This is a genomic window from Ancylobacter sp. (assembly GCF_965249975.1).
Lineage (GTDB): Bacteria > Pseudomonadota > Alphaproteobacteria > Rhizobiales > Xanthobacteraceae > Ancylobacter.
Map to the genome: position 1 here is coordinate 226,071 of NZ_CBDFNE010000015.1, position 56,430 is coordinate 282,500.

Here is a 56,430-nt window from a genome sequence, read left to right on the forward strand (position 1 = left end):
CTCCTTCCCCCTGGTGAATGGCGCGCCGGTGCAGGCCGTGGCGGACGAGGTCCCGCTGCCGCTCGCCGTCATCGCCACCGGAGAGGCTTTCGACAGCCCCGCTTTCGACACCGCCCTGGCCGCGCAGGCCCAGGCGATGGTGGACGAACCTTTCGACCTCTCGGCCGGGCCGCTGGCACGCTTCGGCCTCGTGAGAGCAGCGGATGAGGGCGGCGTGTTGGTGGCCGTGCTCCACCACATCATCAGCGACGGCGCCTCGCTCACGATTCTTCTGCACGATCTGGTGGCGGCCTATGACGCGGCGCTGGCTGGCCGGCCGCAGGCGGGAGCGCCGCTGCCGCTGCAGTTTCCCGATGTCGCGGATTGGGAGCAGGAGCGGTTCGGTGCTCCTGGCCCCGCGCTCGATGCCGCCATGGCGGCGTGGCGCGGCCGGCTCGCCGGCGCGCCGGCCCGTCTCGATCTGCCCTATGACCGCGCGCCGAGCGAGAGCGGCAGCCTGCGCGCGGCTCAGGCGGAGCTGCATGTGCCGGGCGATGTCGCCACCGCGCTCGCCGCATTGGCGCGGCGGGAGGGGGCGAGCGAATTCAGCCTCTACCTCGCCCTGCTGTTCGTCGTGCTGCGGCGCTGGAGCGGGCTGGACGATCTCGTCGTCACCATTCCCGCCGCGCGCCGCGACCGGCCGGACCTTGCCGACATGATCGGGCTGCTGGTCGACACGCTGCCGATCCGCGCCAGCGTAGCGGATGAGGCGCGCTTTCCCGCGCTGCTGGGCGAGGTGCAGGACAGCCTGCGCGCGGCGCTGGCGCAGCGCGACCTGCCCTTCGAGCGCATCGTCGAGGCGAGCGGCGTCGAGCGGCGGGGCGAGGCCGCGCCCTTCCTGCAGGTGCTGTTCGGTGCGGCAGAGCCCCCGGCGCCCACCCTCACCGCGCTCGACGGCACGCGCTTCGCCATCATGCCGGAGCAGCTCGACCAGGAAGCCAAGGCGGAACTGTCGGTGGTCTATGCCGCCGCCCCGGACGGGCTGCGCCTGTGGTGCCGCTACGACGCCATGCTGTTCGACGCTGTCACCATCGACGCCGTGCTTGGCTGGTTCGGCCGGCTGGCGCAGGCGGTGGCGGCACGGCCGGACCAGCCGGTGCTGGAGGTTCCCCTGCTCTCTCCCGCGGAAGGGGCCGCGCAGGTGGGGCGCTTCAACGCCACCGCCCTTGCCTATGAACGCGAGGACAGCGCCATCGCCCTGTTCTTGCATGACGCGGCGCGCCACCCGGACGCGATCGCGATCGAGGAGGACGGCCTGCGTCTCAGCTATGGAGCGCTCGCCGACCGGGCGCGCCGGCTGGCGGGCGTGCTGGCGACGCAGGGCGTGGCGGCGGGCGAGGTGGTGCTGCTGGTGCTGCCGGTCTCCGGCGCGCTGATCGAGGCGCAGCTCGCGGTGCTGGCGCTCGGCGCCGCCTATGCGCCGATCGACCCGACCTACCCGGCCGAACAGCGCGATGTGCGCGCGCGCCAGGTCGGCGCCCGCCACGCCGTATCGCTCGACCCGTCGCAGGCGACGGAAGGATGCGCCACGCTGGGCTGGGCCGCGCTGCGTGAGGCTGCCGAAGCGGCGGCGCCGCATCCCGAGGTCGCGCTAAGCGCGCAGAGCCCGGCCTATGTGATGTTCACTTCCGGCTCCACCGGCACGCCGAAGGCGGTGAGCGTGCCGCACCGCGCCATTGTCCGCCTCGCCCGCGCGCAGGGGCTGGCGGCACCCAGCCTGCGCGCTGCGGTGTATTCCAACCCCGCCTTCGACGCCTCGACGCTGGAAATCTGGGTGCCGCTGCTCAATGGCGGCACGCTGCTGCCAGTGGACCGCACGGTGGTGATGGACCCACGCGCCCTGCGGCTGTTCCTTCACGAAGGGCGGATTTCGCTGTTGTGGATCACCGCCGGTCTGTTCCAGCAGATCGCCGCGCTGGACCCGGCCGCCTTTGCCGGACCGCGCCTCGTCATCACCGGCGGCGACGTGGTCAATCCGGTGGCGGCGCGCGCCGTGCTGGCAGCGGGCCGCGGGAAGGGGCTAGCGCTGTTCAACGGCTATGGCCCGACCGAGAACACCACCTTCAGCACGCTGTTCGACATCGGCGATCTTGGCGCGGACGAACTGACCATCCCCATCGGCCGGCCGATCTCCAACAGCACCGCCTATGTGCTCGATCCCGCCGGCCGCCCGCTGCCACCCGGCCTCGTGGGCGAACTCTGGGTCGGCGGCGACGGCGTCGCGCTCGGCTATCACGGCGATGCGGACCTCACCGCCGCCCGCTTCCGCCCCGACCCGTTTGCCACCGCCCCGGCGGCGCGCATGTACCGCACCGGCGACCTCGCCCGCTGGCGGGCGGACGGCAGCATCGTATTTCTCGGCCGCGCCGACCGGCAGGTGAAGGTGCGCGGCTTCCGTATCGAGCTCGGCGAGATCGAGGCCGTGCTGGCGCTGCATCCCGGCGTCGGCGGCGCGGCCGTGCTGGCGCCGCGCCGGGCGAGCGGCGAGCGCGATCTCGTCGCCTATGTCGCGCCCAAGGCGGGCCTTGTACTGACAACGGGCGAGCTGCGCGCGCATCTGGAAGCCCGCCTGCCCCGGCAGATGCTGCCGCAGGCCTATCTCCTTCTCGACCGCCTTCCGCTCAACGCCAATGGCAAGGTCGATACCCGCGCCCTGCCGGTGGTCGAGATTGCGGAAACTCCCGCCGAAGCGCCGGTGGAGCCGCGCACGCCGGAAGAACGCATTCTCGCGCGCATCTGGGCCGATCTGCTGACCACGAGCGGCTTCGGGGTGCGCGACAATTTCTTCCATGTCGGCGGCGATTCCATCCTCACCATCCGCCTCGTCGCCCGCGCCTATGAGGCCGGCCTCGACCTTGAGCTGAAGGATGTGTTCGACCAGCCGACCATTGAGGGCCTCGCCGCCATCGCCCTCAGGCGTCAGCGGGCGGTGCAGGCGCGCAGCCATGGTGCCCGCTATGGCGCGGAGCTGATTGCCGCCGCCTGCGATTCCCGCAATCCCTGCCGTTTTGTCAGCGTCTCGGTGCCGGCCACTGTCTCGACGGTCGATCTCGGCTATGCGATCGAGCGCCTCGCCGAACGGCACGACGCGCTGCGCCTCGTGCGGGTGGAGGACGCCACCGGGCGCTCGCTCGCCATCTCCGATTTCCTCCCCGCCGTGCCCGTGCGTTTCGTCGATGTGCCCGCGACCACGCTCGATGATCTCGACCGCTGGATCACGGAGAACAGCACCCGGCTGGCGCGTGGCATCGACCTGGCGGCGGGGGTGACCATCGCCGCCACGCTGGTGACAGCGCAGGCGCCAGCGGCGGGAAGGGCCACCGTCGTGCTCGCCCTGCACGAGGGTGTGGCGGACGACCGGGCATTGTTGCTGCTGGCGACCGAGCTTGAAGCCGCGCTGGCCGCCGGGCCGGACAGCGCCCTGCCGCCGGCTCCGCCCTTCGGCTTCTCGCACTGGCTCGCCTGGCTCGCCGACCATGCCGCCAGCCCACAGGTGCGCGCGGCGGCGATGGCCTGCGAGGCCGCTGAGGCTGAAGCGCCGCCCGATGCGTTCGCCGCCAGCGCCCCCACCCTCGCCGCCGCGCAGCTGCTGTTGGACGCCAGTACCTCGCGCCTGCTGCTGGAGGAATTGCCCGGCCGGCTCGGCGTGTCGCTGGTGGATGCGTTGCTGGTTGCGCTCGGCGAGGCGCTGGACGGAGCGCCCGCCGTCGAGCTGGTGGATCGCCGCCGCGCGCTCCCGCCGGGCGCGCCGGAAGCGGCGGGCCTCGTCGGCAATCTCGACGTGCTGCTGCCCTTGCAGGCCTGCGCATCCGGGGCGCCGCTTGGCGCGCGGCTGCGCGCGGCCAAGACGGCACGCCAGCGCGCCGAGCCGCTGGGCCTCGCCTTCAGCGCGATCCGCACCGCCTTCCACTTTGCGCCGCCGGCGCTCAGCGTGGCTTTGCTGCCGGCCGCCGCGCCGGACCCGGCGATCCGCCTCCACCCGCAGGCACCGAACGTCCCGGATACGGTCCGCGCCGGGCTGACAGTGCGGGTGAGCGGCGGTCGCCTCGCGCTCGGCTGGTCGGAGGCCGCGCCGGTCGAGATGGCGGAGGCACGGCTGGCGGCCGTTGGTAACAGCCTGCGCGCCATTGCCGGCTGGGCGCAAGGCGAGACGGCGCCGCTACTCACCCCCGGGGACTTTCCGCTTGCCGGGATCGATGCGGCGACGCTGGACGCTCTGGCCGGCGCGTGCCCCGATCTGGAGGACATCTACCCGCTCTCGCCCATGCAGGAGGCGATGCTGCTGCATTCGCTCAGCCGGCAGGGGTCGGCGGTGAATTTCGAGCAGAGCTGCATGCGTTTCACCGGCGCGCTCGACAGTGCGGCGCTACGCAAGGCGTGGGCGCTGGTGTTCGAACGTCACGCGGTGCTGCGCAGCGTGTTTCGTTGGCGCGGACTGGAGCGGCCCTTGCAGCTCGTCCGCCGAAACGCGCCGCCGCCTGTGGAACTGGAGACCTGGCCGGGCATCAGCGCCGAGCGGCTCGAACAGCGTCTGGCGCAGGACCGCGCGGCAGGCTTCGACTTGGAGGCCGGCCCGCTCGCCCGGCTGTTTCTGATCCGGGTGAGCGCCGCCGAGGCCTATCTCATCGCCTCCTTCCATCACATGCTGGCCGATGGCTGGTGCCTCGCCCAGCTGGAGCGGGAGGCACGCGCCGCCTATGAGGCGCTGCGGCGCGGCATGCCCCCGGCATTGCCACCGCCGGCCCGCTTCCGCGACTTCATCGCCTGGACCGCCACGCTGGAGCGCGAGGGTCTTCGCGCGGCCTTCATACCGCTCCTCGCCGGCGCCCCCGCGCAGCCAGCGCTGCATACGGCCGGCAATGGCGCGGCAAGCTATGTCACCATCCGCCGCCCGCTACCGCTGGAGCCGAGCAAGGCGCTGAGCGATCTCTCGCGCCGGCGCGGCCTCACCGTCGCCGCCCTCGCGCATCTCGCCTGGGGCCTGTGGACCGCGGCCCGGCGCGGGGTGGCGGACACGGTTTTCTGCACCACCGTTTCCGGCCGACCGCCGCAGGTGCCGGGCGTCGAGCAGATGGTCGGCCTGTTCATCAACAACCTGCCGGTACGGCTGCGCTTTTCGCCTTCCAGCCCATTGCTGGCTCTGGCGCAGGAGATGCAGCGCCAGATCGCCGCTTTGCAATCGCAGGCGCAGCTGTCGCTGAGAGAGGTCGCCGAGGCCGCCGGGATTGCCGATCGCGCCTCTTCCCTGTTCGACACGTTGCTGGTGGTGGAGAACATGCCGGCGGGTTCGGACGCCTGGGCCGGCGCCGGCGGCCTGCGGGTGGAGAGCGTGCACAATGCGCTGAAATCCGCCTACAGCCTCACCGGCGTCGTGGTGCCGGGCGAGCGGATCGGGCTCTCCCTCGTTCTGCCGGACCTCGACGGCACCGCCGCCGCGCGCGGCGAGGGGATGATGGCGGAATTCGCCGCCGTCTTCGCCGCGCTGCCCGGCCTCATCGACGGGACGGTCGCCGCCGTGCCGCTGCCCGCTGCCGCTGCCCTGTCGCCTGCGGAAGAAAGGTCGCCTATCGACGACGTGCCGGCGCCGGACGCGGCGCCACCCGCACCACCCTCCGATGCCATCGAGGCAGCGGTGCTCGACGTGCTCGCCGCGCTGCTCGGCCCCCGTCTCGCCCGCTCCGAGGACGTGCTGGCGGCCGGACTCACCTCGCTCGGCCTCGCCACGGCGGCGGTCCGGCTGTCGGAACGGCTCGCCCGCCCCGTGCCGGTGACGGCGCTGATCGAACATCGCAGTGCCGCCGCGCTGGCGCGGGCGCTCTCCGGGAAGGAGGCCGGGGCGACGGCGTGGGATGCGGTGGTGCCGCTTACCGGCGGGGAGGGCCCGCCTTTCATCTGTGCGCACCCCATCGCTGGCGATGTCAGCGCCTTCCTCGATCTCGCCCGGGCCTTTCCTGCGGCTATTCCCTTCTGGGCCCTGCAGGCGCCGGGGCTGGAAAAAGGCCAGGAACCGCCCACCAGCGTCGCGACGCTGGCGGCCGCCAATCTCGACGCGCTGGCGCGCAGGGGTGTGGCCGCTCCCCGCCTCCTTGGTGGTTACTCCTTCGGCGGCATCGTTGCCTATGAGATGGCCTGCCAGCTTCACGCGCGCGGCACGCCGCCCGAACGGCTCATCATCATCGACACGCCGGCCCCGCTCGGCAGCCGCTCGGTGCTGCCGGAGGATCCCGAACGGGCGCAGTCAGAATGGCTGCTGCGAATGGCTCAGGTCCGCGCCCGCCACCATCAGGCCCCGCTCGCCCTCAGCCTGGAGGAATTGCTGGCGCAGACCGACGATGCCCGCTTCGCCCTCGCCTGCACGCGGATGCGGCAAGCTGGGCTGATCGCGCCGGAAGCCGACGCCGCCTGGCTGCGCCGTGCCTATCGCGCCAGCCGCGCGCTCTATGACGCCTTCCTGGCCTATGCTCCTCCCGAGAACGCGCCGCGCGACTTTAAGCTGGGCCTTGTCCGCGCCGGCCATCCTGCTGGCGACGATCTCAGCGAGGCCGATCGGGCCGTTCTCGCCACGCCTGATATGGGCTGGTCCCGGCTCAACGATCGCGTGCTCGGTGTGCACGAGGTCCCAGGCGACCATGTGTCCATGCTGTCCGGCGCGGCGGCTGTACAAACGGCTGGGGCCATCGCTTCTTTTCTCGACATGTCCTTCCCTGTGCGCAGGTAGGATAACGCCATGGGGGAAGGCCCGATTCGCGGCACAGAGAGACATCGACCGGCGCAAGACGCCGCGCACCGGGCGGCGCCCGGGACGCGCGGGCGGCTGAGCGCGCTTGTCGGCGTCCTGCTGCTCGGCGGCTGCATGGTGGGTCCGAACTTCCAGGCACCGCCGGCGCCGGCCGTCAGCGGCTACACGGTGGAACCGCGGCTCAAGCCGGCCATGGCGACCGATGTGACCGGCGGCGCGCCGCAGAGCTTCGTCAACGCGCTCGATGTCGGGGGGCAGTGGTGGCGGGAGTTCAACTCGCCGCAGATCAACGCTTTTGTCGAAGAGGCGGTGCGCAACCATCCCGATGTCCGGGCGGCGCAATATGCGCTGCGCGCCGCGCGGGAAACGGCGCTGCAGGTGCGCGGGCAGTTCCTGCCGCAGGTCACGGGCAATGTCACGGCGACGCGTGAACAGATCACCGCCGCCTCGGGTGGCACGACGGGCGCTCCGACGCTCTACAATCTCTATGAGACGACGGTCGACGTTTCCTACACGCTCGATCTGTTCGGCGGCATTCGCCGGCAGGTCGAATCCGCCGATGCGCAGGCGCAGTATCAGCGCTTCGAGATGGAAGCCACCTATCTCACCCTCATCGCCAATGTCATCACCTCCGCCATCACCGACGCCTCGCTGCGCGACCAGATCGCGGCGACGCAGGCCATCGTCGATGCGGAGACCGACCAGTTGCGCCGCGTCCAGCGCCAGTTCGAGGTAGGTGCCGTCTCGCAGGCCGATGTGCTCGCCCAGCAGACGACGCTGGCGCAGACACAAGCGACGCTGCCACCGCTGCAGAAGCAGCTGGCGCAGGGCCGCAACCAGCTCATGGCCTATCTCGGCCGGCTGCCCAGCGAGGATCGCGGCGAAAGCGTCAGTCTCCGCAGCCTGCGCCTGCCGCGCAAGCTGCCGGTGAGCCTGCCCTCCGACCTCGTGCGGCAGCGCCCGGACATCCGCCAGGCGGAAGCCACGCTGCATCAGGCCGCGGCGACGGTGGGGGTGAACACGGCCAATCTGCTGCCGCAGATCACCCTCACCCCCTCGGTGAGTTCGCAGGCGCTGGAGGTCGGCCAGCTGTTCACCCCGAACGGCCTCGCCTGGACCGCCGCCGCCAGCATCGCCCAGACGCTGATGGACGGCGCTCAGCTCTACCGCACCAAGGAGGCGAGCGTCGCCACCTTCGAGCAGGACTATGCGCTCTATCAAAGCACGGTGCTCACCGCCTTCCAGAACGTGGCGGACGCGTTGCGCGCCGTGCAATACGACGCCGGCACGCTGCGCGCCCAGGCGTTGGCGGAGCAGTCGGCGCTCGACAGCCTGAAGATGGCGCAGGAACAGTTCAAGGTCGGCGCCATCGGCTATGCCATCGTCATTGAGGCGCAGCAGGCCTATCAGAATGCCGTCATCGCCCGCATCCAGGCCCAGGCGCTGCGCTACAACGACACGGTGGCGCTGTTCCAGTCGCTGGGCGGCGGCTGGTGGAACCGCGTCGACGAGACCGCCGAGGCCGCGCCGCGCAATGGCGGCTATTTCGAAGGGCCGGACGGCCCCGCGCTCGCCGCCACCCGTCCGGGCCTGCCCGACCTGCCACCGACGCCGGAGCCCGGCACTGCCAAGGAGACATCCCGGTGAGCAAACCGCGTGTGATCATGTGGCTGGCCGTGGCCGCCCTTGCCGGCGCGGCCTTCTATGTCACGAAGGACCGCCTTGCCCCCGGCGCCCCACCGCCGCATGGCGGTGCCCCCGCCCAGACGGTGGCGGCGCAGACGGCGCAGAAGCAGAGCTGGCAGCCCACCATGGAACTGGTGGGCGAACTGGTGGCCTCCGAGGGCGCCGACCTCTCGCTGCAGGTCTCCGGCATCGTGGAATCGCTGTCCTTCGAGTCCGGGCAGACGGTGAAGGTCGGCACGCCGCTGCTGCAACTGGTTGCCGAGGACCAGATCGCCAAGCTCGCCTCGCTCAAGGCCACCGCCGAGCTCAACGCGATCATCCTGAAGCGCGACATCGAGCAATTGAAGATCAAGGCGGTGAGCCAGGCCACGGTGGACACGGACGAGGCCAATCTGAAGAACTCGCAGGCGCTGGTGAAGCAGCAGGAGGCGCTGGTCTCCTACTACACACTCAAGGCGCCCTTCGCGGGCCGGCTGGGCATTCGCAATGTCGATCTCGGCGAATATCTCAGCGCCGGCACCTCCGTCGTCACGCTGCAGGCGCTTGATCCGCTCTTCGCCGACTTCTTCGTGCCCCAGAAGTTCTTCGGGACGCTGAAAGTGGGCGAGCCGGTGAAAGTGATGGTAGACGCCTATCCCGGCCAGCCCTTCGCCGGCGCGGTGAGCGCGATCAATTCCAAGGTCGAGAGCGGCAGCCGCAACGTGAAAGTGCGGGCGACGCTGCCCAATCCGGACAGCAAGCTGGTGCCCGGCATGTTCGCCCGGATCAGTCTCGATGTCGGTGCGGCCGAAGACTTCGTCACCCTGCCGCAGACGGCCATCGTCGCCAATCCCTATGGCTCGACCGTGTTCGTGCTGGAGAAGACAGCCGACGGCAAGGGGCTGGTGGCGCGCGAGACCTTCGTCAAGCTGGGCGAAGCGCGGGGCGACTTCGTCGCGGTCGTCTCGGGCCTCACCGAGGGCGAAACGGTCGTGGTGGCCGGCCAGATCAAGCTGCGCAACGGCACGCCGGCGGTGATCGACAACAGCCATCTGCCCAAGGTCGAGCTCAATCCGACCGTGTCGGACTGACGGGAGCGGATCATGGCCTTCACCGATCTCTTCGTCCGCCGCCCGGTGCTCTCGCTGGTGGTGAGCGCGCTGATCCTGGTGATCGGCCTCCGGGCCATGGTCGGCCTGCCAATCCTGCAATATCCGGCGATGCAGAACGGCGTGGTGACCGTCACCACCACCTATGCCGGCGCCGACGCCGACATCATCGCCGGCTTCATCACCTCGCCGCTGGAGAACGTGATCGCGCAGGCGAACGGCATCGACTACATGACCTCGTCGAGCCAGACCGGCGTCAGCACGATCACCGTCAATCTCCGGCTGAACTACAACACCGGCGACGCCCTTACCGAAATCAGCACCAAGGTCAGTTCGGTGCTCAGCCAGCTGCCGAACGGCACCCAGCAGCCGGTGCTGGAGCTGAAGACGGGCTCCACCATCGACGCGATGTACATCGCCTTCTCCAGCACCGTGCTCGCGGAAAATCAGGTCACGGACTATGTCGCCCGTATCGTCCAGCCGAAGCTGCAGGCGGTAGCCGGCGTACAGGTGGCGGAAATCCTCGGCGGCAAGAACTTCGCGCTGCGGGCTTGGCTTGACCCGGACAAGCTCGCCGCGCTCGGCCTTACCGCCACCGATGTCGCCACCGCGCTGGAGACCAATGACTACATCGCCGGCATCGGCACCACCAAGGGCCGGCTGATCCAGGTGAAACTCTCCGCCGCGACCAATCTTCACTCGGCCGAGGAGTTCCGCCAGCTCATCATCAAGAATGTCGACGGCGCGGTGATCCGGCTCAAGGACGTGGCCGAGGTCGAGCTGGGGAGCGACGATTACGATTCACGCACCAGCTTCAACGGCAAGGGCGCGGTCTATATCGGCATCCAGGTGGCGCCCTCGGCCAATCTTTTGAGCGTCATCGGCGAGGTGCGCTCGATCCTGCCGGGCATCTTCGCGGACCTGCCGACCGGCCTCACCGGCACGGTGCTGTATGACGCAACGGATTTCGTCAACACCTCCATTCATGAAGTGGTCGTCTCGCTGTTCCAGGCGGCGCTGATCGTGACGCTGGTGGTGTTCGTTTTTCTCGGCTCCTGGCGCTCGGTGTTCATTCCCATCGTCGCCATCCCGCTCTCGCTGATCGGCAGCTTCGCATTGATGCTGGCCTTCGGCTTCTCCATCAACCTGCTGACCCTGCTGGCGCTTGTGCTCGCCATCGGCCTCGTGGTGGACGACGCCATCATCGTGGTGGAGGGCGTGAACCGCCACATGGAGCAGGGCCTCTCGCCGAAGGACGCGGCCATGGCCGCCGCCCGCGAGCTGGCGGGGCCGATCGTCGCCATGACCGCCGTGCTGATCGCCGTCTATGTGCCGGTCGGTTTCCAGGGCGGGCTCACCGGCTCGCTGTTCACCGAGTTCGCCTTCACCCTGGTGGCGGCGGTGATGGTGTCGGCGGTCATCGCGCTCACCCTTTCGCCGATGAGCTGCGCCTATCTGCTCGCCCCCTATGACCCCGCCGCCCGCACGGTGGAGGCACGGATGGTGCGCGCCATCGACGGCGCGATGAAAGCGGTCACTAGGGTCTACCGCGCCGCTCTCTCGGCTTCGCTGCATGTGCTGCCGCTCACCGTTCTGTTCGGCGCGCTGGTGCTGTCGAGCATCTATTGGCTCTACTCCAACTCCACCTCCCAGCTGGCGCCGGCGGAGGATGAAGGCGTCATCCTGACCATGATGACCGCGGCGCCGAACGCGACGCTGGAGCAGCGCGAATTCTACGTGCAGAAGATCTACGACATTCTCGACAAGCGGCCGGAAACCGACCTCGTTTTCCAGATCGACATGCCCGGACAGGTCATCGGCGGCTGGGTGCTCAAGCCGTGGGACGAGCGCAGCGTGTCGGCACTGCAGCTCGCGCCGCTGATCCAGCAGGAGTTCAACAAGATCGCCGGCGTGCGCGTCGCCGCCTTCCAGCTGCCGCCCCTGCCCGGCAGCAGCGGCCTGCCGATCCAGTTCGTGCTGAAGTCCAATGACAGCTATGAGCGGCTTTACGAGGCCTCGCAGAACTTCCTCACCGAGGCGATGAAGAGCGGCAAGTTCATCTTTCTCGACAGCGACATGAAGATCGACCAGCCGCACGCCGCCATCCATTTCGACCGCGACAAGGTCTCGTCGCTCGGCCTCAATATGAGCGATGTCGGCGCCGCCATGGCGACCATGCTGGGCGGCAATTACGCCAATTATTTCGACCTCGGCGGCCGGTCCTACAAGGTCATTCCGCAGGTGAAGCAGCAGCACCGGCTCAACACCGACCAGCTGCTGAACTACTATATCAAGGCGTCGGACGGCACCTCGGTCCCGCTCTCGACCATCGCCTGGATCGAGACGAAGACCGTGCCGCAGTCGCTGAATCATTTCCAGCAGCTGAACTCCGCGACCATTTCCGGCATCCCCATGCCGGGCGTCTCGGATGGCGAGGCGCTGGACGAGCTGAAGGCCATTTCCGCGCGGGCGCTGCCCGCCGGCTACAGCTATGGCTTTGCCGGCGCCTCGCGCCAGCTGGAGCAGGAATCGGGCGGCTTCGTCACCACCTTCGCGCTGGCGCTGGTCATCATCTTCCTGGCGTTGGCGTCGCTGTTCAACAGTTTCCGCGATCCGCTCGTCATCCTGGTGTCGGTGCCGATGTCGCTCGCCGGCGCGCTGGTGTTCATCTGGCTCGGCATTGGCGGGGCGACGATCAACATCTACACCCAGGTCGGCCTCGTCACGCTCATGGGGCTGGTGAGCAAGCACGGCATTCTTATGGTCGAAGTCGCCAATACGCTGCGCCAGCAGGGCCTGGCCAAGCGCGAGGCGGTGATTGAGGCCGCCAGCATCCGCCTGCGGCCGATCCTGATGACGACGGCCGCCATGGTGCTGGGCGTCACTCCGCTGATCATCGCCACAGGGGCCGGCGCCAATTCGCGCTACAATATGGGTCTCGTCATCGCCTCCGGCCTCTCCATCGGCACGCTGTTCACCCTGTTCGTGGTGCCGGCCTTCTACCTGCTGCTGAGCCACAGGGACGAGCCCGCGCCAGCCACCGCCAACGCGGGCGCGTGAGATGTCGGCGCCTCCTGCCCCCGGCAGCTTTCGCCGCGCGGCCGCCTTCACCCTTGAGGGCGACGGCCGTAACTTTGACGGCGCGATGGCGCTGGTGGCGGCGCCGCTCGCCGAACTCGAGGCGGCGGCGCCCGGCGAACTGGCGCCCGAGGAGGCCGCGCTGCTGACGGAACGCCTGGCCCCCGCGCGGCGTCAGTCATTGCTCGCCGGGCGCCGGGCGGCCAAGGACGCGCTCGGCCTTCTCGCCCCCGAGCTTGATCCTCGCGACATCCGCATTCTGCCCGGTCTGTTCGGGCAGCCGGTGGTGACGATGCCCGGCCGGGCCAATGTGCAGGTGTCGTTGGCTCATGCCGACCGGGCCGCCTTTGCAATCGCGCATCCGGAGGCCTGCCCCATGGGGGTGGATCTCGAACGTTTCGTCCCCGCGCATCTCGGCGCCTTGCGGGAGCAGACAACAGCGCGCGAGCGCGAGGCGATGCGCGCTGCCGCTCCCGGCGAGGAAGGGCAACAGCTCTTGCTGCTGTGGAGCCTGAAGGAAGCGCTTTCCAAGGCACTGCGCACCGGGCTTACCGTGCCCTTTCCCCTGTTCGAAGTGACCCACCTCTCCCCGGTGCCGGGCGGCGTCACGGCGCAGTTCGCGAACTTCGCCCAGTATGAGGGAATTGCCTTCGCGGCGGCCCCCTTCGTCGCGGCGGTGGTGCGTCCGCGCCTGGCGCTGTGGCCGGAGCCGGACGGCAGCGCCCTGCCCGTTCGGCTGCGCGACTGGCTCGGCGCGCTCGCCACGCTCGGCTGAACGGCGCCGCCTGGCCGGCGGAGACGGCGCGCGAACGCGCGCTGGTCTCGGTCAGCCCGGCGCGGTCCAGTCGCCGAGATGGGTGTAGAGCGCGTCGCGCAGATCGCGCATATCGCGGTTCATCGCGCCAAGATGCGCAGGGCTTTGGCCCGAAGCGAGCAGCAACGCATCGCCGAGGCAGCCTGCCTTGCTCTTGAGCGCGCGACCCTCATCGGTCAGAGCGACCACGACCTGCCGCTCATTGTCGGGGTTGCGGGTACGACGCAGCAGCCCGCCGACTTCGAGCCGCTTGAGAAGCGGTGTGAGCGTGCTCGACTCAAGCGCCAGCTTCTCTGCGATGCCCCCGACGGTGAGCTTGTCCTCCCGCCACAGCACATTGAGCACGAGATATTGCGGATAGGTCAGCCCAAGCTGGTCGAGCAGCGGCTTGTAGACGCGCTGGATGGCCATGCCGACCGAATAGATGGCGTAGCAGAGCTGGTCGTCGAGCGGTACGGGCGGGTTGGCGTTGGCGTTGGCGTTGGCGTTGGCGTTGGCGTTGGCGTTGGCGTTGGCGTTGGCGTTGGCGGTCATGACAGGACTCCTTCCCCGTCAATATAGCGATGGCAGCCGCAAAAAAGAATATCGCGATAAGATTTATGCTGGACAGACCGCGGGTGCTCGTCTATCTAACATTTATCGCGATAATAGTTATCGCCACTGCACAAGGAGCCGATCATGACGATCAAGACCCGCAGCCTGCTCGCCACTTTGGCCGCCGCCGCCAGCCTGTCCACTGCCGTCGCCGCGGCCGAAGGTATCCCAGCGTCCCAGCCGGTCCGCAATGTCGTGCTCGTCCACGGCGCCTTCGCCGACGGTTCCGGCTGGCGCGGCGTCTATGATCAGCTGACCCAGCGCGGCTACCGCGTCACCATCGTGCAGAACCCGCTCACCTCGCTGGAGGACGATGTCGCCGCGACCCGCCGCGCGCTGGCCCGCCAGGACGGCCCGGCCATTCTGGTCGGTCACAGCTGGGGCGGCACCGTCATCACCCAGGCCGGCGTCGACCCGAAAGTGGCCAGGGCTCGTCTATGTCTCCGCCCTCTCCCCCGATGCCGGCGAGACCACCGCGCAGCAATATGAAGGCTTCGTCACCCCGCCCGAATTCGTGCTCGACATCGGCGAGGATGGCTTCGGCGATGTGAAGTCGTCGCAGTTCAAGGCCGGCTTCGCCGCCGACACCACCGACGCCGACGCGGCCTTCATGCGCGACTCGCAGGTGCCGATCGCCATGTCCTCCTTCGGCACGAAGCTGACCCAGGCGGCCTGGCGCAGCAAGCCGAGCTGGGCGGTGATCGCCACAGACGACAAGGCGTTTGACCAGCGCATGCTGCAGCACATGGCCAAGCGCATCAGTGCCAAGGTCACCGAGGTTCCCGCGAGCCACGCCGTGTTCATGACCCAGCCTAAGGTCGTCGCCGACGTGATCGACGCGGCGGCTCGGAGCGCCAGCGCCGCCGCCCAATAGAGGCACGGCGCGCACGGTGCAGATCCCGGACCACCTCACCGGCCGGCGGCGCCTTTGGCTCCGCCGGCCGTGCCATTTTTGCGCCGGTTCAGCGACGAGGCCGCGCCTGCGCTCCCTTGCGTGTATACTCCCGCCAGTATATTGAATGGCCCCAACCGCAGAGCTGGCGGCGTGCGTGGTACCGGATGCCTCACTCTCCCGACGACAAGAAACGCGCGCTTACGCGGCTGCGCCGCATCAAGGGCCAGGCCGAGGCGCTGGAACGGGCGATCGAGGCGGAAGCCGAGTGCGGCGTGCTGCTGCAGCAGATCGCCGCCCTGCGCGGAGCAGCCGGCGGGCTGATGGCCGAGGTGCTCGACATCCATCTGCGTGAGAGTATCGGCCATGCCATCGGCGCGGCAGGCGCACCTCCCGCCAGCGACGAGCTCGACGCCATCATGAAGATCCTGCGCACCTATCTGAAATAGCCGACCAGATCCGAGAGGGAGAAGTCCATGAAATCGCGTGCCGCCGTCGCCTGGGAAGCCAAGAAGCCGCTGACCATCGAGACCATCGAGATCGGCGGGCCCAAGCCCGGCGAGGTGCTGGTCGAGATCATGGCCACCGGCGTCTGCCACACCGATGCCTACACGCTGGACGGGCTGGATTCCGAGGGCAAGTTCCCCGCCATTCTCGGCCATGAGGGTGCGGGCATCGTCCGCGAGGTCGGCGCCGGGGTCACCTCGCTGAAGGTCGGCGATCACGTCATTCCGCTCTACACGCCAGAATGCCGGCAGTGCAAAACCTGCCTGTCGCAGCGCTCGAACCTGTGCACCTCGATCCGCGCCACCCAGGGCCAGGGGCTGATGCCCGACCGCACCACGCGCTTCTCCTGCGAGCGGGTGGGCGCCCAGAGCGGCGAGATCTTCCACTATATGGGCTGCTCGACCTTCTCGAACTTCACCGTGCTGCCGGAGATCGCACTCGCCAAGGTGCGCGAGGACGCCCCCTTCGACAAGATCTGCTATATCGGCTGCGGCGTGACCACCGGCATCGGCGCGGTGGTCTACACCGGCAAGGTCTGGCCCGGCGCCAATGTCGTGGTCTTCGGCCTCGGCGGTATCGGCCTCAACGTGATCCAGGGCGCCCGCATGGTCGGTGCCGACAAGATCATCGGCGTCGACATCAACCCCGCCAAGGTCGAGATGGCGAAGAAGTTCGGCATGACCGACTTCATCAACCCGCTGGATGTCGGCAGCGACAAGGTCGTTCAGGCGATCCAGGACCTCACCGATGGCGGCGCCGACTTCACCTTCGACTGCACCGGCAATGTGAACGTCATGCGCCAGGCGCTCGAAGCCTGCCATCGCGGCTGGGGCACCTCCATCGTCATCGGCGTCGCGCCGGCCGGGGCGGAAATCGCCACCCGCCCGTTCCAGCTCGTCACCGGCCGCAACTGGCGCGGCTCCGCCTTCGGCGGCGCGCGCGGGCGCACCGACGTGCCGAAGATCGTGGACTGGTACATGGAGGGCAAGATCAACATTGATGATCTCATCACCCACACCATGCCGCTCGACGAGATCAACACCGCCTTCGACCTGATGCATGAGGGCAAGTCGATCCGCTCCGTGGTGATCTACTGATGGGCGCGACGATGGAAACCGTCTCCAAGGCGAAATCGCATGGCGGCGTGCAGGGCGTTTATCGGCATGACTCGCGCGTCACCGGCACCCCGATGACCTTCGCCGTTTTCGTGCCGCCGCAGGCGGCACAGGGACCCGTTCCGGTGCTTTGGTATCTTTCGGGCCTCACCTGCACCCATGCCAATGTGATGGAAAAGGGCGAGTACCGCGCCGCCGCGGCCGCCCATGGCGTCATCATCGTCGCGCCGGACACCAGCCCGCGTGGCGGCGAGGTGCCGGACGAGCCGGACAACTGGCAGTTCGGCTCCGGCGCCGGCTTCTATCTCGACGCCACCCAAGCGCCTTATGCCACGCATTACCGGATGTATTCCTACCTCGTCGACGAACTCACCGCCCTCGTCGCGGCGCAGTTTCCGGCGGATATGACCCGGCAGGGCATCTTCGGCCATTCCATGGGCGGGCACGGCGCCCTCACTCTGGCGCTGAAGCATCCCGACCGTTTCAAGAGTTGCTCCGCCTTCGCGCCGATCGTGCAGCCGAGCACGGCGGACTGGTCGCGGCCGGCGCTGGAGAAATATCTCGGCACGGATGAAAGCGCCTGGCGGGCCTTTGACGCGGTGGCGCTGATCGAGGACGGGAAGCGTTTCCCCGAGTTCCTGGTCGATCAGGGCGGCGCCGATCCGTTCCTGGACACCGGCCTGCGCCCGCAGCTTCTCGCCGATGCCTGCCGCAAGGCGGGCATTCCCCTCACGTTCCATCTGCGCGAGGGCTACGACCATTCCTATTTCTTCATCTCGACCTTCATGGCGGACCACATCGCCTGGCACGCCGCCCGCCTCCGCCGCTGAGACGCGGCGGCGGCCCGCGTGGCGGGATCAGTCGGCTGTGAACGGCAGCGCGAAAATCGAGCCGTCCACGGCCGGCTGCGCCTTCAGGCGCCCGACCCGGTAGAAGAAGTGGCCCACCACGCGGCCATCGCGCGTCACGTCGCGCCGCTTCACCTCGCCGAGCCCATCGAAAGATCGGGGCAGGAGGGGGTTCTCGATCTGCCGCTGCGAGAAGGAAAACAGCACGGCCGGCCGACCCCCGACGGTCTCGGGACGGTACCAATAGCTGTACATGAGGGCAGGTTGGCCGAGAACGCCGCGCCCGACAGACATCCCGTGCGCGGCATCCGGTCCAGCGGCATAGAAGGCAAGCTGGCTCGCGACATTGTAGAGGTCGAGGCCGATCAGTACCGGCTCCTGCCCGGTGGAGGCCCTCACCTCCTCGGCGAGGCTTGCCGCCTGGGCGCCGAAATCGCGCCAGGCGACCGGCACGGCGGGAAACGGTGAAAACCGCTGAAGTCCCGGCACGCCGGCGACGAGATAGCCCAGCCCGAGGCCGCACAGCACCAGCGTGATGGCAATGGTGGGCACGAAGGCGCGCTGAAGCCACCGCTGAGCCCCACCGATGTGGCTCGATGCCGCGAGGAGGCTGGCCGCCACCGCCGGCAGGACCGCCAGCCAGAGCGGCCCCGTCCAATTCAGCCGCGACATGTGAAAAAGGCTGAAGATGACGAAAACCGAAAGGGGGACCAGGGTGAACACACCGACGAAACGCCAGCGGCGCCGGTCGACCTCCTGAACTTCAACGGCGACCGCTCCGCGCCGCACGCCCCGCTCGCGCAGCCACAGCACGCCGACGGCGGCCATCAGCCCGATAGGCGTCAACAGGCCGGCAATGCCCAGCATGAGTTCGGGCAGCGAGAAGCGGAAACTGCCGCCGACCCGGCGCGTGCTCTGGAAGGCGAAGGAAGCGAGGTCGTTCTGAAGGTTCCAGATGATGACGGGCGAGAAGACCAGCAGAGCCAATAGACCCGCGAGATAGGGCTCCGGCCGCCGGAACCACGCCCGCGCCCGCACGTCGATCAGCATGAACAGAAACGCCGCCGGCACCAGGAGGCCGATGGTGTATTTCGACAGCAGGCCGAGGCCGAGGCAGAGGCCGGCGCCCCACCAGGCCTTCGCCTGACCACCGCGCAGCGCCCGCTCCAGGAAATACAGCGTCCCGGCCCAGAAGGTGGTGAGCGGCGCATCAGGCGTCATCACAAGGCCGGTGCCGAAATAGAACGGCAGCACGGCGACCAGCAGAACGGTGACGAAAGCGGCCGACCGCCCGAACAGGCGCGCGGCGAGGCCGAAACTGAAGAAGGCGGTCGCGCCCCAGCACAGCCAGGCGGCGATGCGGACACCGAACTCGTTATTGCCGAACAGCCCGGTGCCGATCCAGATCAGCCACGCCACCATCGGCGGATGGTCGAGATAGCCGATATCGAGATGCTGGGCGTAGTTCCAGTAGTAGGCCTCCTGCGGGATCAGTTCGGTGACGCCGAGATACATCAACCGCAGCGCGACGCTGTAGGCCACCACCCCGACAGCGGCGAGCCGCCAGCGCGCCGTCCGCGAGAGAGGCGCCAGCGCCCCCGGCCAGATGAAGAACCCCGCGCCGAGTGCGTTCACCATCGCGGTCGCGGCGATCGCGGGAAGGATGGCGATGGGCGCGGGCAGGCCGACAAGCGCGGCGGCACTCGCCACTATCCCGCACCGTAGCGCGAGTGCCAGCAGGACAACCACGGCGATGCGCCCGGAAAGCTCAGCCTTGGGCGGAAGGAGCGTTACGCCGAGGCGCGGCAGCACCCAGCGCAGGCTCAGCCCGAACAGGCAGAATGTCGAGAGGCTGAAACTGACAAGCTGCGCGCCCATCACCCCCAAGCCGAGGCCAAGCAACGCCAGGAAGGCGAGGAGATCGATTCCCATGCCGACCAGGCCGGCCGTCATGAAAGGCTGTACCCCATGCAGAGGAAGCAGGTGCGCCACCTCGTCCAGCAGGCGCCGGAAGGCCCCGGTCCGCAGGACGCCCGACGACGCGAGAGGGGCGTTCCCCGCACCCGTCCAGGATGCTCTGTCGTCCGTGATCGGACGCTCCGCGCTGCCGTCCATTCGTTCACCCGCTTGGCCGGGCGGACCGTGACGGCGCCCCTGGCGGACGCCATCACCATACCGCCCTCGCGGCAAATTTCGGGCAGAAGCGCTGACAGTGTGCTGACGGTTCCCGCTTCCACTGAAAAAAGACAGTGGGCACCAAAGAGGAGGCTAACCTTGGCACGTATTGGCTGGAAACTTCGCAGGTCCAACACACCTTGAGGCGACAGAAGTCACGCGGGCGACGCGGCATGACGCGGGTGGCGGGAACGGCCTTCAGACCGACCATGGCGGCCTGCGCACGCGCGTTTTGCGGGCCTAAGCGGGCAGCACCACCACCTTGGTCTTCACCGGCGTCTCGTTATAGAGCTGGATCATGTCCTGGCTCAGAAGCCCGACGCAGCCGCTGGTGACGCCCGAGCCAATCGATTCCGGATCGCTCGTCGCATAGATCGTGTACAGCGTGTAGACGCCGTTCTGGTAGAGATGCAGCGTGCGCGCGCCCAGCGGATTGTCGAGGCCACCCGGCATGCCACGAGCATATTTGGCCGCCTCCGGCTGGCGCTTGATCATTTCCTTGGGCGGTGTCCAGGTCGCCCATTCGCTCTTGCGCCCGACATAGGCGTCGCCGCTCCAGAGGAAGCCCTCGCGACCGACATTGGCGCCATAGCGGGTCGCCATGCCCTCTCCCTCGATGCGGTAGACATAGTAATTCTTCGGGTCGACGATGATGGTGCCCGGCGCCTCGTCGGTCTCGTAGCGGACGGTACGGCGGAAGTATTTCGGATTGACCTTGCTGACATCCACCGCCGGAATCGGGAATTTCTCCTCAGGCACCGGGCCATAGACCTTGGCCGCCTCGGCGAGGCTCATCCCGTCCGGGTTGGCGCAGCCCGCCAGACCCAGCGCACCGAGGCTGAGCGCCGAGCCGGCGAGGAAGCCGCGGCGGCTGATCCCACCCGCCCGGGTACGGGCAACCCCATCACCGGCTGTGCGACTGTCGCTCATCATCTCTGGTATCCCATAAGGCGCACAAAAGGAGGCCAGCCCACGGGGCTGTCATGCCTCAAGATGCGAGGAGATAACGCGCGCGACGCCGCGCTGGCAAGCGCAGCCCTGCACTGCGCCCGACGCGGCCGATGGCGCCATAAACACGCCATAAACCCTCGCAGGCCGGGACCACGTGCCGCCGATGCCGCGCTTCAGCGCGCCCTCCGCCGTGGCAGGGGCAAGGCCCGGACGGGCCGCTCATTTCCAGGGTCACTGAGACAGCCCAGCTTGGTGCGTTAGACGTTTCCTTCGGGCGAGACCGAATTGATACGTCATGTCGGTTCGACCGAGGCTATAGAGCCTTGTCTGGGCCGTGGCGATGGCATGCCTCGTGCCGGCGTGCGCGGCACCGCATCGCCGATATGGCGTGCGGCCGGAAGTCTCGGTCACCTAAGCGCTAGATGGCCGAGGTCCATGCCGGTCAGTGCCCGCTGCGATGGCTCACTCATACCCCTCCGCCCCCGGTTAGCCGCACCGGTGCCTTGCCAGCACTTCCGCCGGAATTCGGCCGGCGCGCCGACCCTTGTTCCATGCTCCTCGGAGGCTGTTTTCTCGATGTTGGCGATGGAAGCGATGAATCGCCCGTCGGAGGGCATGGGTACTTGTGCGCAGCACGTGGCTCGGCTATGGAGCCCACTCCTCGGCGCGACTGACCCCGCGCCCACGTGTGGAGAGGTGCCGGAGTGGTCGATCGGGACGGTCTCGAAAACCGTTGTGCGTGCAAGCGTACCGTGGGTTCGAATCCCACCCTCTCCGCCAGCGTTCCAACGGGCCTATACATCCATTATAATTCAATAGCTTAGGGCCACGGGCGAGGCTGTTGAGCGGCGCGCCCGCCAGGTACTCCTGCGCCACTTGGCGCTTGAACGCGATGCCTTGGGGACGGTGTCGGGCCATGGGCTTTCATCCTTCGAAAGCCCGGCTCTCGGGCCAATTGCTCGTCGTCACGCTGTCAGCCGCAAGGGGTGCATTCCAAGGCGCGTTCAGTTCGAGATGCCGCAGACACGAGGGCAAGTCTGCTCGCGTGGCTCGAACGCTGGGGGGCAATCTCCGAGCTATTCAGATTTTGCTTGGACACACCAAAATCGAAAATACCGTTCGATATCTCGGTGTCGATATCGATGATGCGCTTACGCTTGCCAAGAGAGCGGAAATCTGACCCCTAAGGCGTTGCTGAATATGGCGAGGCCGCGTTCAGGAACGCGGCGCCGGTGCGGAACGTAAGGCCTGTTCCCAAAGAGGACACCAGCGGGCACGACGGCGTAATGCGTGGTCTGAACCTTAATCTCGGGGCCTGTTCTCTCGTCTACGCATCGGTGTTGTTGAGCCAGACGCCACGCTCCGCGTGGCCAGATCTTGCCATCGGACGTCCGCCTCTGTAGCCCAAGCGACATTGGCTATAACGAGCGTAAACGATCGACACAGACTCGCAGCGTCTCATCGCTATCGGTGGACCACCACCGATTCGAGAATATCTCAATCTCGGCATATCCGGCGAAGCCGCTGGCCTCCACCTCGCTACGCATCGTTGCGAGGTCGATCACGCCGTCGCCGATCATGCCGCGATCCATCAGCAGATCGGTGGTCGGGACCAGCCAATCGCAGATGTGGAAGGCGACGAGCCGGCGCTCGCGGCCAGCGCGATGAATGCCGGCGGAAAGGTCCGGGTCCCACCACGCGTGATAGGCGTCGAGCGCGACGCCGATGCCGCCCGCATTGTCGGGATCGAGGCGGGCGCACAGATCGAGGGCCTGCGCCAGGGTGTTCACGCAGCATCGGTCGGCCGCGTACATCGGGTGAAGTGGCTCGATGGCGACGGGCACACCGAGACAGCGCGCCTCCACCAGCAGATGGCCGAGCCCTTCCTCGACCTGGGCACGGGCATCCGCGAGGTCGCGGCTGCCGCCTGCAAGCCCGCCGGCGACGATGAGGAAACACGCCGCTCCCAGCGTGGCGGCATCCGCCAGAGCCCGCCGGTTCTCTTCCAGCTGCGCCCGCCGCGCCGCAGCCGTCTCGGCAGGGATCGCCGTGCTGCGGCAATAGCCGGAGACGGCAAGGCCGGCATCGCGTATGCGCCGGCTGATCGCGGCAACGTCGCCGCCCTCGACTTCCCGGCGCCACGGGGCGATGGCGCCGAAGCCATGGCGGGCGATCTGGTCAATGACGCGGTCGATCGGGTCCTTATAGCCGAGTGTCGCCGTGTTGATTGCGCAGCGTTGTGGCGTCAACGTCATGGGGCGGCCAGCCCAAAGAAATCGCACATCGCGTCGACCTGGCCCTCAAGCATGGGGGCGCCGGCATGGGTAAGGCAGCCGCGGCGGCCGGCTTCGGCCAGCAGAGGTGTCACCGCTGGCTTGAGGATGATGTCGACGACGAGCGTGCCGGGGCCGAGAGGGTCGATTGCCACCGGGAACGGATCCTCCGGCCGCATGCCGACCGAGGTGCAATTGACCACCACGTCGAAGCCGGACGGGTCAGGCGCACCGACATCGACGTCGAGACCGGGAGCGGCAGCCTTCAGCTCCGCGACCACGGTTTGCGCGCGCGCGGGATCGACATCGAACAGGCGCAGCCGCGCCGGCCTTTCATCGGCAACGGCATGCGCCACGGCACGGCCGGCACCGCCGGTGCCGATGACAAGGACGCGGCGGCCGTCGAGCTCATGGCCCTTGGCCTGCAGCCCGCGCACAAAGCCGATGCCGTCGAAATTGCCGCCGACGAGCCGGCCGTCGCGCTTGTGGATGGCGTTCACCGCGCCGATCCGGCGCCCCATCGGGCCGATCTCGTCGATCAGTGCGGCAATGGCGACCTTGTGCGGAACGGTGACGATGAGGCCGTCAAAGTTCTTCGTCGTGCGAAACATGCGCATGAGGTCGGCGAGGCCGTCCGGCGCGACATGCAGCGGCACGAGGACCGCTTCGACGCCCCGGCGCCGGAAGGCGGCGTTGAACAGGCCGGGGGAGCCGACCTGCGCGATCGGATCGCCGACAATGGCATAGAGCCGCGTGGCGCCGGAGAGCGGCAGCGGCAGGCCGGGGAGATCGGGAAGCAGGGCCGGCATCATCCCTCGATCCCGCGCAGCACCATCACCGCCTTCATCCGGCGTGTCGCCCGTTCGGGATCGGCCAGCAGGCCATTCGCAGCGGCCATCCGGAAGATGTCGGCGAGGTGAACGGCCGAGCGCGCGCTCTCCAGCCCGCCGGCCATGGTGAAATGGTCCTGGTGGCCGTTGAGATAGGCCATGAACACCACGCCGGTCTTGTAGAACTGGGTCGGCGCGGCGAAGAGGTGCCGGGACAGCGCTTCGGTCGGCTTGAGGAGGGCGCGGTATCCCTCGGCATCGCCATCCGCCAGCCGGCCCAAAGCGGCGGAGGCTGCCGGGGCAATGGCATCGAAGGCGCCGAGCAGCGCGTGCGAGTGATGGCTGCCGTCGCCCTCGATCAGCGCGACATAGTTGAAGTCGTCGCCCGTATACATCCGCACGCCCTCGGGTAGGCGGCGGCGGAGCGCGACCTCGTGGGCGGCCTCCAGCAGGGAGATCTTGATGCCGTCCACCTTGCCGGCATGAGTGTCGATGATGCCGGCGACGACATCCATGGCGCCGGCAATGTTCGGCGTTCCCCAATACCCCGCCAGAGCTGGGTCGAACATGTCGCCGAGCCAGTGCAGCACGACGGGACGGCTGACCTGCCGCAGCAGCCGGTCATAGACGGCGATATAATCGTCGGGTCCTTTGGCGACGCGGGCGAGCGCGCGCGACGCCATGAGCACGAGACGGCTGCCGGTGGCCTCGATCGCCTCGATCTGTTCTTCATAGGCGCGAATGACATCGTCGAGCGTGCGGGCCTCGGCCGGCGCGAGCTGATCGGTGCCGCAACCGGAGACCACGAGCCGGTCGCGGCCGGCGGCGGCGCTGGTGCGGCGGATCAGCTCCAGCGAGGTCGGCCAGTCCACGCCCATGCCGCGCTGGGCGGTGTCCATCGCCTCGGCGATGCCGAGCCCAAGACCCCATAGATGCTCGCGGAAAGCCAGGGTGCGCTCCCAGTCGACCACGGTCTTCACCGCTGGGTCAAAGGGCGCGCGCGGGTCGACGACGACATGGCCGGCGGCATAGGCGATGCGGGTGAACGGACGCTGCGGCGCAGTCGCCGGCAGCGGCGTGCCGGTGAGGCGATAGGCCTCGAGCGTGCCGTCGGCGCGGGGAAGACAAACGGTGAGGCCTGAGGGGCGCGTCGCGGGGGTTGTCATGGCGTTTTCCCTGCTGAGGTTCACGAGGCGGAGCGCAGCCGATCGTGCACGCGCCATTCGCCCGGCATCTCGGTGGCGATGCCCATGGGCTCGGGGCGGAAGAGCCGCGCATCCATGCGCTTGAGCGTCGGAGCGATGCGCGGGGTGAAGGCCATCTGGCCGAGCACATCGCGCTCCAGATCGATTCCGGGGGCGATCTCGATCAGTTCGATCCCGTCCTCACCGGTGCGGAACACCGCGCGCTCGGTGACGAACAGCGTGGCCTGGCCGCGCGAGCGGCCATAGGGGCCGCTATAGGCGACCTGCTCGACCGCCTCGACGAATTTGCGGTGCTTGCCTTCCTCGACGATGACGAGCGCGCCGTTCTCGGCCCGCACCTTGAGCCCTCCGGCGGTGAAGGTGCCGCCGAACACCATGGTGCGCGCGTTCTGGCTGATGTTGACGAAGCCGCCAATGCCAACGACGCGGCCGGCGAAGCGACTGATGTTGACATTGCCGGATCGGTCTACCTCCACCGCCGAGAGGAAGGCGATGTCGAGCCCGCCGCCGTCGTAGAAGTCAAACTGGTAGGGCTGGTCGATCATCGCCCAGTAGTTGCGCGCGGCGCCCGCATCGAGGCCGGAGGCCGGCGCGCCGCCGATCAGCCCTTGCTCATTGGTCAGCACCACCTCGTCGAGAAGCCCCTCCTCGGCGCCGACGAGGCCGATGCCGGTGCAGATGCCCGATCCGATGTTGCAGATGGCGCCCCGCCGCAATTCCATCGCGCAGCGCCGGGCGACGATCTTGCGCTCGTCGAGCGGCAGGCGCGGGAAGCCCTCCAGCGGCATGCGCAGCTGACCGGCGAAGGCGGGATCGAAAAAAGTCTGGTAGGTCTGCTTCTGCTCGGCATCGACCACCACGGCATCCACCAACATGCCGGGAATCTTCACCGTCTTGGCGGGCAACGTACCGCGTCGGGCGAGGCGCTTGACCTGCACGATCACCAGCCCGCCCAGCCGTCGCGTCGCCTGCGCCATGGAGAGCATCTCGCCGAAGATTGCTTCGTCCTCCATCGAGATGTTGCCGTCCTCGTCGGCGGTCGTGCCGCGCAGGAAGGCCACATCGATGGGGAAGGGCTTGTAGAACAGCCATTCGCGGTCTTTCAGCGTTACCAGCTCGACGAGATCTTCCGAGCAGGCCGTGCTCTGCCTGCCGCCGGCGAGGCGCGGATCGACGAAGGTGTGCAGCCCGACATGGGTCAGCAATCCTGGCCGCCCGGCTGCGATCTCGCGGATCAGCTGGGACAAGGCGCCCTGGGGCAGGGTGTAGCACTCGATGGCGTTGCGGCTCGCCATGGCGGCAAGGGGCGGGGCGTCGACCACGGTGCCGCAGACCACACGGCGGATCAGGCCGTCATGGGCGAAGCGCGACGCGCCGGCCTCGCCGCGATTGCCGAGGCCGACGGGATGGATCGTGGTCAGGCGGCGCGGCTGCTGTTCGGCCAGGAAACGTTGTTCGACGGCGGCGATGAGAGCTTCCGGCACCGCATGGCCGGACCCCGAACCGCCGATGAGAATCGTGTCGCCATCGCGCACGAGCGCCGCTGCGGCCGACGCCGTGAGGATCTTCATCCCAGAACTCCAGAAGGATGGAAGGCACCAACTGCCTCTAAACTTACTTATCAGTAAGTCAGAAAACGGACATCCGCAACCCTGTGCTTGAGACGACCTCCCCTGCGCAGCGGCGGGGCTGCGCCCGGGACCGCCCTGCACGGCAAGGCGGCTCTTCGGCGCAAGGGCGAGAATGACGTGAGGAGGGCGCGGTGGTGCGGGCCAGGACGGCGCCGGAGGTTACTGGGCCGCGACGTCCGGTCGGCTCGCAGGCGCGTAGGCGGAGAGCATCACCCGCGAGAAAGCCTCGAAGAACTGTTCCAGCCGCTCGAAATTGCCGGCGTCCTGGGTGAAGACCGAAGAGCTGTTGACGATGTTCACCAGCAGAAAGGCGATGTCGTCCAACGGCGCATCGCTGACGAGTTCGCCGCGGTCATAGGCGATCTGCACCGCGACGCGGACGGCGGCCTGCACATTGTCGGTGAAGGAGGCGAGTGATTCGCGCGCGCCCGGGCTCAGCACTTCACCTTCGAGACGCAGCCGCCCGATAAGGCTCCAGGGCTGCCCGCTCTTGCGGCCGCGGTTGAACGCCTTGTAGCGGGTGCGGTTGAAGACGGCGACGTCCATCAGCTTCTGCGGCAGCGAACGGTCCGGCGCTTCCCAGATCGCCTTGTGTTTAGCGCAGGTGCTGGTGACGTAGTCGCGCACGACCTCCTCGACCAGCTTCTCCTTATTGCCGAAGTGGTAGTGGATATTGGTCGTGGTGATATCGAGCCGGTCGGCGATGTGGCGAAAGCTGGTGCCGTGATAGCCGTGGCGGATCAGCAGTTCGGTCGCCACCTTCTTGATGTTGTCGCGCATCGACAGGCGGCTCGGTGCCACCGTCTCTCCGCCGGCCTTGCGCGCCATCGGCTGATAACTCCCCCTCACGCGGCGTGTTCGCGTGCTGCAAACAGATGAGCAAGCGGCGGCAATCGGTCAAGCCGAAGCGGCGTCGCTCATTTTCCGTCCCCCCATCATCAGCAGGGTCTGCCCTTCCTGCACCACCTCGCCGTTCTGGTTCACGACGTTCACGTTAAAGGTGACGATGCCCCGGTCGGCGCGGCGGGTCGGGCGCTTGGCGTGCACATCGAAGCGTGCGGCGATGCGGTCGCCGATCAGGATCGGCGCCTTGAACGACCAGTTCCACGACAGCGTCGCAATGCCCTGCAGCCTGACCGGGCAACGGGTCTTCAGCCCGTCGATCAGGGCGAGGCCCAGAAGGCCATGGGCGATGCGGCCGGGAAAGCCCTGCTCGCGCGCGAAGGCATCGTCCATATGCACGTCGAACAGATCGCCGGAGATGCCGGCATAGCCGACAATATGGGCTTCGGTGACGGTGACGCCGGAGGTGAGGAAGAACGCGCCTTCGGAGAGGTCGTCATAGCCGTAAAGACCGGGCGGCAGCGCGCCGGCGGGCGAAAGAAGTGTCGTTGCGTCAACGGTCATGCGGCCTCCCCGGAAAACTTACTTATCGATAAGTAACTTTGCATTGACCGCCTCCAAGGTCAATGCTAGCTCTCTGGACGAGCGCCGGCCGGGCGAGGCCTAAGAGGCGCAGTGGAAACGCAGTGCCACGCCTGCCTCGGGTGGCGAATCCAAGATCGTGAGACCTTCCCCATGGCATCGGTGACCATCCGCGACGTCCACAAGAAGTTCGGGGAAACCCATATCCTGCGGGGCGTCTCGGTCGACATTGCGGACGGGGAGTTCGTCATCCTCGTCGGCCCGTCCGGCTGCGGAAAATCGACGCTCCTGCGCACCATCGCCGGGCTTGAGAAGGCGACGGCCGGCGACATCCGGATCGGCACGCGCGTGGTCAACGACGTGTCGCCGAAGGATCGCGACATCGCCATGGTGTTCCAGAGCTACGCGCTCTACCCGCATATGTCGATCTACGAGAACATGGCCTTCGCCCTGTCGCTGCGCAGCGCGCCGAAAGAGGAAATCCGCCAGCGGGTGGAGAAGGCGGCGCAGATTCTCGGGCTGATGCCGCTGCTCGACCGCTACCCCCGCCAGCTTTCCGGCGGCCAGCGCCAGCGCGTCGCCATGGGGCGCGCCATCGTCCGCGACCCGCAGGTGTTCCTGTTCGACGAGCCGCTCTCCAATCTCGACGCCAAGCTGCGCGTCGCCATGCGGGCGGAAATCAAGGAACTGCAGCAGCGCCTCAAGACCACGACGGTCTACGTCACCCACGACCAGATCGAGGCGATGACCATGGCGGACAAGATCGTGGTGATGCGCGACGGGATGATCGAGCAGATCGGCGCGCCGCTCGACCTGTATGATCGACCGGATAACCAGTTCGTCGCCGGCTTCATCGGCTCGCCCAGCATGAACTTCCTCGAAGGGCGGTTCGAGAACGGCGCGTTTCGCGCCGGCGACCGGCTGGTGCTTCCGGCGGGCCGGAAGTGGCAGGCGGCCCCGCAGGGCGAGGCGGTCTATGGCGTGCGCCCCGAGCATTTCCGCATCGACGACGCGGGCGTCGAGGCCGATGTGGTGGTTGTCGAGCCCACGGGCTCGGAGACCGAAGTGCTGGTCCGCGCCGGCGGCGCCGAGTTCAACTGTCTGTTCCGCAGCCGCGTCGCCGTCCGGCCGGGCGAGAAAATCCGCGTCCTGCCCGATGCGGACCAGGTGCATCTGTTCGACCGCACGACCGGGTGCCGCATCAGCTGACCCGCGCCCCGGGCGAGGCAGGCGTGACCAGAAATTGACTTATCGATAAGTAAGTTTAGAGTTCTCTGGCATGAGACGCGACAAGCGATGGGCCGCACCCTTGCCGCGCATTTGAAGCGTCCCGAGAAATGTGGATGCGAGATCGAAACCGGCCCAGCAACGGAGGAATGACAATGACGCTTTCCCTGCCGCGTCGCGCCCTGCTCATGGGGGCGGGTGCGCTCGCCCTCGCCTGCGGCCTGCTCCACCCCTTCGCCACCCCGGCGGCGGCCCAGGAAACGCTGGTGATCAACACCGATCGCAGCGGCGCCGGGCAGAAGGCGGCGATGAACAAGATCGTCGCCGATTTCGAGGCCGCCAATCCCGGCGTCAAGGTCACCGTCAATTACAGCGACGTCGAATCCTACAAGACCTCGATCCGCAACTTCCTGGTCGCCAGCCCGCCGGATGTCGCCTTCTGGTTCACCGGCGCTCGCATGCGCGCCTTCACCAAGCGCGACCTGTTCACCGACATCAGCGGCTTCTACACGCAGAACAAGCTTGAGAAGCCGATGGAGCCCTTCCTTGCCGCCGTCACGGACAACGGCAAGCAGTATATGATGCCCACCAATTTCAACACCTGGGGCTTCTTCTACAACAAGGAGGTGTTCGCCAAGCTCGGCGTCGAGCCGCCCAAGACGTGGGACGAGCTGATGGCGATCGCCGAGAAGGCGAAGGCGGCCGGCATCGTGCCGTTCACCATCGGCACGCGTGATCTCTGGGCCAATGCGCTGTGGTTCGACTACCTCACCAAGCGCATCAACGGCCTCGATTTCTACATGGGCCTGATGAACGGGCAGGAAAGCTACACCGATCCGCGCATGAAGAAGGTGTTCGACACCTGGCGCGTGCCGATCGAGAAGGGCTATTTCCTCGACAATGCCTCCTCCTATGGCTGGCAGGAAGCGATCCCGTTCCTGGCGCAGGGCAAGGCGGCGATGTATCTGCTCGGCCCCTATGTGCTGACCTCGCTGCCCGAGGAAGCCCGCAAGAATATCGGCTTCTTCCCGTTCCCGACGGTCGATCCTTCCGTGCCCAATATCGAGCAGGTCTCGATCAACGGCGTCGGCATCCCCAAGGGCGCGAAGAACAAGGAGCTGGCGCTGAAGTTCCTCGCCTTCCTCGCCCAGCCGCAAAACCTCTCGGCCTTTGCCAAGGGCGGCTCGGTGGTGCCCGCGCGCACCGATATCCAGATCGACCCGAACGATTTCGCCTCGGTGCAGATGGAACAGGTGCGCAATTCCGCGGGCTCGTCGCAGTTCTATGACCGCGACACCGACCCGGAAATGGCGCAGGCCGGCATGAAGGGCTTCCAGGAGTTCCTCGCCAAGCCCGACCGCGAGGATGCGATCCTCGAGCGGCTGGACGCGGCCCGCAAGCGCATCTTCAACTGAACGCGGCCGGGGCCCGCCATGCGGGCCCCTATCGGCGGTGCGACCCGTCCCTTCTCGCCCGAGGTTCCCATGCTGCGCATCTGGCGCCGAAACCAGTCCTGGCTGACGCCGATTCTCCTGCTGCTGCTGCCGCTGGCGCTGTTCCTGATGATGATCGTCTGGCCGATCCTCCAGAGCATCGCCATCAGCTTCTATGAGTGGGACGGCACCGGCCCGGCCACCTTCGTCGGGCTGGACAATTACCGGGAGCTGTTCGCCGACGCGCAATTCTTCACCTCGTTGAAGAACAACATCATCTGGATCGTGCTGTTTCTTCTGGCGCCAGTGTTCGGGCTCGCGCTCGCGCTGTTTCTTAACCAGCCGCTCGGCGAGATGCGCATCGTCAAATCCGTGTTCTTCATCCCGCTGGTGCTGGCCAATGTCATCATCGGCGTGGTGTTCACCTGGTTCTACGACCCGACCTTCGGCATCCTCGCCATCGTGATGCGGTTCTTCGGCTTCGAGCCCTTCGCCATTCTCTCCGACGAACATTTCGTCACCTTCGGCATCGTCTTCGCCGCGCTGTGGGCGCAGACCGCCTTCTGCCTGGTGCTGTTCCTCGCCGGACTTTCCCAGCTCGACGGCGAACTGATCGCCGCGGGCCGGATTGACGGCGCCTCCGGCTGGACGCTGCTGCGCCACATCGTGCTGCCGCAGCTGCGCGCCGTCTCCTTCGTGGCGACGATCATCACGGTGATCGGCTCGCTGCGGAATTTCGACCTCATCGCTGTCATGACGCAGGGCGGGCCCTATGGCAGTTCCACCGTCCTCGCCTATCAGATGTACGACGCCACCATCTTCAGCTACCGCGCCGGCTATGGCGCCGCCATCGCCACGGTGCTGTTCCTCATCATGAGCGTCTACATCGCCTTCTTCCTGCGGCACACGCTGCGTCGTGAACAGAGGGGCGCCTGATGTATCCCACCCCGGTCAATGAACGCTCCGCCAGCGTACGCCTGGGCTATCGCCTGGCGCTCTATGCGGCAATGCTCGTGTGGATGCTGCCGCTCCTCGCCATCATGATGACGGCGATCCGCTCGCAGTCGGACCTGTTGGAAGGCAATTACTGGGGCGCGCCGTCGCGCTTCGCGCTGGTCGACAATTACCGCGAAATGTTCGCGACCTCACCCATGTGGGGCTTCTTCATCAACAGCGTCACGGTTACCGGCACCACGGTGGTGCTGGTGCTGATCCTCGCTACCATGGCGGCGGTGGCGCTGGCGAAATACCGCATTCCCGGCAGCACATTGCTGTTCGCGATGTTCATCGGCGGCAATTTCATCCCCTACCAGATCCTGATGATCCCGGTGCGCAACATGGTGCTGGGGGTTGGGCTCTACGACACAGTCTGGGGGCTGGTGCTCTTCCACACCGCGTTCCAGACGGGGTTCGCCACTCTTTTCCTGCGCAACTTCATCATCTCGCTGCCCAACGAGCTGTTCGAGGCGGCGCGCATCGAGGGCGCCACCGAGATGCAGATCCTGCGCCGCATCGTGCTGCCGCTGCTGCGCCCGGCGCTCGCGGGACTGGCCGTGCTGATCTTCACCTTTGTCTGGAACGACTATTTCTGGGCGCTGGTGCTGGTGCAGAGCGATTCCGCCAAGCCCCTGACGCTCGGCATCGCCGGCCTCAAGGGCGAGTGGCTGACGGCCTGGAACCTCATTTCCTCCGCCGCGCTCTTCGCAGCCCTGCCGCCGGTGTGCCTGTTCTTCCTGATGCAGAAGCACTTCGTCGCGGGCCTCACGGCCGGAGCGGTGAAAGCATAGGTTATTCACCCGGGCATGCAGCGGTCTGGCGCGAGGGGCAGATGTTCACTCGGGAGAGTATGAATCCGCCTTGGGGTAGAACGTGGCTGCAAGAGGGCGGTTATCTGCGCGGAGGTGGGCTTGCCAGCCGAGCCGGTGATTCGTCATTGACCGGCTGATGATAACATCGAGGTTCGGACCAGCTGCGCAGTATTGTCCGAACCCAATCTGCGCCACCAAGGCACCCCAGTCCGGGTGGTCAGGGCAGGTACATTCCGCCGTTCACATGGATGGTCTGGCCGCTTGTAAAGCTACCGGCCGGCAGGGCGAGGATGCGCACGAACTCGGCGACGTTGCGCGGCTCGCCTTCGTGCCCGACCAGCAGATGACCACCGCCCGGAAACGCGCCGCCGGCGCCCGAGGTCGCCGAGCGGTTGCCGCCGATGCGGCCAGGGACGACGAGGTTGGCGGTGATGCCATGTCCGCCGAATTCAACCGCCAATGCCTTGGTGAAGCCGACCAGTGCCGCCTTGGCGGTAGCGACATGAACGCGGTGGAACACGCCGGAATGCGCACTGACTCCGCCAATGGTGATGATGCGGCCGAAGCCGTGGCGAACCATGTGCGGGATCGCCGCACGGGTGACGAGGAAGGCGCCCTCAACGATCACCGAATTGATCTCCCGCCACGCGGCCAGGCTGATCTCTGCGAACGGCGTCTCGCGCCGGATGGCCGCGTTGTTGACGAGGATATCCAGACGGCCACGGGCCGCGACGATTTCGTCGACGAGGCCCTGCGCCTGCGCCTCATCGGTTATGTCCGCCAGAGCCGTGCTGGCGCGGCCGCCCTGCGCGCGGATTTCCGCCGCCACGGCCTCGATCTCGTCGCGCGAAGACTTGGCGTGAACGATGACATGGGCGCCCTCTCGCGCCAGCAACAGCGCGCTTTCGCGGCCGATGCGGCGGGCGGAGCCGGTGACAAGGGCGACCTTGCCGGCGAGCGGCCGGTTGGCTTCGGTGCTCATGAGAGGTCCTTCGACAGATCAGAGATGGAACTGGATGGTGCCGTCGCGGCGCAGCTGCTCGACGAGATCGATCTCCCATCGCAGGTAGTCGCGCATCGCTTCCTCGCGTTTCTCGCGACGCTCGAAAGCCTTGAGGAACAAATCGTCGGTCTCGGAAGCGAGGTTCTCTTGCGACGTTTCGACGGGACGTGCCGCCGTCCGCCACGCCGCTGTGCCACCCGCGAGCAGCTTCACTGGCTTGCGGGTGGCGGCGGCAAGCTCGGCCGCGGCGAGGCGCGCAATGACCCCATCCGACGAGGTCAGCACGTAAAGGGGCGATTCCGGTAACTTAGCTGCATCTTCGTGAAGCCGGCCGCGAATGGCGAACCACGCACCGGGTATATGCCCGGCGCGGTATTCACGGCTGGTGGCCACATCGACCACGACCGCCTCGTCGCGGTCGAGCAGGCCCACGAGTTCGGATGGGCTGATGAATTCGGCCGTTGTTGTCGCGAGGCCGATGACCGTCTCCGGCGCGTCGCCGCTCTCCACCGCGACGGGAGCGTTCTCGTCCAGCACGAACACGTTCTCGAAGCCCATGCGCCGCAGCCACGCGGCGGTGGTATGGGCGCGTACGCCATCGCTGTCGCTGAGCACGATCCGCGCCTTGCGCACCGCTATGAAGGTGTCGGTCGCTTGAACAAGCTGGCCCCCGGGTGCCGAACGGAAGCCCGCGCGGTGACCGGCGCGATACTCGGCGGGATCGCGCACATCGAAGCGATAAAGCGTCGTGCTGTCCTGTTCGGCTTCGAAGCGGGCGAGGTCAGCGGCGTCGATGGTCGGCACCTCGAAACGATCCGCCAGCCGGCCAGCGGCTTCGCGAGCCCAGGCATGAGCCGGAGCGGCCGGCAGTGGCGCCACACGGGAGGCGCCACGCTGAACCTCGAGCCCGGCGAGATGCCACCCCTGCGTGCCGTTTTTCAGTGACACGACCTTGTTCGGCAGTCCGGCATCGATCAGAATTTGCGCACCGATGATCGAGCGGGTACGCCCGCCGCAATTCACCACCACGAGTGCATCCTCGTCCGGAACGCTTTCGCGGACGCGCAGAACCAGTTCCCCGCTTGGGCAGTCGATCGATCCGGGGATGGTGATCCAGTTATACTCGTCGAACGGCCGGCTATCGAGCAGCACAATCTTCTCGCCAGCCTGGCGGCGCGCTTCGAATTCGTGCGCGTCGATATGCGGCGTGTCGTAGGTGACTTCGACCACCTCGCCAAAGGCCTTGCTGGGCACATAGACGCCCGCGAACAGCTCAAAGCCCTCTGCGGCCCAGCTCGGCACGCCGCCGGCAAGGATCGAGATGTCCGAATAACCGCTGGCGGCGAGCACATGCGCGGCGCGTGCGGCCAAAGTCTCGTCCTCATCAACCAGCACGATGGGAGTCGCGCGGCGCGGCACCAGCGGCGGCACCAGCCTTTCGAGACGGCTCAGCGGTGTGTTGGAGGCGGCGAGCAGATGGCGCTGGGCGAAGATGCCTTCCTCGCGCACATCCAGAAGGGCGATCTCGGCGCGCGCGGTCAGGCGCGCATGAAGGGTAGCGGCATCAATGCGCGCAAAGGCGGTGGTCATGCGTCACGCTGGTGGCTGAAGGCGGGAAGGAGCCGGCCCCGCTCGCGACGGGGCCGGCAGGCTTGTCGCGGCAGTTCGCGTCACTGGCGGTTGAAGACCGCGTCGAACTGCTCGAGGAATTTCTGCGAGGCTTCGCCGCCAATATCCTGGTCGGCGACGATGATCTTCAGATCGGACAGCTTCGGCAGTCCCGCCGGGATCTTGGCGTCGGGATGGGTGGGGATGTAGGAGCCGGCAGCGGCCACCAATTCCTGCCCTTCGGCACTCGTCAGCACCTCGATAAGCAGCTTGGCGGCGTTCGGGTTCGGACCGCCCTTGAAGATGGCGAGGTAGTTCTCGTTGGTGACGACGCCGTCCTCAAGGATGTAGGCCTCGATGCTCTGGCCCTTCTCCTTGGCGGTGATGACGTTCTGCGACGAGATCAGCGGCGACAGATCACGTTCGCCGGCGACCAGGAGCCGCACCGACTCCGCATTGCCGCGCGTGAACAGGAAATCCTGCTTGGCGAAACCCTTGATGGTGTCCCAGGTGATGATGTTGTGGGCCAGCAGTGTCTGGAACCAGGTGAGCTGCGAGGCCGCCGACTTCGGATCGGAGAAGACGATCTTGCCCTTCCACTTTGGATCGAGGAAGTCGGCGATCTTCTTCGGCAGCACGGACGGGTCGGGGAACGCCTTGGGGTTGTAGGCAGCGGAGAGCAAGGTCGCGGCGGTCGCGAGATAGTTGCCGTCGGCATCCTTGTAGTTGCCGCCGATCTTGTCGAAGTCGCGGACCTTGTAGGGCGTCAGGTAGCCACGTTTCTTCCAGTCCTCGAGGATGAAGCGCTGGCTGATGAACACCACGTCGAGATTGGTGCGGCCCGCCGCCTTTTCGGCCTCGATGCTGGGAATGAGGTCCAGCGTCTGCTTCTGGACGATGTTCAGCTTCACGTCGGGAAACGTCTTGCGCCAGAACTCCAGCACCGCCGTGCTCGTTTCCTGCCGGTAGGAGGTGTAGAACACCACTTGGCCTTCCTTTTTCGCGGCCTCATACAGCGGCGCGAAGCGCTCCGGCAGAGTGTCCGCGCGAGCGGGCGTCAGCGGAGCGGCGATGGCCGCCGCGAGAGCAAGCCCTGCAGCACCCTTCAGCAGACTGCGCTTGTCGATCAGCATTTTGGTTTCTCCAAAGTCCAAAGGTTCACGCCGCCGCCGGAGAGGCATGGGGCGTCGCGCTGGGTTTGTGATGCTTGTGACGGCGCGCCGGGCGCGCGAGGCCGAGATGCTCGCGCAGCGTGCGGCCCTCATATTCGGTGCGGAACAGGCCGCGACGGCGCAGTTCCGGCACGACCAGTTCGATGAAATCGTCGAGCCCGCCGGGCAGATAGGGCGGCATCACGTTGAAGCCGTCCGCCCCCTCGTTGAGGAAGCGCTCCTCCATCGCATCGGCGACCTGTTCGGGCGTGCCGACCACCTGCCAGTGGCCGCGCGCGCCGGCTACTCTTAGGCCGAGCTGGAGGATGGAAAGGCCCTCGCGTTCGGCGAGTTCCACCAGAAGCGCCTGCCGGCTCTGCGCGGCATTGGTAAGAGGAATATTCTTCGGCAGCGGGCCGTCGAGCGGCAGGTGGCGCAGCGGCACGCCGAGCCGGTGCTCAAGGATGGACAGCGCCACATCCGGGTGGATGAGGTTCTGCAACTGCTCGAACTTCGCTTTCGCTTCGGCCTCCGTGCGGCCCACCACCGGAAAGATTCCGGGCATGATCTTCACATCGTCCGGCGAACGGCCATGGGTCCGGGTCCGCGCCTTCACGTCCCGGTAGAAGGCCTGTGCATCCTCCAGCGTCTGCTGCGCGGTGAAGACGACCTCGGCCGAGGCGGCGGCGAGTTCCTTGCCCGCCCCGGACGAGCCGGCCTGCACCAGAACCGGGTAGCCCTGCGGCGCGCGCGGAATGTTCAGCGGTCCGCGCACCTTGAAGAACTCGCCCTGGTGATCGAGCGTGTACACTTTCTCGGGGTCAAAGAAGACGCCGGTCTCCTTGTCGCGCAGGAAGGCGTCATCTTCCCAGCTGTCCCAAAGCCCTTGGGCGACAGCGAGGAACTCCGCCGCGCGGCGATAGCGCTCGTCATGGTCGAGCAGCCGGTCGCGACCGAAATTCAGGGCTTCCGCCTCATTGGCGGAGGTGACGAGATTCCATGCCGCGCGCCCGCCGCTGATATGGTCGATCGAGGCGAATTTGCGCGCGAGAATATACGGCTCGTTATAGGTGGTGGAGGCGGTGGCGACGAGGCCGATGCGTTCCGTGACGGCGGCGAGGCCGGCAAGCAGTGTGAGGGGCTCGAACTGGGCGACATAATGGGTCGAGAAGCGCGCCAACGCCCCCCAGTCCTCGCCGCGCGCACCGGCGCTATCGGCGAGGAACAGCATGTCGAACTTCGCCGACTCCGCTGCCTGCGCGATCTGGGCGTAGTGGCGGAAGTTCACGCCGGCATCAGCCTGTGCGTCCGGGTGGCGCCAGGCGGCCGCGTGATGGCCCGTGGGGTAGAGGAAGGCGCCGAGCGCCATCTGTTTGGTCATTGTCCTGTCCTTTGCGGCTGTCCGGCGGCCGTCTGTTGCGCGGAAACGGTCCACGGGCTCTGCTGCGCGGCGTCGCGACCGGCGATCTGGCCGGTGACGAAGCATTCGGCGAGGTTGCCGGCGCCGAGATAGAGAAAGCCCCAGATCGAGCCGAGCTCGCCGGCTTCGTAGAGGCGCGGGATCGGCGCGCCATGCGCGTTCAAGACGCGCTGACGGGCGTCATGGGCGGGGCCGCCCTGGGTGTTGCTGACCACGGGCCACAATTCGCCGACATAGAAGGGCGGATTCGTCACCGGAAAGAGCGAGCCGGAGGGGCGGGCATGGTCGCGATCCTCACCGGCCGCGACGGACGCATTCCATCGCGCGAGGCTGTCGGTAAGCGTGGCGACATCCGCCCCGATGAGGGCCGCCAGCTCCTCGACGCTGTCGGCCCGCTTCAGGATGCCGTTGCCGACTTCCTTGAGATTGTCGTCGCTCCATTCATAGGGCTCGACCGTACGATCGTTCAGCACGGTCTGGCCGAGCGGGTAGAGCTTACGGCCCTCCTCATCGATCACGAGGAAGGCGGGGATGCGCGGGAAGCGCTGAGTCTGCGCGTCATACTGGTCCAGCGGGCGGTGGCCGGTGTCCTGCAGATAGGGCTGGTACTCGTTCATGAAGCGCCGGCCCTGCCGGTCGAGCACGATCCAGGACATGCGCACGTCCGGTTCCTTCAAGCCAGGCGTCCAGTCCGGCACCTTCTTGACGCGCAGACCGTAAGGATAGGCAGGGTCGGGATGGCGGAAGCCGTAGGACCCGTGGAAGTGCCACATGTGCCAGAGGTCGGCCCCGGCGGCCTGCGCCATGCGGATGCCGTCGCCGGTATTGCCGCGCGTGGCGACGGGGAGTACCGGGCGGATCTGCCAATATTTGCGCTGAAGCTCCGGCGAGGCCTCGAAGCCGCCGGAGGCGAGGATAACGCCGCGCCGGGCGGCGATGCGTTTGCGCGTGCCCTCCTGGACGATTTCAGCGCCCAGCACCTCGCCATCCCGGCCAAGGATCAGCTTCTCCGCCGCCGTGTTCAGCCGAACCTCGATGCCGCGGGCGCGGACATTGTCATGCACCAGCTTGAACACGTTCGGTCCGCGCAGCCGGCCGCGCACCTGCGGGTATTCGACGCGCGGGTCGAAGCCGGGGATGGAGAGCACCTCGACGGTGCCGAAGGCGTCATAGCCGGGGAACGGGTAATTGGCCGGGCGCCGATGCACGGCGATCTCCGCGCTATTCACCTTGGCGAGGTCGCGGAAATAGTCTTCCAGACCCGCCATGCCCTGCGCCACCGCGTCGAGCACATCGTCCGGCACGTCCGGTCCGACTGTTTCTCGCAGATAGGCGCGCGCCCCTGCCGGCTCGACGATCGTGCGAATGCCGCCGCCGGCGCAGATGGAGATGCCGCCGGGATCGGGCTGCTTTTCGATCAGCAGCACGCGCGCGCCCGCATCATGAGCGGCAATGGCCGACGCGCCGCCGGCGAAGCCGAAGCCGACGACGAGAACGTCCCAGACCTCGTCAAAGCGGTCGGGAGAGGAAGTGTGCAGGCTCATGATGTGGCTCGGCTAGCTGATGGAGGCCGTCTTCCTGGCCGTGAAGAGACGGATGACGGCGAGCATCGACAGGCTGACCCCGACGATGATCACCGCCAGCGCGGCCGCGAGTTCGACCGCCCCGTCTTCGATGAATTGGAGCACCACGGTCGGCATCACCTGCGTGTCCGACTGGGCGAGGATCGCTGACATGGAGAGTTCGCGCAGGCTCAGCGAGAAGACGAGTACCCAGGCAATGCCGACCGAGCCGCGCACCAGCGGGAAGGTCACGTCCTTGATCGAGCGCAGCCAGCCGGCGCCAGAGATGCGCGCGGCCTCCTCAAGATCGGTGGAGAGTTGCTGAATGCCATTGCGCACCAGCACGAAGGCAATCGGCAGCAGCTTGCCGGCATAGGCGACGAGGATCAGCGTCAGCGTGCCATAGAACAGGTTGACATAGCCCATCAGAATTCCCACCGCATAGGCGATGGAGGGGAACCCATAGGCGATCATCACGAGGAAGCTGATCAACTCCCGGCCGAAGAAGCGGAAGCGCTCCACCACCCAGCCGAGCACGAGGCCAAGCGTCGCGCACACGGTCGCCGCGGCGAGAGCCAGCAGCATGGAGTGCAGGATCGAGGCGCGGGCGGCGAAGTTCTCGTCGAAAATCAGCGCGTAGTGCTTGCCGACAAGGTTCTCCAGGCTGATCGGCGCGCCGAAAGAGGAGAGCACAGACAGGAGCAGCAGCGCGCCCACCGGGAGGATTGCCGTGACGAGCGCCACGGCGAGACAGAACCCGCCGGCCACCCAGCGCCAATGGCCGAGCTTGACGATCTGTTCCGGCGTCGCCTTGCCTGTGAGAGTGCGGAAATTCTCCGCCCGCACCGCGTATTTTTGGATGAGCAGGCTGATGGCGGTGACGATCAGGATCGGCATCGCCACCGCCGCCGCGTAATTGAACTGCGGCGGGAATTTCAGCAGGTCGTAGATCTTGGTGGTGATGACCGAGAAGTTGGCCATGGTGCCGATGGCGGCCGGCGCACCGAAAGAGGAGAGGGCGTCCAGCATCACCAGGATGATGGCGGACAGTATAGCCGGACGCACCATGGGCAAGGTGATGGTGAGCGTGGTGCGCCAGCGGTTCGCCCCGAGGATGCGGGCGGCCTGCTCATGGCTGGCGTCGATGTTGTTCAGCGCGGCGTTCACCGCAAAGAACACCAGCGGGTAGACGCCGACGATCTCGATGAAGACGAGGCCGGTAAAGCTCATAATGTTGAGCGGGGCCTCGCTGAAGCCGAGATAGCCCGTGGCGATCTTGTTGAGGTAGCCGGAGTTCGGCGCGGCAAGGAAGATCCAGGAGATCACCGAGATGAAAGTCGGGATCACGAAGGAGATGCCGGCCGCAAGCGTTATCAGCGATTTGCCGGGCGCGTCTGTGCGGGCCACCAGCCAGGCAAGGGGAATGCCGAGCGCGCAGGCGCCCATGGTCACGAAGAACACCAGCCAGCCGGAGTTCACCGTGGCCTGCCACATGCCGCGGCGGGCGAAGGCTTTCTCGAAAGTGTCGAAGGTCACATGGCCCTGCGCATCGATAAGGCTGTAGCCGGTCAGCAGTGCCAGCGGGTAGGCGACGAGCGCCAACAGGATCGCGATGGACAGGCCGATGACCAGAAAGCGCGCGGGCTGGAGCGCGGAGAGCCGACGGAACAGGCGGCTGCCGGCGGAGGTGCCCTGCGCGAGAGGCCGGTCGGTCAGGGCGGACCCGGGGAAGCTGATCTCGCTCATGCCACCACCCACGCGCTGCCCGGGCGCGCCCAGATGTTGGCCCGCCCGTCGGGAAAGCTGCCACGCTGCCGCGACTGGACGCGCAGCAGCGTCTCGCCTGCCGCCAGCTTCAGCTCGTAATGCCCGCCGAGGAAGGTTTCGCTGAGGAATTCTGCGGCGATGGCCTGTTCGGCATCGGGATTTTCTGGGGCTTCCAGCTTGATGTCCTGCGGGCGCAGCAGCACGGTCGCCCGGCTGCCGGCAGCTTGGGTCGCCAGCCAGGATTTTGGCGCGCGGCTCCACAGGCGGCCACCGGCGTCGAGCGCCACAAGCACGCGCTCACCCGTCCGATCCACCGCAACAATCTCGCCATCAAGCAGATTGGCGATGCCGATAAAGCTGCCGACGAAGCGCGTCGCGGGGGTGCGGTAAACTTCTTCGGGCGTTCCCACCTGCTCGATGCGCCCCTTGTTCATCACCACGATACGGTCGGCGAGAACCAGCGCCTCGTCCTGGTCATGGGTGACGTAGAGCGTGGTGATGCCCAGCTTCGTCTGCAGCGCGCGCAGCTCGAACCGCATCTCCTCGCGCAGCGACGCGTCGAGATTCGACAGAGGCTCGTCGAGCAGCAGGAGCGAAGGCTTGGTGGCCAGCGCACGGGCCAGAGCGACGCGCTGCTGCTGGCCGCCGGAGAGTTCGGCCGGGAAGCGATTGGCGAGCGGGCCGAGCTGCACCAGATCGAGCACGGTCGCGACTTCGGCCTTGATCTCCGCCCGGCGCCGGCCGGCGACTTCCAGTCCGTAGGCGACGTTGTCGGCCACGGTCTTATGCGGCCAGATCGCATAGGTCTGGAACACCATACCGAGGTGGCGCTTCTCCGGCGGCAGGGCGAAGGAGCCGGTGGAGGCGAGCACGCCGTCGAGATGGATCTCACCGGCATCCGGCTGGATAAACCCAGCAACCATGCGCAGCGTCGTCGTCTTGCCGCAGCCGCTGGGCCCGAGCAGAACCACGCTCTCGCCAGAGGTGACCGTGAGGTCGATGCCGTTGACCGCAGCGGTGTCGCCGAGCTTCTTGCGCAGACCGCGCAGTTCGAGGCGCGGACGGCTTTCCGGCGCGGTTTCCGTCCAGTCGACGGCATGAGCGGGAGCGGGCACGGCAGTCTCCGAAAGTTCAGGCACGCAGGCGATGGCAGGAAAATGGTCAGGCCGAGCGGGCGTAGCGGCTCGTCGGACGGTCGAGGCCGTAATGGGCGCGCAGCGTGCGGCCGACATAGTCCGTGCGGAAAAGCCCGCGCTGGCGAAGGATCGGCACCACCTCATCGACAAAGGCTTCAAGCCCGTGTGGCGTGACCGCCGGCATGATGTTGAAGCCATCGGCGGCGCGGTTTTCGACCCAGCTTTCGATATGGTCGGCAAGCGCCGCTGGCGTCCCGGCCAGCACTTTGTGGCCGCGCCCACCCGCGAGCCGGCGCAGCAGCTGGCGAAGTGTCGGGCGCTCGCGCGCGACGAGGGTAAGGATCACTTGTGAGCGGCTCTGCGCGCCCTGCACGGTCTCCGGTCGTGGGAAGGCTTCCAGCGGGATCGGCTCGTCGAGCGGGAAACCGCTGAAGTCAAAGCCGTCGAAGCGCTGCGACAGGTGCTTCAGGCCGACTACCGGCAGGGTGAGCTCGTTCAACTCCTCCTCCAGTGCATCAGCCTCGGCCTGCGTCGAGCCAAGGATCGGGGACAGGCCCGGCAGTATCTTGATCGCGGCGGGATCGCGGCCGAAGGCCAGCGCGCGGCGCTTCACATCGGCGTAGAAGCCCTGCGCGTCGTCCAATTCCTGCTGAGCGGTGAAGATTGCCTCGGCGTAACGCGCGGCGAAGGAACGCCCGTCATCGGACGAACCCGCCTGCACCAGCACCGGATGGCCCTGTGGCGGGCGCGGCAGATCCAGCGGCCCCCGCACGCGGAACTCCTCGCCGACATGATCGATGGCATGAATGCGGTCGGTATCGGCATAAATGCCGCTCGCACGGTCATGAATCCGGGCGTCGTCCTCCCAGCTGTCCCAGAGCTTGCGCACCACGTCGACAAACTCGGTCGCGCGCTTGTAGCGGTCGCTATGCGAGTTGCGCTGGGCGAGGCCGAAATTGTCAGCCGCCTCGGCCGACCACGAAGTGACGATGTTCCACCCTGCCCGCCCGCCGCTGATGTGGTCCAGCGAGGCGAACTGCCGGGCGAGATTATAGGGCTCGGTATAGGTGGTCGACGCGGTGCCAATCAGGCCGATGCGCTCGGTCGAGCCGGCAATGGCGGAAAGCAGCGTCAGAGGTTCCAGCTTGCCTTGCGCGACGTGACGCACGCTGCGGCCGATGGCGAGCTGATCGGCGAGGAAGATCGAATCGAACGTGCCGCGCTCCGCGATGCGCGCAATTTCGCGGTAGTAACCGATATCGGTGACGCGCTCGGGCTGCGCCTTCGGGTAAAGCCAAGAGGCTTCATGATGCCCTGTTGTGGGAACAAAGACGTTGAGATGGAGGCGGGTATCGGCGGTCATGTCGCTATCCGTCGGCGGCTCAATCGAGCTTGATGTTGGCGGACTTGATGACCCGGCCGTAATCCGCAAAATCCTTGCGCACGGCAGCGTCACCCTCTTCCGCGCTGGAGGCGACGACGACGAACCCCTGTCCTTCCAGGAAGCTCTTCACCCCTGGAGCGGTGAGCGCCTGAACGAAGTCGCGGTTAATCTTGTCGACCAGGGGACGCGGGGTCTTGGCGGTGACGAAGAAGCCCTGCCAGGTCGCGATGTCGAAATCCTTGATGCCCTGTTCCTGGAAGGTCGGGACATCCGGCAGCGCGGTGGAGCGCTCCGCGGTGGACACGCCGATGGCGACCAGACGGCCGGCACGCACATGCTCGGTCACGGCGGCAAGCGTAATGATCACCGCATCGATATGACCGCCGAGCAGGTCGGTCACCGCCGGAGCGCCGCCCTTGTAGGGGATGAAGGTGTATTTCGTGCCCGTGCGCTGGCCGAGCAGTTCATGGCCGATATGGTGCGCGCCGCCATTGGACGGCGTGCCGACGGTCAGCGTCCCGTCCTTCTGCTTCGCCAAGGCCAGATATTCCTGAAGGTTCTTCACCCCCAGCGAGGGCCGCACCACGAGGATCTGAGGATTCGCGACGGCCTTGGTCACCGTCGACAGGTCCTTGATCAGGTCGGTCTTGAGTTCCGGCCCGTAAAAGATGGCGTTGAGCGGCACCTTGTCGCCGCCGACCGCGATGGTCAGCCCGTCGGGCTTGGAATTGGAGACCTGCTCCAGCCCGATATTGCCATTCGAGCCGGGCACATTCTCGACCACCGGGTCCCGGCCCCAGATCTTGCCAAGCTCGCGCCCGACGGTGCGCGCCAAGGCATCCGCGCTCGCGCCGGCGGAGGACGTCACGATGATCCGCACCGGTTGCTCGGGATATTTCGAAAGGTCGACCTCCTGCGCGGAAGCGGGAAGCGTGGCGAGCGAAATGGCGAGGGCAGCACCCACAAGGATGGTGCAAAGAGAGCGGTTCATAACGAGATTATCTCCGGTGTCGAACCATGTTAGTTTGACACGGCCAATTGTCTATAGCAAAAATAGATTATTAGCTGGAGATCATCGGACATGCTGTTCCGCGACCTTTCCGTAGCGGTGCTTGCTGCGGCTTTCGCCCTGATATTGCTAGTGTTTGGCAGCCATCTTCCCGTCGGCACCGCGCTGCGTATGGGGCCGGGATTCGTGCCTCGCGCTGTCGCGGTAGGGTTGCTTTTGGTCGCGGCAGCGATTGCTGTCCGGGCTTGTGTCACCGTGCGTCATAGGCGCGAAGCAGCCATGAACGAACCCCCGCTGCACTGGCGCGGCACGGCGTCCATCGGCCTTGGCGTTCTCGCCTTCGCTATGCTGATTCAGCCGATCGGGCTGATCGCCAGTGCCATCGTCACCGTGTTCGTAAGTTCGCTGGCGCAGGATGGCGACCGCATCGGCGAGCGGGCTCTGCTCGCAGGCGGGCTTTCTGCGGTGGCCGGCGGCGTGTTCTCTCTCGGCCTCGGCCTGCCGCTGCCCATGCTGCCTGCCTTCTTGTGATGGAACTGCTCGGTCACCTCGCGCTCGGTTTCGATGTCGCGCTCACCTGGCAGAACCTTCTGTTCTGCCTCATCGGCGTTCTGCTCGGCACGCTGGTTGGCGTGCTGCCCGGGATCGGTCCGGCGACCACCATCGCCATATTGCTGCCGATCACCTTCGAACTACCGGCCGTCGGCGCGCTCATCATGCTCGCCAGCATCTATTATGGGGCGCAATATGGCGGCTCCACCACCGCCATACTCGTCAACATGCCCGGCGAGTCATCGGGCATCATCACCGCCCTCGACGGGCACCAGATGGCCAAGCAAGGCCGCGCCGGCGTGGCGCTCGCGATTGCGGCCATCGGCTCGCTCTTCGCCGGCACCATCTCGACCTTCTTCATCGCAGGATCGGCCGGCACGCTGTCGGAACTCGGACTGATGTTCGGCCCGGCGGAAAATGTGTCGCTGATGGTGCTCGCCATCACCGCCGTGATGGTAATGGGCCGGGGCTCGGTGCTCAATGCGCTGGTGATGGTGCTGATCGGCCTCGCGCTCGGTCTCATTGGCACCGATGTCGAAACCAGCAAAGCGCGCTTCACGTTCGGCATCCAGGAACTGCGCGACGGCATCGATTTCATCCCGCTCGCCATGGGCCTGTTCGGCATCGCCGAGATCCTGCGTACGCTGGAATCACCGGGCGACGGCGAGGTGCTGCGCACCCGCATCACCGGGCTCTGGCCTAAATGGGCGGACCTCAAGGCGTCGGCCTTGCCGATTCTGCGCGGCACCGGGGTCGGCACCGTGCTCGGCATATTGCCCGGCAGCGGCACACTGCTCGCCTCCTTCACCTCCTACATGCTGGAGAAGCGCATCTCGCGCACGCCCGAACGCTTCGGTAAAGGCGCGATCGAGGGGTTGGCGGCGCCGGAAAGCGCGAACAACGCCGCCGCGCAGACCTCGTTCGTCCCGATGCTGACGCTCGGCATGCCGTCGGGTGCGGTCACGGCACTGATGATCGGGGCGATGACCATCCATGGCATCTCGCCCGGCCCGCAAGTGGTCACGCAGCGGCCCGACCTGTTCTGGGGCGTGGTGTGCTCGATGTGGATCGGCAACGCCATGCTGCTGATCATTAATCTGCCGTTGATCGCCATTTGGGTGTCAATCCTGCGTATTCCCTATCGCCATCTCGTACCGGCGATCATCCTGTTCTGCTGCATCGGCGCCTATGCCGTGAACAATTCGGCCTTTGACGTGCTGGTGCTCGTGGTGGCCGGGCTGTTCGGCTACGCGATCTCGCGGCTCGGATGCGAGCCCACGCCGCTGCTGCTCGCCTTCATCATCGGACCGATGCTGGAGGAGAATTTCCGTCGCGCCATGCTGGTCGCGCACGGCAATATCTCGACCTTCGTCGAAAAGCCGATCAGCCTTACCCTGCTGCTGGGTGCGGGCGCACTTCTGCTGCTCGCCGTTGTGCCAATAGTGCAACGCCGCTGCGCTGAGGTGTTTGTCGAGTAGCAGGCGGCCGATTGGTAACGGAGCTTTTCAACCGGCCGAGAGACCTCTAACGGAGATAGCCCTCCTAACCCCGCTCATCTTCGCTATCGATCGAACGCAGTGTTACCTCGCCTCACCGCCCAGTCGGCGCCAAAGGCACTTTGAATTGGTCGCACGAGGTCCCAGGAGGGTCACTTCAGGGTGCCGCGTCGGTGGATCACAATGTCCGCTTTGCCGGGCAGACGCTGCAAGCCGACAGCCCGCTCCCCCCCCGTTTGCGCCGTTGCGCCCTTCGGCTGGGGGATGAAGGGCCGGACATGTTGCATGAAAAACTGAAGCGACGCCTGGAGTTTAGCTCGCGGTCAACTGGCGGTCATCCAGCCAAGTCTTGAGCGCGGCGCGGGTCGGCATGCCGTCCTGCGCGCCGGCCGAAAGGCATGCCATGGAGGCCGCGGCACAGGCTTGTTGCAGTGCCGTTTCGAGTTCCGCCTGCGCAGCCAGTTCACCAGCGAGAACACCGACAAAGGTATCACCGGCCCCCGTCGTGTCGACCGGAGTCACGGGAACCGCCGGCACGTGACGCAGTTCCGCGCCTGGGGAGGTGACGAAAGCACCCGCACCACCCGCCGTCATCACGCAGGCCAGGCCGCCCTCAACCGCGAGAAGCTGCGCGGCAGCTTTGAAGTCCGTGGCGCCGTCCAAAACAGTGGCCGCCATCGCCGCCTCGATTTCGTTGACCACCAGCACGTCGGTCGTCGCCAGAAGATCCAGCAGTTCCGCCCGCTCCAGTCGCGCGGGCGTCGGCGCGAGGTTCCAGATCACTCGGCCGCCGGCGTTCTTCACGTGCCGCGCAGCCACAAGGCTGGCCGCGAGCGGCACCTCCATCTGCATCACCGCGACCGTCTCCGGCCCGAGAAGCTCGGTGGGCAGATCGTGGGCGTCCAGCATGCGATTGGCACCGCTGGCGACGGTGATGGCGTTTTCGCCCGCCTCATCCACCGTGATGAAGGCGCATCCGGTCGGCACGTCGGACATTACGACATGTTCGGTACGAACCCCGTTGGCGGTGAGGTTGGCGCGGCAGGCCTCGCCGAACGAATCCCGGCCGATACGACCGATCATCGTCACGTGCCCCCCCATCCGGGCGGCGGCGACGGCCTGATTCGCTCCCTTGCCGCCGAACAGCGTGCGATAGCCCGGAGAAAGAACGGTTTCGCCGGGCCGGGGAATCGCCCGAACGGAGGCGACGAGATCCATATTGATCGAGCCGAAGACAAGGATCACGTTCTGCTCCTCCGCGCGGCGCTCATGAACGTCAGCCTTCGGCGTCCATCTGGTGCAGCTTCTCGACGCGACGGCGGAAATCCTCATCCGTCGAGAACTCGGCCGCGAGATAGGAGGTCACCAGATCCTGCGCCAGCCACGGGCCGATGATCTGCGCGCCGATGCACATGACATTGACGTCGTCGTGCTCCACCGACTGGTGCGCGGAGTGGATGTCGTGGCAGACAGCGGCACGGATGCCCTTCATCTTGTTGGCCGCAATGGAGGCCCCGACGCCGGTGCCGCAGACCATGATGCCGCGTTCCGCTTCGCCGGACGTGACCTTCGCCGCGACCTGGCGGGCGATATCGGGAAAATCGACCGGCTTGTCGTCATAGGAGCCGACGTCGATCACCTCGTGTCCAAGGCTGCGAATATGGTCGATGACGGCGCCCTTCAGCATCCAGCCGGCGTGATCGGAACCAATGACAAGGCGCATGATGTCTTCCTTCTGATGAGGGGGAGCGACGCCCGCCGTGGGGCGCCGCCATGTGCGAACGGCTCAGCTGGCGCCGCGCATGTTCTCCGGCAGGTCGGTGCCGTGGTACTTCTTGTAGATCGCGTTCAGCTTGCCGTTGGCGATGTTGGCGGCGATCCATTCATTGAGCTTGGCGACGAGGCGCGGCTCGCCCTTCTTGACGCCCATGGCGAGGTTGAAGGTGGTGATGAGCACCTTGGGCTCGAATGCCCGGGCGGGATTCTTCACGCCGATCTGGTTCACGATGGTCGCCGAGGTGGCGACGAAATCGGCCTGGCCGGTCACCGCCGCCGTCACCATGGTAGCGTCGTCGTCATAGCGCGCGACCTCGAAACCGCCGCCGTCCTTGGCGCGGTTGGTCAGGGCGGTGTCCTGCGTGGTGCCGCGCGAGACCGCGATCTTCTTGCCCTTCAGACCGTCCCAGTCCTTGACCTCGATGGTTTTGAGACCGCCCACGACCGATTCCAGGGCGGCGTAAGGCTCGGTGAAGTCGATGACCTTCGCGCGCTCCGGCGTCACCGAGAGGGTGGAGATCACCACATCGGCCTTGTTGGTCTGCAGGTTGGGGATGCGGGTCGCACCCGTCGTCTGCACCCACTCGATCTCCAGGCCGAGATCCTTGGCGAGAAGCTCGGCGGTCTCCACGTCGGAGCCGGTGGGCTTCATGTTGGCGTCCATCATGCCCGAAGGCGGAATGGCCATATCCGTCGAGATCCGGATCTTCTTCGCGGCCATGATGTTGTCGAGCAGATCGGCGTGGGCGGCGCCGCCGCCGAACAGGCAGGTCGCCGCGAGGGCGGCGGCGAACATCGTTTGCTTGAGCATGCGTCTCTCCCTTGATTTTGGTTGTGTCGAACGCCTCAGAACCCCGTGCCGACGAACTGCGCGAGTTCGGGAGTGGAGGGTTTCGAGAGGATGTCGGCCGGGCCCGCCTCGTGGACCTTGCCCTTGTGCATGAACACCACCTGATCGGCGATGCCGCGCGCAAAACTCATTTCATGGGTGACCATCACCATGGTCATGCCGTCGGCGGCGAGCGCCTCGATGACCTTGAGGACCTCGCCGGTGAGTTCCGGGTCGAGCGCCGAGGTAACCTCGTCGAACAGCATCACCTTGGGGTGCATGGCAAGCGAGCGGGCGATGGCGGCGCGCTGCTGCTGGCCGCCGGAGAGCTGCTCGGGATAGGCGTGCAGCTTCTCCTCCAGCCCCACCTGCGCCAGAACCTTCGCGGCCAGCGCGCGCGCCTCGGCCTTGGGCACCTTTTTCACCGCATGGGGCGCGAGGGTGATGTTTTCTTCAATGGTGAGGTGGGGAAACAGATTGTAGCTCTGGAACACGATGCCGACGTCTTGGCGCAGGGCACGCAGGTCCAGCCCCGCATCGTCGACCCGACGGCCGCACACCTCGATCTGGCCGTCATCGATGCTCTCGAAGCGATCGATGCAGCGAAGAGCCGTGCTCTTGCCGGAACCGGAGCGGCCGATGAGCACGGTCACCTCGCCGCGCCCGACCTCGAAGCTCACGCCGTCCAGCACTTTGAGCGAACCGAAGCTCTTATGGACATTGCGCAGCGACACCACGGGGGCAGCGGATGCGGAGATGGGCGCGGTCTGATGGGCATTCATGGGCGTTTTCCCTGGCTTTCCCTCGGGCCGTCACGCGAGAGACGGCTTCTTCTGGAGGGCCGTGCGCTCAAGCCTCCGGCTGAGGCGCGAAAGCGGATAGCAGAGCGAGAAGTAAACGAGCGCGATGATCGAGTAGATGAGGAAGGGCTCGAACAGAGAATTGTTGATGATCTGACCGGAACGCGTCAGCTCGACGAATCCGACCACCGAGGCGAGAGAGGTATTCTTGATAATCTGCACCATGAACCCCACCGTCGGGGGCGTGGCGATACGGATCGCCTGCGGAAGAATGACCTTGACCATGCGCTGCGTGCGCGACAAAGCGAGCCCTTCGGCGGCCTCCCACTGCGGCTTGGGAACCGCTTCGATGCAGCCCCGCCAGATCTCGCCGAGATAGGCGGCGACGAAGATGGTCATCGAGGCCCCGGCGGCGAGAAGCGGCGATATGTTGAAGCCGATCGCCGCAAGCCCGAAGAAGGAGAGGAACATGATCACGAGCAGCGGCGTGCCCTGGATCAGCTGCACATAGGTCGCCGCCAGCAGCCGCAGCACCCGGCTGGAGGAGACGCGTCCCAGCGCCACCAAAAGGCCGAACGCGCCGCCGCCGATCAGCGCGATGGCGGACAGGCCGATGGTCCAAAGAGCCCCGTGGCCGAGGAAGAGAAGATGGTTGATGTTCAGTGCGCCACCCATGACCCTCTCCTCACAACGGAGTGCCGAGACGGCGGCGGCGGGGGAACAGGGCCAGCCCGAGAAGCCAGAAGCCGAAGCGCATGATGAAAGACAGCGCGACATAGATCAGCGCGACGACGATGTAGGTTTCGAACGAACGGTAGGTCTCGGACTGGATATAATTGGCGATGGCCGTCAGTTCCTCTGCCGAAATCTGCGAAGTGACGGACGAAGCAAGCATGAGCAGGACGAACTGGCTGGTGAGGGCGGGATACACGCGCTCGATGCCCGGCCAGATGATCACGTGCCAGTAGATCTGCGCTTTCGACAGGCCGAGCCCCTCCGCCGCCTCGATCTGGCCCCTGTGTATGGAGTCGAAGCCGGCCCGCATGATCTCGGTTGTGTAGGCGCCGACATTGATGGTCAGCGCCACGGCGGCGACGGTGAAGGCGGAGAATTGCAGGCCGAGGCTCGACAGGCCGAAATAGACGAGGAAGATCTGGACGAGCAGCGGTGTGTTGCGGATCGCCTCGACATAGGCCCCGCAGAGACGTTCGACGACGAGGTTGCCGCCCCGCCGCCCGATCGCCCCGAAAATGCCGATGACCGCACCGCAGACGACGGCGATGAAGGCTAGCTGGAGCGTCAGCGCGGCGCCGTCGAGAAGCGCGTGCGAGCGCTCCAGCACCACCGAGAAATCAAGTACGAGACCCATGGTGGGAGCTCCACCTACCTGTCGAGAACAATTGGCAAGGGAAATCAGGCGTTGCTGGACGAACGCGGCTGGTTGACCATGCGGTCATAGACGCGGAACAGCGCCTGATTGCCGTTGCTCCCCTCCCCATGCGCGCGGGCGTCGAGATACTGGCTGGTGACCAGCGCCGTTCCCGGAAGCGGCACGGACAGGGCGAGCGCCTGTTCCTGCACCAGCCGGAGGTCCTTCAGCATCAGGTCGATACGGAAGCCGGCGCTGTCGTCGCCCTCGATCATGGCCGGGCCCAGCTTGTCGAGCATCCATGAGGCGGCCGAGCCGCCAAGCAGCACCTGCCGGAGCTGGCCGAGCTCCACTCCCAGGGCGCGGCCCAGCGCCAGCGCTTCGCAGATCGCCTGAATGTTGATGCCGCAGATGAGCTGGTTGCACAGCTTCACCGCCTGCCCGGCCCCGGACGCGCCCACATGATGGATCGTGGTTCCCATCGCCTCGAAGAAGGGGCGCGCGCGTGAGAAAGCGTCGGCCTCGCCTCCCACCATGATCGAGAGTGTCGCGTTCTTCGCGCCGACCGGGCCGCCGGAAACCGGGGCGTCCAGCAGCTGGATGCCGGCCGCTCGCAGCGTGGCGGCCATCTTCTGCACCGCGACTGGCGAGATGGTGCTCATGTCTACGACCAGCCGTCCGCGCGGCGGATTGGCGAGAAGTCCTGCCGGACCGAGCACCACATCCTCGACCTGTGGCGTGTCGGGCAGCATGGTGATTACGATGTCCGCCTCGCGCGCCGCGTCCGCCGGGCTGCCGGCCGCCGCCGCGCCGAGTGCCACCAGCGCATCGATCGCCGCGGGCACGACGTCGAAGACGTGCACGGTGAAACCGCCCTCAAGAAGATTGCGAGCCATCTCGCGCCCCATCGTGCCGAGGCCGATGAAGCCGACGTTTCCTTGTTGTTTCCGTCCCATAGCGTCCTGCTTTTTGTTGTGGCGCTGATCAGTCGGGCGTGCCGGCCCGCCGCCCTCCCTCGATGGCCAGCTTGCGGCGGAACTCGTCACCGATGGCGAAGTGCTCGCGCAGCGAACGGTCGGCGACTTCCGGATCGCCACCAACAATCGCGTCGAAGACCCGCTTGTGGTCCTCGATCAGATAGGTCCGCATGTCGAAGATGCGCACGAGGTGCCGGCGGTCGACATGCGAGCGCATCAGCACGGCCGACATGGAATCGTAGAGCACGCGCAATGTTTCGGAGCCGCTTGCTTGCACGATGGCATGATGGAAGTCGAAGTCGGCAAGGGCGCCGAGATCGGCATCGTCGATCGTCGCCTCGATCCGGCGAAGCGCCGCCTGCAGGCGCTCAAGGTCGCTCACGCTCGCGCGCTCCGCCGCGAGGCGGATGGACTGGCACTCGACCGCCACACGCGCCTGGACGATGTCATCCATAAGGTCGGCGCGGTGCGCCAGCGCGAAGGTGAAGAAGTCATTCAGCACGGAAATGTCCGGCCGCCGGACAATGGTTCCGACGCGGTCGCGGATTTCCACGATCCCGAGCACGGTGAGCGCCCGCAGCGCCTCCCGCAGGATCGGCCGGCTGACGCCGAGCTGTGCGGCGAGCTCGCGCTCGGGAATAAGCCGGTCGCCCGGCTTCAGCGCACCGGCGAGAAGCCGCTCGCGCAGAAAAGCGAACACCTTCTCGAAGCCCTTGCCGCCCTGCTCGTCAACCCGGGTGATTTCAAACGTCTCGGTCATCGGTTTAGCTTGCCGTGGTAAGACCAGTGTACATACCAAGACCCTGAGGTCAAGGCGGCGCACCGGCCCTTTATCCAGCCCTCTGTCCAATCGGCGGCTTGGGTCCGACGTCCCGGCGGACCGATTTCGAATGAACGGTAGGGGCCTTCATTGGAGGCCGCTGCGCTGCATCCTTCTGATGCGACTTGGGATGTTGGAACGCGAATGGAGGACTTTGCGGAAGGGGACGGATTCGCTCACTCACCTGACCGAGGTTCAGCTTTGCGAGCTACGGGCGTCGCTGGCCCGGTACTGGCGACACAGTGCCGCGACCGGCACGCCGGCCTCATGCTTTGTCAGGTGCGGACGATCTGCTCTTCCGGGGAGCGGCCCCGCCTCATGTTCCGGTGCTCTCAATGGCCAGCTCGAACGTTAAGGAGACTGAGGGTCGCGTCAATCGGGCCGCCAAGCAGGAAGGGCGCGGCGATTTTGGTCAGGCCCAGTCCGGCGACGAAAGCGAGCGTTTTCCAATGCCCGCGAGCTGCCGGTCGCCGCTCGGCAACCGGCAGCACCGACGCGCCATGTTGGTGGACGCCCAGGTCTTGTCGATGAAGATCAAGCACCCTTGGTCGAGCTCGGGCTAACCGCCGAACCACGCTTCGCGCTTGATCGAGCTCGCCGGCCCTGCTCGCTGGCTTGCGCGTGCTTTTTGAATGTCAGCCCGCAGCGGTCGAGCTAGGTCCAGATACTGCCAACGCCGGCGCGCGAACTCGTCTCCTACGCGGCGCGCCCAGACAATGGCGGTCGTCATGCCAATGCCGAAGACCTTGGAAGGGGAAACAGATCACAACGCCGCCTGGCCGCATACGAGCCTTCGCTGCCTCACCCCGGCGCGCTTGCAACCCGATCCCGAACAGACCACCACGACAACGCAGCTCAGTAACGAACAGGGGCAAACGGTAATACAATTACAAATGTCATTGCAGTCAGAACAAGATATCGCGTTGATTATCCCCTAGGATCCACGCGATCATCTCATCTTACTAGCGATGGCATAAAGATGCGATGCCAGCGGCTCGAATCACCCGCTTCTGCTCACGTCGGCGCCTTGTGGATCGGGTCCACCCAATAGACCGCCTCCGGCTTCTCCACCGGATCGACATCGGCGATGTTCACTACGATTGCCTCGTTATCGGAGCGCACCAGCACGCATTCGAGCGGCTCGTTCGGATCGGCGTTGATCTCCTGATGCGGCACGAAAGGCGGCACGAAGATGAAATCGCCGGCTTCCGCCTCGGCGACATATTCGAGCCGTTCGCCCCAGCGCATGCGGGCACGCCCGCGCACCACAAAGATCACGCTTTCCAGCGCGCCGTGATGGTGGACGCCAGTCTTGGCATCGGGTTGGATGGTGACGGTGCCGGCCCAGATCTTCTGCGCGCCGACGCGGGCATGGTTGATCGCGGCCTGCCGGTACATGCCCGGCGTCTGCGCGGTGTTGGCGTCGAGCCGGTCGCCCTTGATGACGCGTACACCGTTATGTTTCCAATGGTCCTCCGCGTGTTCGCGGTCATGCGGATGGTCGTGGGAATGCTCGCTCATCGTCTCGTCCTTTCGTTTACGCCGCAAGCGGCTGCGGCGCGCGGGTGGCCGTGAGGCTAGGATGCGCCGAAATCGCGGCGGACCAGCTCCCGGCGCCCGGATGATCAGCTCGCCAATCGTAATCGGGAAAGCGCAGAGCTAGATAGCCGAGCGCGCAGGCGGGCGTGATGGTGCCGATGGTCAGCTGGGTTCCCAGCCCGTCGGACCATTTGTCGATCCGCGCCAAAGCCGAGTGGATCTTATCGAACTGCCGCTCCTGCCACTGCGCCCACCGGTGCTCGGGCGGTGGATTCGTAACGCACCAGCAAGGCGGCATCGAGCAGGCCGTCGCCCAAAGACTGCTGGGTCAGTGCTGTCCAGCGCGCCGGGCCATCGGCCGGGAACACGCGGCGATGAGCGTCGGCACCTTTCCCAGAGGAGTCCGCTCGACGACGCCGGGATCGCCATCGATCGTATCGGATTTCGCTCGAGCTGATCAGACCGGTAATTGCCGTGCCCGCTGGAACGCCCTGTTGGCCAGAGTCAAAAACGAAAACCCCGCCTGTGATTTCTCACGGGCGGGGTTTTCTTGGGTTGTGAAGAAGCTTTTTTGCTGTGCTTAGCAGGCCTGGCAGCGACCTACTCTCCCAGGTCTTGAGACATAGTACCATCGGCGCTGAGGAGTTTAACGGCCGAGTTCGGGATGGGATCGGGTTGGGGCTCCTCGCAATGGCCACCAGGCCGGCGAAGCACAGCATTTTGCGAAGCAAGGACCCTATTATTGGGTCGGCGCGTTTGCGCCTGGTCTTTGGATGTCTTTGATCCTTGATGGGATGGCCATCGAGGATGAGAACGATCAAGCCAATCGAACGATTAGTACCGGTAAGCTCAATATGTTGCCATACTTACACACCCGGCCTATCAACGTGGTCGTCTTCCACGGTTCTCAAGGGAATACTCGTTTTGAGGTGGGTTTCCCGCTTAGATGCTTTCAGCGGTTATCCCGTCCGTACATAGCTACGCTGCACTGCGGCTGGCGCCACAACAGCTCCACCAGAGGTACGTTCATCCCGGTCCTCTCGTACTAGGGACAAATCCTCTCAATATTCCTACACCCACGGCAGATAGGGACCGAACTGTCTCACGACGTTCTGAACCCAGCTCACGTACCACTTTAATCGGCGAACAGCCGAACCCTTGGGACCTGCTCCAGCCCCAGGATGTGATGAGCCGACATCGAGGTGCCAAACGATGCCGTCGATATGGACTCTTGGGCATCATCAGCCTGTTATCCCCGGCGTACCTTTTATTCGTTGAGCGATGGCCCGTCCACGTGGGACCACCGGATCACTATGGCCGACTTTCGTCTCTGCTCGACTTGTCAGTCTCGCAGTCAGGCGGGCTTATGCCATTGCACTCGACGACCGATTTCCGACCGGTCTGAGCCCACCATCGCGCGCCTCCGTTACTCTTTGGGAGGCGACCGCCCCAGTCAAACTGCCCACCATGCAATGTCCCGGATCCGGATGACGGACCGCGGTTAGACATCCATATCTATAAGGGTGGTATTTCAAGGATGGCTCCACGAGAGCTGGCGCCCTCGCTTCAAAGCCTACCACCTATCCTACACATACCGACACGAATGCCAGTGCAAAGTTGCAGTAAAGGTGCACGGGGTCTTTCCGTCTGACCGCAGGAACCCCGCATCTTCACGGGGAATTCAATTTCACTGAGTCTATGCTGGAGACAGCGGGGAAGTCATTACGCCATTCGTGCAGGTCGGAACTTACCCGACAAGGAATTTCGCTACCTTAGGACCGTTATAGTTACGGCCGCCGTTTACCGGGGCTTCGATTCAAAGCTTGCACCTCTCCTCTTAACCTTCCGGCACCGGGCAGGCGTCAGACCCTATA

43 protein-coding genes, 1 tRNA gene, 2 rRNA genes and 2 pseudogenes (2 of these 48 running past the window's edge) are annotated in these 56,430 nt (G+C 66.3%); 18 read left to right on the forward strand and 30 right to left on the reverse strand.

Annotated features, from left to right (window positions below; genetic code table 11):
* The 5 genes in view from ACP2AH_RS11855 to ACP2AH_RS11875 are tightly spaced (at most 12 nt apart) and all read left to right on the forward strand, a layout consistent with a single transcriptional unit that may run on beyond the window.
* Positions 1-6,757: the 3' portion of an amino acid adenylation domain-containing protein gene (locus tag ACP2AH_RS11855; protein ID WP_425105988.1), read on the forward strand. It extends 185 nt beyond the left edge of the window; only the last 6,757 of its 6,942 coding nucleotides appear in the window; its start codon lies off the left edge, out of view; its stop codon occupies positions 6,755-6,757.
* A gap of 9 nt (positions 6,758-6,766) precedes the next feature.
* A complete protein-coding gene (locus tag ACP2AH_RS11860; RefSeq protein ID WP_425105989.1) occupies positions 6,767-8,425 on the forward strand; it encodes an efflux transporter outer membrane subunit in 1,659 nt (552 codons plus the stop codon).
* Positions 8,422-9,534: an efflux RND transporter periplasmic adaptor subunit gene (locus ACP2AH_RS11865; protein WP_425105990.1), complete on the forward strand. Its 1,113-nt coding sequence runs from the start codon at positions 8,422-8,424 to the stop codon at positions 9,532-9,534. The genes ACP2AH_RS11860 and ACP2AH_RS11865 overlap by 4 nt, the downstream gene beginning before the upstream one ends.
* Positions 9,535-9,546: 12 nt before the next feature.
* Positions 9,547-12,612, forward strand: coding sequence for an efflux RND transporter permease subunit (locus ACP2AH_RS11870; protein ID WP_425105991.1), 3,066 nt, complete (start codon positions 9,547-9,549; stop codon positions 12,610-12,612).
* A gap of 1 nt (position 12,613) precedes the next feature.
* Positions 12,614-13,405 carry a 4'-phosphopantetheinyl transferase family protein gene (locus ACP2AH_RS11875; protein WP_425105992.1) on the forward strand — a complete coding sequence of 264 codons (792 nt, stop codon included), beginning with the start codon at positions 12,614-12,616 and terminating at the stop codon, positions 13,403-13,405.
* Between the two features lie 51 nt (positions 13,406-13,456).
* Here the strand turns inward: ACP2AH_RS11875 and ACP2AH_RS11880 are convergent, their stop codons facing one another.
* Complete coding sequence (locus ACP2AH_RS11880; RefSeq protein WP_425105993.1) at positions 13,457-13,978, reverse strand: MarR family winged helix-turn-helix transcriptional regulator; 522 nt, start codon at positions 13,976-13,978, stop codon at positions 13,457-13,459.
* A 144-nt stretch (positions 13,979-14,122) separates the two neighbouring features.
* On the opposite strand from ACP2AH_RS11880, the pseudogene ACP2AH_RS11885 reads away from it, so the two are divergent.
* The 4 genes and pseudogenes from ACP2AH_RS11885 (at position 14,123) to fghA (ending at position 17,382) form a co-directional block, all read left to right on the forward strand.
* Positions 14,123-14,912 (forward strand): annotated as a pseudogene (locus ACP2AH_RS11885) (alpha/beta fold hydrolase).
* Positions 14,913-15,097: 185 nt separating this feature from the next.
* Complete coding sequence (locus ACP2AH_RS11890; RefSeq protein ID WP_421699100.1) at positions 15,098-15,379, forward strand: metal/formaldehyde-sensitive transcriptional repressor; 282 nt, start codon at positions 15,098-15,100, stop codon at positions 15,377-15,379.
* 27 nt (positions 15,380-15,406) lie between these two features.
* On the forward strand, positions 15,407-16,534 hold the full coding sequence (locus tag ACP2AH_RS11895; RefSeq protein ID WP_244450047.1) for an S-(hydroxymethyl)glutathione dehydrogenase/class III alcohol dehydrogenase: 1,128 nt from the start codon (positions 15,407-15,409) through the stop codon (positions 16,532-16,534).
* Positions 16,534-17,382 (forward strand): S-formylglutathione hydrolase, encoded by an 849-nt coding sequence (gene fghA / locus ACP2AH_RS11900; RefSeq protein WP_425105994.1) that lies wholly within the window; start codon positions 16,534-16,536, stop codon positions 17,380-17,382. Before ACP2AH_RS11895 ends, fghA begins: the two co-directional genes overlap by 1 nt.
* A 27-nt stretch (positions 17,383-17,409) precedes the next feature.
* Here the strand turns inward: fghA and ACP2AH_RS11905 are convergent, their stop codons facing one another.
* On the reverse strand, positions 17,410-19,353 hold the full coding sequence (locus ACP2AH_RS11905) for a glycosyltransferase family 39 protein (protein WP_425105995.1): 1,944 nt from the start codon (positions 19,351-19,353) through the stop codon (positions 17,410-17,412).
* A 462-nt stretch (positions 19,354-19,815) separates the two neighbouring features.
* Complete coding sequence (locus ACP2AH_RS11910; protein WP_425105996.1) at positions 19,816-20,508, reverse strand: L,D-transpeptidase family protein; 693 nt, start codon at positions 20,506-20,508, stop codon at positions 19,816-19,818.
* Between the two features lie 708 nt (positions 20,509-21,216).
* Between ACP2AH_RS11910 and ACP2AH_RS11915 the strand changes: the two genes are divergently transcribed.
* Both ACP2AH_RS11915 and ACP2AH_RS11920 read left to right on the forward strand, forming a co-directional pair.
* Positions 21,217-21,306, forward strand: a tRNA-Ser gene (locus ACP2AH_RS11915).
* A 283-nt stretch (positions 21,307-21,589) separates the two neighbouring features.
* Positions 21,590-21,706 (forward strand): annotated as a pseudogene (locus ACP2AH_RS11920) (tyrosine-type recombinase/integrase); the annotation flags it as partial.
* Positions 21,707-21,944: 238 nt separating this feature from the next.
* On the opposite strand, the gene ACP2AH_RS11925 reads toward ACP2AH_RS11920, so the two are convergent.
* The 6 genes from ACP2AH_RS11925 to ACP2AH_RS11950 form a co-directional block, all read right to left on the reverse strand.
* Positions 21,945-22,781 (reverse strand): sugar phosphate isomerase/epimerase family protein, encoded by an 837-nt coding sequence (locus ACP2AH_RS11925; protein WP_425105997.1) that lies wholly within the window; start codon positions 22,779-22,781, stop codon positions 21,945-21,947.
* Positions 22,778-23,611: a shikimate dehydrogenase family protein gene (locus ACP2AH_RS11930; protein ID WP_425105998.1), complete on the reverse strand. Its 834-nt coding sequence runs from the start codon at positions 23,609-23,611 to the stop codon at positions 22,778-22,780. Before ACP2AH_RS11930 ends, ACP2AH_RS11925 begins: the two co-directional genes overlap by 4 nt.
* Positions 23,608-24,795, reverse strand: coding sequence for a dihydrodipicolinate synthase family protein (locus tag ACP2AH_RS11935; RefSeq protein WP_425105999.1), 1,188 nt, complete (start codon positions 24,793-24,795; stop codon positions 23,608-23,610). Before ACP2AH_RS11935 ends, ACP2AH_RS11930 begins: the two co-directional genes overlap by 4 nt.
* Before the next feature lie 20 nt (positions 24,796-24,815).
* Positions 24,816-26,405 (reverse strand): acyl CoA:acetate/3-ketoacid CoA transferase, encoded by a 1,590-nt coding sequence (locus ACP2AH_RS11940; protein WP_425106000.1) that lies wholly within the window; start codon positions 26,403-26,405, stop codon positions 24,816-24,818.
* Between the two features lie 219 nt (positions 26,406-26,624).
* Complete coding sequence (locus ACP2AH_RS11945) at positions 26,625-27,293, reverse strand: TetR/AcrR family transcriptional regulator (RefSeq protein WP_425106001.1); 669 nt, start codon at positions 27,291-27,293, stop codon at positions 26,625-26,627.
* 69 nt (positions 27,294-27,362) lie between these two features.
* Positions 27,363-27,872 (reverse strand): MaoC family dehydratase, encoded by a 510-nt coding sequence (locus tag ACP2AH_RS11950; RefSeq protein WP_425106002.1) that lies wholly within the window; start codon positions 27,870-27,872, stop codon positions 27,363-27,365.
* A 171-nt stretch (positions 27,873-28,043) separates the two neighbouring features.
* Here ACP2AH_RS11950 and ACP2AH_RS11955 point away from each other — a divergent pair, with 171 nt between their 5' ends.
* The 4 genes from ACP2AH_RS11955 to ACP2AH_RS11970 all read left to right on the forward strand — a co-directional run bounded on the left by ACP2AH_RS11955 (position 28,044) and on the right by ACP2AH_RS11970 (position 32,337).
* Positions 28,044-29,099 carry an ABC transporter ATP-binding protein gene (locus tag ACP2AH_RS11955; protein ID WP_425106003.1) on the forward strand — a complete coding sequence of 352 codons (1,056 nt, stop codon included), beginning with the start codon at positions 28,044-28,046 and terminating at the stop codon, positions 29,097-29,099.
* A 173-nt stretch (positions 29,100-29,272) separates the two neighbouring features.
* Positions 29,273-30,532, forward strand: a complete 1,260-nt coding sequence (locus tag ACP2AH_RS11960) for an ABC transporter substrate-binding protein (RefSeq protein ID WP_425106004.1) — start codon at positions 29,273-29,275, stop codon at positions 30,530-30,532.
* 69 nt (positions 30,533-30,601) lie between these two features.
* Entirely contained in the window at positions 30,602-31,486 is an 885-nt protein-coding gene (locus ACP2AH_RS11965) for a carbohydrate ABC transporter permease (RefSeq protein ID WP_244378678.1), read from the forward strand.
* Complete coding sequence (locus tag ACP2AH_RS11970) at positions 31,486-32,337, forward strand: carbohydrate ABC transporter permease (RefSeq protein WP_425106005.1); 852 nt, start codon at positions 31,486-31,488, stop codon at positions 32,335-32,337. The genes ACP2AH_RS11965 and ACP2AH_RS11970 overlap by 1 nt, the downstream gene beginning before the upstream one ends.
* Before the next feature lie 238 nt (positions 32,338-32,575).
* Here the strand turns inward: ACP2AH_RS11970 and ACP2AH_RS11975 are convergent, their stop codons facing one another.
* The 9 genes from ACP2AH_RS11975 to ACP2AH_RS12015 form a co-directional block, all read right to left on the reverse strand.
* Entirely contained in the window at positions 32,576-33,340 is a 765-nt protein-coding gene (locus ACP2AH_RS11975; protein ID WP_425106006.1) for an SDR family NAD(P)-dependent oxidoreductase, read from the reverse strand.
* A gap of 18 nt (positions 33,341-33,358) precedes the next feature.
* The gene (locus ACP2AH_RS11980; protein ID WP_425106007.1) at positions 33,359-34,951 is read right to left on the reverse strand and encodes a rhodanese-like domain-containing protein; all 1,593 of its coding nucleotides are present in this window, start codon (positions 34,949-34,951) and stop codon (positions 33,359-33,361) included.
* Positions 34,952-35,031: 80 nt separating this feature from the next.
* On the reverse strand, positions 35,032-36,102 hold the full coding sequence (locus ACP2AH_RS11985; RefSeq protein WP_425106008.1) for an ABC transporter substrate-binding protein: 1,071 nt from the start codon (positions 36,100-36,102) through the stop codon (positions 35,032-35,034).
* Between the two features lie 25 nt (positions 36,103-36,127).
* Positions 36,128-37,501: an LLM class flavin-dependent oxidoreductase gene (locus ACP2AH_RS11990; protein WP_425106009.1), complete on the reverse strand. Its 1,374-nt coding sequence runs from the start codon at positions 37,499-37,501 to the stop codon at positions 36,128-36,130.
* Positions 37,498-39,084, reverse strand: a complete 1,587-nt coding sequence (locus tag ACP2AH_RS11995) for an FAD-dependent oxidoreductase (RefSeq protein WP_425106010.1) — start codon at positions 39,082-39,084, stop codon at positions 37,498-37,500. Before ACP2AH_RS11995 ends, ACP2AH_RS11990 begins: the two co-directional genes overlap by 4 nt.
* Positions 39,085-39,096: 12 nt before the next feature.
* Positions 39,097-40,848: an ABC transporter permease gene (locus tag ACP2AH_RS12000; RefSeq protein ID WP_425106011.1), complete on the reverse strand. Its 1,752-nt coding sequence runs from the start codon at positions 40,846-40,848 to the stop codon at positions 39,097-39,099.
* Positions 40,845-41,984: an ABC transporter ATP-binding protein gene (locus ACP2AH_RS12005; protein WP_425106012.1), complete on the reverse strand. Its 1,140-nt coding sequence runs from the start codon at positions 41,982-41,984 to the stop codon at positions 40,845-40,847. The genes ACP2AH_RS12000 and ACP2AH_RS12005 overlap by 4 nt, the downstream gene beginning before the upstream one ends.
* 46 nt (positions 41,985-42,030) lie before the next feature.
* Complete coding sequence (locus ACP2AH_RS12010) at positions 42,031-43,368, reverse strand: LLM class flavin-dependent oxidoreductase (protein WP_425106013.1); 1,338 nt, start codon at positions 43,366-43,368, stop codon at positions 42,031-42,033.
* Between the two features lie 19 nt (positions 43,369-43,387).
* Positions 43,388-44,380 (reverse strand): Bug family tripartite tricarboxylate transporter substrate binding protein, encoded by a 993-nt coding sequence (locus ACP2AH_RS12015; RefSeq protein ID WP_425106014.1) that lies wholly within the window; start codon positions 44,378-44,380, stop codon positions 43,388-43,390.
* Between the two features lie 90 nt (positions 44,381-44,470).
* Between ACP2AH_RS12015 and ACP2AH_RS12020 the strand changes: the two genes are divergently transcribed.
* Positions 44,471-44,929: a tripartite tricarboxylate transporter TctB family protein gene (locus ACP2AH_RS12020; RefSeq protein WP_425106015.1), complete on the forward strand. Its 459-nt coding sequence runs from the start codon at positions 44,471-44,473 to the stop codon at positions 44,927-44,929.
* Positions 44,929-46,428, forward strand: a complete 1,500-nt coding sequence (locus ACP2AH_RS12025) for a tripartite tricarboxylate transporter permease (RefSeq protein ID WP_425106016.1) — start codon at positions 44,929-44,931, stop codon at positions 46,426-46,428. Before ACP2AH_RS12020 ends, ACP2AH_RS12025 begins: the two co-directional genes overlap by 1 nt.
* Before the next feature lie 330 nt (positions 46,429-46,758).
* Here the strand turns inward: ACP2AH_RS12025 and ACP2AH_RS12030 are convergent, their stop codons facing one another.
* The 8 genes from ACP2AH_RS12030 to ACP2AH_RS12065 form a co-directional block, all read right to left on the reverse strand.
* Positions 46,759-47,691, reverse strand: a complete 933-nt coding sequence (locus ACP2AH_RS12030) for a ribokinase (RefSeq protein ID WP_425106017.1) — start codon at positions 47,689-47,691, stop codon at positions 46,759-46,761.
* A gap of 31 nt (positions 47,692-47,722) precedes the next feature.
* The gene (rpiB, locus tag ACP2AH_RS12035) at positions 47,723-48,169 is read right to left on the reverse strand and encodes a ribose 5-phosphate isomerase B (protein WP_192637265.1); all 447 of its coding nucleotides are present in this window, start codon (positions 48,167-48,169) and stop codon (positions 47,723-47,725) included.
* Between the two features lie 63 nt (positions 48,170-48,232).
* Complete coding sequence (locus ACP2AH_RS12040) at positions 48,233-49,033, reverse strand: transporter substrate-binding domain-containing protein (RefSeq protein ID WP_425106018.1); 801 nt, start codon at positions 49,031-49,033, stop codon at positions 48,233-48,235.
* Positions 49,034-49,068: 35 nt separating this feature from the next.
* On the reverse strand, positions 49,069-49,833 hold the full coding sequence (locus ACP2AH_RS12045; protein ID WP_425106019.1) for an amino acid ABC transporter ATP-binding protein: 765 nt from the start codon (positions 49,831-49,833) through the stop codon (positions 49,069-49,071).
* 30 nt (positions 49,834-49,863) lie between these two features.
* The gene (locus ACP2AH_RS12050) at positions 49,864-50,526 is read right to left on the reverse strand and encodes an amino acid ABC transporter permease (protein ID WP_425106020.1); all 663 of its coding nucleotides are present in this window, start codon (positions 50,524-50,526) and stop codon (positions 49,864-49,866) included.
* A 10-nt stretch (positions 50,527-50,536) separates the two neighbouring features.
* A complete protein-coding gene (locus ACP2AH_RS12055; RefSeq protein ID WP_425106021.1) occupies positions 50,537-51,220 on the reverse strand; it encodes an amino acid ABC transporter permease in 684 nt (227 codons plus the stop codon).
* 44 nt (positions 51,221-51,264) lie between these two features.
* Positions 51,265-52,317, reverse strand: coding sequence for an NAD(P)-dependent oxidoreductase (locus ACP2AH_RS12060; RefSeq protein ID WP_425106163.1), 1,053 nt, complete (start codon positions 52,315-52,317; stop codon positions 51,265-51,267).
* Positions 52,205-52,957, reverse strand: a complete 753-nt coding sequence (locus tag ACP2AH_RS12065; RefSeq protein WP_425106022.1) for a FadR/GntR family transcriptional regulator — start codon at positions 52,955-52,957, stop codon at positions 52,205-52,207. Before ACP2AH_RS12065 ends, ACP2AH_RS12060 begins: the two co-directional genes overlap by 113 nt.
* 395 nt (positions 52,958-53,352) lie before the next feature.
* Here ACP2AH_RS12065 and ACP2AH_RS12070 point away from each other — a divergent pair, with 395 nt between their 5' ends.
* The gene (locus ACP2AH_RS12070) at positions 53,353-53,580 is read left to right on the forward strand and encodes a hypothetical protein (protein WP_425106023.1); all 228 of its coding nucleotides are present in this window, start codon (positions 53,353-53,355) and stop codon (positions 53,578-53,580) included.
* A gap of 451 nt (positions 53,581-54,031) precedes the next feature.
* Here the strand turns inward: ACP2AH_RS12070 and ACP2AH_RS12075 are convergent, their stop codons facing one another.
* The 4 genes from ACP2AH_RS12075 to ACP2AH_RS12090 form a co-directional block, all read right to left on the reverse strand.
* Positions 54,032-54,538 carry a cupin domain-containing protein gene (locus tag ACP2AH_RS12075; RefSeq protein WP_425106024.1) on the reverse strand — a complete coding sequence of 169 codons (507 nt, stop codon included), beginning with the start codon at positions 54,536-54,538 and terminating at the stop codon, positions 54,032-54,034.
* A 16-nt stretch (positions 54,539-54,554) separates the two neighbouring features.
* A complete protein-coding gene (locus tag ACP2AH_RS12080; protein ID WP_425106025.1) occupies positions 54,555-54,854 on the reverse strand; it encodes a glutathione S-transferase C-terminal domain-containing protein in 300 nt (99 codons plus the stop codon).
* Between the two features lie 289 nt (positions 54,855-55,143).
* A 5S ribosomal RNA gene (gene rrf, locus ACP2AH_RS12085) occupies positions 55,144-55,258 on the reverse strand.
* A gap of 111 nt (positions 55,259-55,369) precedes the next feature.
* A 23S ribosomal RNA gene (locus ACP2AH_RS12090) occupies positions 55,370-56,430 on the reverse strand (it continues 1,760 nt past the right edge of the window).

Excerpts from the sequence above, each read along its gene's own strand:
- ACP2AH_RS12075 (WP_425106024.1), bottom strand. The coding sequence starts at position 54,538 with ATGAGCGAGCATTCCCACGACCATCCGCATGACCGCGAACACGCGGAG.
- ACP2AH_RS12055 (WP_425106021.1), bottom strand. The coding sequence starts at position 51,220 with ATGGGTCTCGTACTTGATTTCTCGGTGGTGCTGGAGCGCTCGCACGCG.
- ACP2AH_RS11950 (WP_425106002.1), bottom strand. The coding sequence starts at position 27,872 with ATGACCGTTGACGCAACGACACTTCTTTCGCCCGCCGGCGCGCTGCCG.
- ACP2AH_RS11990 (WP_425106009.1), bottom strand. The coding sequence starts at position 37,501 with ATGACCAAACAGATGGCGCTCGGCGCCTTCCTCTACCCCACGGGCCAT.
- ACP2AH_RS11930 (WP_425105998.1), bottom strand. The coding sequence starts at position 23,611 with ATGATGCCGGCCCTGCTTCCCGATCTCCCCGGCCTGCCGCTGCCGCTC.
- ACP2AH_RS11975 (WP_425106006.1), bottom strand. The coding sequence starts at position 33,340 with ATGAGCACCGAAGCCAACCGGCCGCTCGCCGGCAAGGTCGCCCTTGTC.
- ACP2AH_RS12065 (WP_425106022.1), bottom strand. The coding sequence starts at position 52,957 with ATGACCGAGACGTTTGAAATCACCCGGGTTGACGAGCAGGGCGGCAAG.
- ACP2AH_RS11945 (WP_425106001.1), bottom strand. The coding sequence starts at position 27,293 with ATGGCGCGCAAGGCCGGCGGAGAGACGGTGGCACCGAGCCGCCTGTCG.
- ACP2AH_RS11875 (WP_425105992.1), top strand. The coding sequence starts at position 12,614 with ATGTCGGCGCCTCCTGCCCCCGGCAGCTTTCGCCGCGCGGCCGCCTTC.
- ACP2AH_RS11890 (WP_421699100.1), top strand. The coding sequence starts at position 15,098 with ATGCCTCACTCTCCCGACGACAAGAAACGCGCGCTTACGCGGCTGCGC.
- ACP2AH_RS12020 (WP_425106015.1), top strand. The coding sequence starts at position 44,471 with ATGCTGTTCCGCGACCTTTCCGTAGCGGTGCTTGCTGCGGCTTTCGCC.
- ACP2AH_RS11940 (WP_425106000.1), bottom strand. The coding sequence starts at position 26,405 with ATGAAGATCCTCACGGCGTCGGCCGCAGCGGCGCTCGTGCGCGATGGC.
- ACP2AH_RS11995 (WP_425106010.1), bottom strand. The coding sequence starts at position 39,084 with ATGAGCCTGCACACTTCCTCTCCCGACCGCTTTGACGAGGTCTGGGAC.
- ACP2AH_RS11880 (WP_425105993.1), bottom strand. The coding sequence starts at position 13,978 with ATGACCGCCAACGCCAACGCCAACGCCAACGCCAACGCCAACGCCAAC.
- ACP2AH_RS12010 (WP_425106013.1), bottom strand. The coding sequence starts at position 43,368 with ATGACCGCCGATACCCGCCTCCATCTCAACGTCTTTGTTCCCACAACA.
- ACP2AH_RS11910 (WP_425105996.1), bottom strand. The coding sequence starts at position 20,508 with ATGATGAGCGACAGTCGCACAGCCGGTGATGGGGTTGCCCGTACCCGG.
- ACP2AH_RS12040 (WP_425106018.1), bottom strand. The coding sequence starts at position 49,033 with ATGCTCAAGCAAACGATGTTCGCCGCCGCCCTCGCGGCGACCTGCCTG.
- ACP2AH_RS11980 (WP_425106007.1), bottom strand. The coding sequence starts at position 34,951 with ATGACCACCGCCTTTGCGCGCATTGATGCCGCTACCCTTCATGCGCGC.
- ACP2AH_RS11935 (WP_425105999.1), bottom strand. The coding sequence starts at position 24,795 with ATGACAACCCCCGCGACGCGCCCCTCAGGCCTCACCGTTTGTCTTCCC.
- ACP2AH_RS12080 (WP_425106025.1), bottom strand. The coding sequence starts at position 54,854 with ATGCCGCCTTGCTGGTGCGTTACGAATCCACCGCCCGAGCACCGGTGG.
- ACP2AH_RS11895 (WP_244450047.1), top strand. The coding sequence starts at position 15,407 with ATGAAATCGCGTGCCGCCGTCGCCTGGGAAGCCAAGAAGCCGCTGACC.
- ACP2AH_RS11970 (WP_425106005.1), top strand. The coding sequence starts at position 31,486 with ATGTATCCCACCCCGGTCAATGAACGCTCCGCCAGCGTACGCCTGGGC.
- ACP2AH_RS11905 (WP_425105995.1), bottom strand. The coding sequence starts at position 19,353 with ATGACGGCCGGCCTGGTCGGCATGGGAATCGATCTCCTCGCCTTCCTG.
- ACP2AH_RS12045 (WP_425106019.1), bottom strand. The coding sequence starts at position 49,833 with ATGAATGCCCATCAGACCGCGCCCATCTCCGCATCCGCTGCCCCCGTG.
- ACP2AH_RS11870 (WP_425105991.1), top strand. The coding sequence starts at position 9,547 with ATGGCCTTCACCGATCTCTTCGTCCGCCGCCCGGTGCTCTCGCTGGTG.
- ACP2AH_RS12000 (WP_425106011.1), bottom strand. The coding sequence starts at position 40,848 with ATGAGCGAGATCAGCTTCCCCGGGTCCGCCCTGACCGACCGGCCTCTC.
- fghA (WP_425105994.1), top strand. The coding sequence starts at position 16,534 with ATGGGCGCGACGATGGAAACCGTCTCCAAGGCGAAATCGCATGGCGGC.
- rpiB (WP_192637265.1), bottom strand. The coding sequence starts at position 48,169 with ATGCGCCTTGTCATTGGTTCCGATCACGCCGGCTGGATGCTGAAGGGC.
- ACP2AH_RS11965 (WP_244378678.1), top strand. The coding sequence starts at position 30,602 with ATGCTGCGCATCTGGCGCCGAAACCAGTCCTGGCTGACGCCGATTCTC.
- ACP2AH_RS12050 (WP_425106020.1), bottom strand. The coding sequence starts at position 50,526 with ATGGGTGGCGCACTGAACATCAACCATCTTCTCTTCCTCGGCCACGGG.
- ACP2AH_RS12025 (WP_425106016.1), top strand. The coding sequence starts at position 44,929 with ATGGAACTGCTCGGTCACCTCGCGCTCGGTTTCGATGTCGCGCTCACC.
- ACP2AH_RS11860 (WP_425105989.1), top strand. The coding sequence starts at position 6,767 with ATGGGGGAAGGCCCGATTCGCGGCACAGAGAGACATCGACCGGCGCAA.
- ACP2AH_RS12015 (WP_425106014.1), bottom strand. The coding sequence starts at position 44,380 with ATGAACCGCTCTCTTTGCACCATCCTTGTGGGTGCTGCCCTCGCCATT.
- ACP2AH_RS11960 (WP_425106004.1), top strand. The coding sequence starts at position 29,273 with ATGACGCTTTCCCTGCCGCGTCGCGCCCTGCTCATGGGGGCGGGTGCG.
- ACP2AH_RS11955 (WP_425106003.1), top strand. The coding sequence starts at position 28,044 with ATGGCATCGGTGACCATCCGCGACGTCCACAAGAAGTTCGGGGAAACC.
- ACP2AH_RS11925 (WP_425105997.1), bottom strand. The coding sequence starts at position 22,781 with ATGACGTTGACGCCACAACGCTGCGCAATCAACACGGCGACACTCGGC.
- ACP2AH_RS11985 (WP_425106008.1), bottom strand. The coding sequence starts at position 36,102 with ATGCTGATCGACAAGCGCAGTCTGCTGAAGGGTGCTGCAGGGCTTGCT.
- ACP2AH_RS12070 (WP_425106023.1), top strand. The coding sequence starts at position 53,353 with ATGGCCAGCTCGAACGTTAAGGAGACTGAGGGTCGCGTCAATCGGGCC.